Origin of the sequence: Haloactinopolyspora sp., assembly GCF_027324685.1 — a bacterium.
Lineage (GTDB): Bacteria > Actinomycetota > Actinomycetes > Jiangellales > Jiangellaceae > Haloactinopolyspora.
On sequence record NZ_DAHVSH010000078.1, the window covers coordinates 1 to 54,716 of the forward strand.

Here is a 54,716-nt window from a genome sequence, read left to right on the forward strand (position 1 = left end):
ACGCCAGCTCTGCAGTTCGGACCGCACCTGGTAGCCATGCGCGCCGCCGGAGAGGTGCACGATACCGAGTACCAGGAGCTTCGTCGCCGACATGCTCGCCTCCGCTCAATCCGCTTGGACTCACTCCGTAGGCTAGGGCCACGAGCACCCCAGTGTTGACGGCGGTGGCGTGGCCTTACGCCAACGGCCCCCGCCACATTGGCCACGTGTCAGGCTTCGGCGTCCCCTCGGACGTCTTCGCGGGGTATCAGCGGATGGCAGGCAGCCCGGTGCTCATGGTCAGCGGCACCGACGAGCACGGCACGCCGATCCAAGTGCAGGCCGACGCCGAAGAACTCACACCGCAGCAGGCCGCGGACCCCAGGACACCGGTGGCGAGGTTACGCCGGCCGACAGTTCAGAATCCGCGGGCTCGCGGAACTCATCGCCGAGACGACGACGCACCACGTTGATAGCGACCCGCAGCTCAACGCCTGGCGGTGGTCCACGACCGAGCATTATCGACTTGTTGCATCACGGCCAGCTTCGTGAAGATCAGCGCGATGACCACTGAGACCCATTTCTTGAACCAGCCATGCGTCTTCTCCCAGGCCAGGCCCATGATGGCTAGCGGGCCCGTGACGACGGCGATGTCGAGCAGCATGGTGAGCACCAGTAGAGCCGCGAACACGGCCAGACGCGACGCCAACCGTCCGTTTCATGCAAGGCAACCTTGCCGGTCAAGCGAGTGGGCCCCCGGGGGATCGAACCCCGAACCCGCGGATTAAAAGTCCGCTGCTCTGCCGATTGAGCTAGAGGCCCGGACTGGCCGGCCGTCCGATCACCAGCCGCGAGCAACGGCTGGCCCCGGAAAGCGACCAGTTCCCGACGTCGCGGCCGCTGCGCCTCGCGTCAATGCTGAAGCGCTCACGTCCGCCACGCCCTGGCTAGAGTATCCGGGCAGCGTGGACCTCTCCCAACCGAGTGCCGACAATGGGGGCAGCGCACTCGCGCGGCGGAGGTGACGACGATGGCTCAGCGCACGATCCGGGTCCGCCGTGTCTATGACGAACCCGACGGCCAAGACGGCACCCGCGTGCTGGTCGACCGCGTATGGCCGCGCGGTGTTCGCAAGGACGACCTGGACATGGACGAGTGGCTCAAGGACGTCGCCCCGTCGGCCGAGCTTCGCAAGTGGTTCGGGCACGACCCGGGAAAGTTCACCGAGTTCCGGCGTCGCTACCGCGCCGAACTCGACCACGCCGACGCCCGGGAGGCCCTGGACCGGCTGCGCAGCATCGCCGCAGCCGGACCGCTCACGCTGCTCACGGCGACCCGCGACGTCGACCACAGCCAGGCCGCGGTGCTGGCCGAACTGCTGCGGGAGGCATCATGAGCTCCGAATCCGATCGGTCCGCCGACTACGACGAGGGCGGCGACCCGGCGTGCTGGCTGGCCGGAGTGTGCCCAGAGTGCGGCCGGTTCGTACCCACCGAGCCTCCCACCACGTGTCCGCGCTGTGGGACCGAGATCACCGGCTACTGACGACTGCCACCGTTGCGAGACCCCGTGGCCGACGCCACGCGCACAGCCGACTTCCGGAGCCGGAGACCTGATCAACAAACAATAGCTTGCCCGCCTCGCATACACTTGCCTAGATGGCAAGTGCATGCCACTATGGAGTATGGATTCCAACGAAGAACACGCTTGGGCTGCTGAACAACTCGCCCGTGCCGACAGCGTCACGTCGAGGATGAGAACCGCCAGCACGCGACGAACCCAGATCTACCTGGTGGTGTGGGCGGTTTCGTCAGCCGCACTCGTGCTGGGCATCGGCCTGCTGGACACCATGTGGCTGATCGCCTCGATGGCGGTGTGGGCAGTCGTCGTCGTGGTCGGCGTGCTGTGGTCCCGTCGATGGGGATCCGTCGGCATGGGCTCCACAGCCCAGGTCCGCCGCGGCACTTTCGGCTGGGCCGTCGTGTACGCCATCGTCATCGCCTGCGGATCCGGAGACAAGATCGAAAGCCTGTGGTTCTGGGTCGTCGGAGCTGCCGCTACGGCCGTACCGCTACTCATGGCGGCACGCCAATGCGCCCGATGCAGCGACACTGGCGGCGACACGGGGGCCCCGGCATGAGCTCGCATCCGCGCCACGACCTCGATCCGGTGCTCGAGTCTCCGATCCGGTTGTCGATCGTTGCCGCGCTGGCCGAGGTGGAGCGGGCTGATTTCGCCACGGTCCGTGACACCATCGCGATCAGCGACTCAGCGCTGTCGAAGCAGCTCACGCACTTGGAAGATGTCGAGTACGTCGTCATCGACAAGGAACGAGCGGGGCGTCGTACGAAGACGTGGCTGTCCTTGACCGAGACCGGTGACCAGGCACTCCGCTCGCACCTAGATGCTCTGCAGCGAATCGTCGACTCAGCCGCTCGCAGAGGCGCGGCAACCACGGACCGGTGAGCGTCTCCCAGTATCAGGCACCGTCGCGGCGGCCCGATTGCACGACTCCGCACCCAACCGGCCCACCGCGCTCATCCGGCCCTACTGTGGGGCGAAGTGGTCAATTCGCGCTACCAGTGGTCACCACAGGAGAACATCGCATGACGTCGAGCGCCCTCCACAACATCGTCACTCCGCGCTTCCGCGACAGGTTCAACGGTCAGATCATCACGCCCGGCGATCCCCGGCTACGACGCTGCCCGCACCGTGTACGTCGGTGGTTTCGACCACCACCCGACGGTCGTCTTCCGGCCCACGAATGCGACCGACGTCGCACGAGTGGTCGAGGCTGCCGCGGACAGCGGCGCTGAGCTGGCCGTTCGCAGCGGCGGGCACAGCTCGTCCGGGCACGGCGTGAGCGATGGCGGCATCACGATCGATCTGTCCGCCATGCGCAGTCTCGAGATCGACCCCGAAGCCCGGACGGCGCGAGCCGAGACAGGCCTGACCGCCGGTGAATACACCACGGCTGCGGGCAAGTACGGCTTGGCCACCGGCTTCGGCGACGCCGGCACCGTCGGCATCGGCGGCATCACCACCGGCGGTGGGGTGGGGTTCTTGTCCCGCCGGTTCGGCCTGACCATCGACGACGTGCTGTCGGCCGAAGTCGTCACGGCTGACGGGCGCATCCTCGACGTCGACTCCGAAAACCACCCCGACCTGTTCTGGGCGATCCGCGGCGGCGGCGGAAACTTCGGCGTGGTCACCCGCTTCACCTATCGCCTGCACGACGTGCCGTCCGCGGTCGGCGGCATGCTCGTGCTGCCGGCCACGCCTGAGGTCATCGACGGTCTGCTCGCGGCCGCCACCACTGCGCCGGAAGAGCTGTCGGTGATCGCCAACGTGATGACGGCGCTCCCGATGCCCTTCATCCCGGAAGAGCACCACGGCAAGCTCGTCGTCCTCGCGTTGTTCTGTTACGCCGGCAACGCCTCGGACGGCGAACAGGCGCTAGCGCCGTTCCGGTCGTTGGCGACGCCGCTTGCCGACATGGTCCGGCCCATCACCTACCCCGAGATGTACCCGCCGGCCGAGGAGGGCTTCCACCCGACGGCCATCACTCGCACGGGTTACGCCGACACCATCGATGACACCGCCATCGGCACCATCCTCGACGGCCTCACGGCTTCCACGGCCGCGATGCGAGCGGTCCAGATCCGTCCCCTCGGCGGAGCCATCGACCGCGTCCCGGCCGACGCCACCGCCTACGCACACCGCGGCCGACCCTTCATGGTCAACGTCGCGACGTTCTACGACAGCCCGGCCGACCGGCCCGAGCGCGCGAAGTGGGCCACCGACCTCGCCACGGCCCTGCACAACGGTGCTGACGGCGCCTACGTCAACTTCCTCGACGATGACGGCGCGGCCCGCATCCGCGCGGCCTACCCCGGCGCCACCTGGGACCGGCTCGTCGACGTCAAACGCCGTTACGACCCGGCCAACCTGTTCCACCTCAACCACAACATCGTCGCTGCGGACAGCGGGTCCTGACCCCGCGGCGCGAACACTTGGGGCGCGGAAACCGCGCTTGACCCAACCATCGCGAAGCCACCTGCATCGGCGCATCGTCACCGGTCCGGCTATGGGTCGGCTGACCGACCGCTGATGTGATTCACGACACTCACCGTCAATCGAGCGATCTCCCTTGCGTCACGAGTTAGGTTAGGCAAACCTTGTTTAGCCGATCTTTCTCGTGAAGGGAACCCTGTGGCCCCATCCAGCCTGCTCGACCGCCAACGACACCGCGAGTCCTCAGCCCGCTCCTACGCCAGACGGCTGCCGGTCGAACTGGTCCACGGTGCGGGGACGACGGTGCGGGATCGCCACGGCAACACCTACCTTGACTGCCTCGCCGGTGCCGGCGCGCTCGCCCTCGGCCACCACCACCCCGTGGTCGACGAAGCGATTCGCCGCGTGCTTGACGACGGCACGCCGCTGTCCACGCTCGATCTACCGACCCCCGTCCGGGATCGCTTCATCGACGCGCTCTTCGACGTCCTGCCCGAACATCTGCGCCAGGGACGGATCCTGTTCTGCGGTCCCACCGGCGCCGACGCCGTCGAGGCCGCGGTCAAGTTCGCCCGCACGGCCACCGCACGCTCGGGCGTTCTCGCTTTCGGCGGCGCGTACCACGGCATGACCCAGGCAACGCTGGCCCTGACCGGTCGCCGGTCAGCCAAGGAACCGCTGGGCCCGCTCCTCGCCGACGTCCATCACCTGCCGTTCCCGACGACGTACCGCTCACCGTTCGGCTCCGACGGCGGATCCAGCGCCACCCGCCTGGTCGAATGGGCGCTGACCGACGACCACAGCGGCATCCCCGCTCCGGCAGCCGTCATCGTCGAGCCGGTTCAGGGCGAGGGCGGCGTCAACCCGATGCCGACCAGCTTCGGCGCGGCGCTGCGACGCACCACGCGGTCGACCGGCGCGATGCTGATCGCCGACGAGGTGCAGACCGGGCTCGGCCGTACGGGCGCGCTGTGGGCCAGCACGCACGCAGGGCTGGAGCCCGACGTCATGGTGCTGTCCAAGGCGATCGGCGGTGGGCTGCCGCTGGCCGTCATCGTGCACCGCGACCACCACGACAGCTGGAAGCCCGGGGCACACGCCGGCATCTTCCGCGGCTCGGCCCCGGCACTGGCCGCGGGTGCCGCGACGATCCGCGAAGTGGTGCGGGCCGGGCTGGCCGAACACGCCGCCGAAGTCGGCGACCGCATGCTCAAGGGGCTGGAATCGGTGAGCGGCGACGACCCACGCGTGGGCGACATCCGCGGCCGGGGCCTGATGCTCGGCGTCGAACTCGTCGCCCCCGGGCGGCACGACTCCACCGGCGTTCCCGTGCCCGACGGGCAACTCGCGGCCACCGTCCAGCGCGAGATGCTCTCCCGCGGCGTGATCGTCGAGGTTGGTGGCACCGACGACGCCGTCGTGCGGTTCCTGCCGCCGCTGATCATCACCGCCGACGAGGCCGATCAGGTGGTCGACGCATTCGGCGCAGCCCTGCGGGCGACCATCCGATGAGCGCCGCCCCGTCTCGGGCGCTGTTCCTCGACGGCAGCGCCGCCTCGCACGAGACCTTACGCGCGGCCACTGCGGCCATGATCGACGTCGTCACCGCCACCGACGATCGCGGGCCGTTTCCGCCCAGCTCGCCGGACGAGCTCCGCTCGGCCATCGCCGGATGGGATCCGCTGCCCGACGACGGCGCCCCGCTCGCCGCGGTGCTCGACGGTCTCGGCCGCGACGTCCTGGCCCGTGGCGCCCGCGTGAGCGACCCGTGGTGTGCTGCGCATCTGCACCCGCCGACGCTGATCAGTGCCGCGGCCGCGGAGCTGGCCATCGCCGCCACCAACCAGTCGATGGACTCGTTCGATCAGGCGCCGGCGGCGACGTACGCCGAAGACCACCTGGTCACCAGGCTGACCCGGCTCCTCGGCCTGCCGCAGACCGCCACCGGGGTCCTCACGTCCGGCGGCACCGCGTCCAACCTGCTCGGACTGCTGCTCGCCCGCGACCACGCGGCAGGCGGGCCGAACCTCGCGGGGCTGCCCGACAGGTCAGCGCGCTGGCGAATCCTCGCCTCGAGCGGCGCGCACGTCAGCATCCGGCAGGCAGCTGCCGTCCTCGGGTTGGGTCGCGACGCCGTCGTGGCCGTCGCCGTCGACGAGACCGGGCGGATGGACGTCGACGCGCTCGACCGGACGCTGGACACGCTGACCCGAGCGGGCACCACGCCGATCGCCATCGTCGCCACCGCGGGCACCACGGACACCGGCGCCGTCGACCCCCTCGACGCCATCGCCGATCGCGCCCGCACCTACGCGATGTGGTTCCACGTCGACGCCGCGGTCGGCTCCGCCTTCGCCCTCAGCGACCGGCTCACGCCTCTGCTCGACGGGATCGAGCAGGCCGATTCGGTCACCGCTGACCTGCACAAGCTGTGGTGGCAGCCGATCGGCGCCAGCGCGTTGCTGGTCCGCGACGCCGAGACGATGGCCGGGGTCCGCGAGCCCGCCGACTATCTCAACCGCGCCGAGCCGGGCACCGCGCTCGACCTGGTGGACCGATCGCTCGACACCTCCCGCCGCTTCGACGCGCTCAAAATCCTGGTGTCGCTGCGAACGACCGGGCGCCGCCGGCTGGGCGCGATGGTCGAGCACGTCGTCGCCTTGGCCCATCGGGCCGGCGACGTGATCCGTGCTCAGGACGGCCTCGAGTTGCTCAGCGAACCGCAGACGGTGACCGTGCTGTTCCGCTGCCACCCGCCCGGCGCATCCGACGACGAGCTGGACGCGCTGAACGTCGACGTCCAACGCCACCTGCTCGCCACCGGTCGCGCCGTCGTCGGGCGGACCCGCCACCGCGGTCGGGTCGCGCTGAAACTCACGTTCGTCAATCCGCTCACGACCCACGACGACGTCGCGGCCCTGGTGCTGCTCATCGCCGACACCGCGGCCGAGCGAATCGCCACCCCGTCGCGCCGCCCGCACCCGTGGGCCCTGCCCACACCGAGCCGAGGCGAAAGGACCACCGCATGAGCGTCCAGACGACGCCGCGCACCCGGTCACCGCACCAGGCCGCCGAGGACGCCACCAGCCGCGCACTGTTGACCTGCTGGCTTCGTGAGGTGCCCGGTTGGTCGGTCGATCAGTCCGCGAGCGGGCTCCACGCCGTGATCGCCCTGCCGCGATGGAACGCCCAGCTCATGGTCCGCATCCGCCGGTGGTCGGCGACGTTCCGGCACGACCTCGATCTGCCGGTGTACCTGCACGTCAGCGGTGCCGACGCCCGTCCGGTCGGGCTGCCCGCGCTGACCGTGTTGCTTACCGACGCCCTCAACGACCACCCGCGCGGCCCTGGCCGCCCCGACGCCCTGCTCACGCGCGCGCTCGACAGCGCGGCCGCCGTGAGCGAGTACCTCACCGAGCGCGACAGCGACGTCGATCACCTGTTCAGCGCGGCGCCACTGACGTTCGGTGAGTCCGAGCAGGCCCTGCTGCTGGGCCACTTGTCGCACCCGACGCCGAAGGGCCGTGGCGAGATGAGCGTGGCGCAACGACGGCAGTACGCCCCCGAACTCGGCGGCCTGTTCCCGCTGCGCTGGCTCGCCGTCGACACCGACATCGTCCGCCACGCCAGCGCCGTCGGCACCCCCGCACCGCAGTTGACCGAGCAGCTGCTGCGCGACGACCCCGCCACCGACGGCCACGCGCTCGACGCCACCCTGCGCGGCGTCGGGGCGCGTCGGGTCCTGCTGCCGGCGCACCCGTTCGAAGCCGACCGGCTGGCTGCCGATCCCGCCACCGCCGCGCTGTTCGACGACGGCGCCGTCGTCGACCTCGGCCCCTGGGGATCGCCGTACGCCCCGACGACCTCCGTCCGCACCGTGCACCGCCCCGAGGCGCCGTGGCAGCTGAAGTTCTCGCTGCACCTGCGGGTGACGAACTCGATGCGAGTGACGTTGCCGAAGGAGCTCGACCGCGCGGTGGAGTCCGCCCGTCTGGCCGGCACCGCGATCGGCCGGCGAGCTGCGGCCGTCGCCCCGCACTTTCACCTGGTGCAAGACCCCGCGTACCTGACGGTGGCCACCGCAGAACGCATCCACGACGGCTTCTCGGTGCTGTTGCGTGAAAACCGGTGGAGGCCCGGCGGGCCCCGCGACGTCAGCGCGCTCACCACCCTGTGCCAGGACCACCCCTACGACGGGCGCAGCCGCCTCGCCGCGATCGTGGCCGCCATCGCCGCCCGTGAGCACCGCCCGGAGCCGGACGTGGCGCGCGACTGGTTCGCCCGGTTCTGCGACGTGGTCGTGCGCTCGCTGGTGCGGCTGTATCTCGACGTCGGCCTGTGCTTCGAAGCGCATCAACAGAACACGCTCGTCGAGCTGTCGGACGGCTGGCCGGTGCGCGGCGTGTACCGCGACAGCCAGGGCTACTTTCACCGTGAAGCCGCCCACCCCGACCTGACCGCGGTGATCCCCGGCCTCGGTGAGGCGAGCGAGTCGATCTTCGGCGAGAAGCTGGCCGACGAGCGGTTGGTCTACTACCTGTTCGTCAACCTCACCCTCGGCGTCGTGAACGCGCTCGGCCCCTGCGTCGACGAATCGGTCCTCCTGGCCGACCTGCGCCGAGTCCTCACCGCGGAGCGCGCCCGCGGCGGGCGATACCCCGCCACGTTGCTCGATCGACTCCTCGATGACGACCAGTGGCCGTGCAAGGCGAACCTGCTCACCCGCGTGCACGACATGGACGAACTCGTCGGCGACATCGCCACCCAGTCCGTCTACGTCAGCGTGCCGAACCCGCTGCGGTGCCGGGCGTGAGCGCGCCGTGGTCGGCGCAGCTACCGGGGACGCGGGTGCGGATCGACGTCGTTCCCGCCACCAGCCGCGCGCACGCCGAGCTGGTGCATGACTGGATGAACCGCCCGCACGTCGTCCCGTGGTGGCGACTCGGCCACTCCCTCGACGACATCCGCCGCTACCTCGACGGGCTCACCCACCTCACGCCGTGGATCGTCAGCGCCGACGGCGTCGCGTTCGGCTACGTCGAGACGTACCGGGTGAGCGACGACCCGCTCGCCGCGGCCTACGACGCCGACGATGACGACGTCGGCTGGCACGTGGCCGTCGGGCCGGTCGAGCTGCTCGGTACCGGGGTGCCGCGACTGCTGGCCCGGGCGGTCCTGGCTTACCTGTTCACCGACGCCCCGCGCGCGGTGTGCGAGCCCGACGTCGCGAACGCGCGCATGCTCGCCTTCTGCCGGCGCCTGGGCCTGGACCATCTCGGCGACGTGGATCTACCGGACAAGCGGGCGGCGCTGATGGCGTGCACCCGGGCGGCGTTCGACGCCCGCTGGCCCGGCGATCGTGCCGCCATCCAGCACAACACCCGGTGATCGTTGGCGCGTTGTGGTGCCCCGGGCAGCCAGATAGCGCCAATGATCACCGCAGGGAGAGGAGGAGAAAACGATGCGGGAACTCGATGTCGTCGGCGTCGGGCTCGGGCCGTTCAACCTGGGCTTGGCCGCCCTGCTGGATCCGGTGACCGACGTTCGGGCGGCGTTCTTCGAGGCCGCGCCGGGCTTCGCCTGGCACCCGGGCCTGATGTTGCCCGGCGCCACGCTGCAGGTGCCCTTCCTCGCCGACCTGGTGAGCTTGGCCGACCCCACCAGCCGGTACTCGTTCCTGAACTACCTGCATGACCGCGGGCGCCTGTACCGGTTCTATTTCTACGAGCGCTTTCACGTCCCGCGCCGCGAGTACGACGCGTATGCCCGCTGGGTGGCCGAGCAACTGGCGTCATGCCGGTTCGGCCGCCGGGTGGAATCCGTCGTTCCCGCCGGGCCGCGCGGGTGGACGGTGACGGTACGCGACGCCGCCGGCGACGCCGCGAGCTACCGCGCGCGGCACGTGGTGTTCGGGGTGGGCAGCCGGCCGTACGTCCCGGAGGTGGCGGCTGGTCACTTGGGCGACAACGTCTTCCATTCCGCGCACTATCTGAGCCACCGGGAGAAGGCGGTCACCGCGGACGCCGTCACGGTCGTCGGCGCCGGGCAAAGCGCCGGGGAGATCGTCGCCGACCTGCTGGAGACCGGGCTGGACGACGGCATGGCGCTGGACTGGTTCACTCGCGCCCGGGGCTTCCTGCCGATGGAGTACTCGAAGCTCGGGCTGGAGCACTTCACGCCGGAGTACATCGCGCACTTCCACCACCTCGCCCCGCAGGTACGCGACGAGATCCGCGCCGGGCAGGACCTGCTCTACAAGGGCTTGTCCGCCGAGACGAGCGGGCGGATCTTCGACCTGCTCTACGAGGCGACCATCGACCGGCCCGACCCGCCGGTGGCCTACGCCGGCGGCTGCGAGCTGGTGGGCATGGAGCCGTCACCCCGGCCCGGCCGGCGCTGGCGGCTGACGTGGCGGCACCGCGACGAACGACGGACGTTTCACCGCGACACCGACGTCGTCGTGCTGGCCACCGGGCACGTCCCGGCGCCGCTCCCCCTGCCCGACGACGTCGTCGCGCTCGATCACGCCGGGAGGCCGGACGTCACGCTCGACTACCGGCTCCGCCGCGCCGACGGCACCCCGTCGACGTTGTTCGTGCAGAACGCAGAGCTGCACACCCACGGCGTCGGCGCGCCCGACCTCGGTCTCGGTGCACACCGCAACAGCGTCATCGTCAACGCGATCACCGGCCGCGACGCCTACGCCGTCCAGGACCGCACGGTCTACCAGCGGTTCGGCACCGCGTTCTCGACCGAATCCGCCCAGCCCGTGGAGGAACCGGCATGACCTCGCCCGACCCCGCCAGCACCGCCCTGACGCCACACCTGTGGTCCACCGCCAACCGCGAACTCGTCGCGAAGATGCTCACCGAGTTCAGCTACGAAGAGATCATCACCCCCGATGTGGCCGACGACGGCACGCTGCGGTGGGACCTGGGGACCGGTGTGCTCACCGCGACCGCCACCCCGCGCGCGATGGGCTGGTGGCGGGTGCATCCGGACTCGCTGCGCTGGAGCGCCGGTGCGTTGCCGGACGCCGCCGACCTGCTGTCGCTGGTACTCCAGCGCGCCGGTGCCGACGCGTCGATCATCGCCGCCGTCATTGGTGAGGTGTCGTCCACTCTGTTGTCCGACGTCGTGCAGCTCTCGCGGGCCCGAGCCGCGAGCGAGCTCGTGGACCTCGACCCGGTACTCGTCGAGAGCGAGCTGCGCGGGCATCCGTGGATCGTGGCGAACAAGGGCCGAGTCGGCTTCGGCGCGCAGGACCTGTTGGCGTATGCACCCGAGACCGGCCCGGACATCCGGCTGCACTGGCTCGCAGCCGACCCGGCGATCGCCGATGCCGTGTCGGTCGACGGCCTCGGCCACCACGACGTCGTCCGCGAGCAGGTGGGCGACGCCGATCTCGACCGGCTGCGCGCCCGCGCTCAGCTCGGCGGCCTCGACCCGGACACATGCGTCTACCTGCCGGTACATCCGTGGCAGTGGTCGAACCGCATCGTGCCGTTGCATGCAGTTGACCTGGCCCGCGGCGCGCTGGTGCCGCTCGGCGAGGGCAGCGCCCGTTACCGGGCCCAGCTGGCCATCCGCACCCTCACCGACATCGACCACCCGGAACGGCGCTACCTCAAGCTTCCGGTCTCGATCCTCAACACCTCGGTGTACCGGGGCCTGCCGCGCGAACGTACCCTCGCGGCCCCCGAACTGACGCAGTGGCTGGCCGGCACCGTCGCCGCCGACCCGTTCCTGCGCGAGACCGGGATGATCCTGCTGGGCGAGGTGGCAGGCGTCAGCGTGGCGCACCCGACGTACGCGGCCCTGCCGGGCGTGCCGTACCAGTACACCGAGATGTTGGGCGCGATCTGGCGCGAGCCGGTCCAGCCGTACCTGCGCCCGGGCGAGCAGGCGGTGTCACTGGCGGCGCTGCTGCACGTCGATTCGGCGGGGAACTCGTTCGCCGAGGCACTGGTGCAGCGCAGCGGGCTCGAAGCGTCGGAGTGGATCCGGGCGCTGCACGACGCCCTCCTGCCACCGTTGCTGCACGTGCTGTACCGCTACGGCGCGATGTTCTCGCCGCACGGGCAGAACTGCATGATCGTGCATCGCGACGGCGTGCCGACCCGGCTGGTGGTCAAGGATTTCGTCGACGACCTCGCGATCTGCTCCGAGCGGCTGCCCGAGCACGCTGGGCTGACGCCGGCGGTGCGCGCCGCATTGGCCGACGTGACGCTCGAGGCGAAGAGTTTGATCAAGTACCTGCAGAACGGGCTGCTGGTGTGCGTGTACCGGTACCTGGCGGAGATCGTGGCGACTCGGCTGGGGATGAGCGAGGCCGCGTTCTGGGCTTCGGCGCGGGCGACGCTGTCGGCGTACCAGGAACGCTTCGCCGCCGAGTTGGCCGACCGCTTCACCATGTTCGACCTCGAATCGCCGTCGTTTCCCAAGTTGTGCCTGAACCGGCTGCGCCTGTTCGAGCGGGGCTACGCCGACGACCCCGACCGCCCCGTCATCGCCGCCCGCGGTCACGTCCCCAACCCCCTCGCCGCCAGCATGAAATGATCATGTTCACTAGGCAATCCCCAACTCCACCACCCGTGCACGCCTGTTGGCGCGGCAGAACGCCTCGTGGTGTCTCCGTTGCCGGCAGCCGCGGGCGGCTTCCACTGCCAGGCAGCGGCGGGCGCCCCTTCCCGGCGCCCACGGGGCCTAATGTGGAGCACGTGGTCAACCTGACGAAGATCTACACCCGGACCGGCGACGACGGCACCACCGGCCTCGGCGACTTCTCGCGCACCAGCAAGAACGACCCCCGCCTGGCCGCCTACGCCGACGCGAACGAAGCCAACGCCGTCATCGGGGTCGCCATCGCCACCGAACGCAGCACGGGCAGCGGCGATCTCGGCGACGACGCCCTGGCCACCCTCACCCGTGTCCAGAACGACCTGTTCGACGTCGGGGCCGACCTGTGCATGCCGCTGCGCCCGGAGTACGAGCACCCGCCGCTGCGGGTCGACGCGGCGTGGATCGGCGAGCTCGAAGCGGACTGCGACCGCTACAACGCCGAGCTGGGGAAGCTGCGCTCGTTCATCCTGCCGGGCGGCACCCTGACCGCTGCCCACCTGCACGTCGCCACCACGACCACCCGCCGCGCGGAGCGCTCGGCCTGGCTGGCCATCGACACGTACGGCACCGAACCCGACGGCGGCGTCAATCCACTGACCGCGAAGTACCTCAACCGGCTCTCGGACCTGCTGTTCATCCTGTCGCGCTACGCCAACCGGCACGAGGGCGACGTGTTGTGGCAGCCCGGCGGTGGCCGGGTGGAGGCGCCGCCGAAGCGGGGCCGGACGAGCTAGCCTCGGGGCCTATGAAGCTGACCAAGTACGAACACGCCTGTGTACTCGTTGAGGACGGCTCGGCCCGCGTCTTGATCGACCCCGGCGCGTACTCCCACGGATTCGAGCAACTCACCGGGTTGACCGCGATTCTCATCACCCACCAGCACCGCGATCACCTCGACGTCGACCGGCTGCGGCCGCTGCTCGAGCGCAACGAGGGCGTGCAGCTGCGAACCGACGCGGGGTCCGCGGCGATTCTGGCCGAAGCCGGCATCGCCGCGAAGGAGGTCCGGCCCGGCGACGAGTTCGACGTCGGCACGAAGGTCAGCGTGCACGGCAGCCAGCACGCGGTGATCCATCCGGACGTGCCGATCGTGCCCAACGCCGGCTATCTGATCGGTGACCGCTTCTTCCACCCGGGCGACGCGTTCACCATCCCCGATGTCGACATCGACGTGCTCGGCCTGCCGACCGGCGCGCCGTGGCTCAAAGCGAGCGAAGCGGTGGAGTACCTGCGCGCCGTCACGCCGAACATCGCCATCCCCATCCACGAGGCGGTCCTGGCTTTCCCGAAGATGCACTTCGACCTGTTCGAACGACTCGCTCCGGAGGAAACCCGGCTCACCGTGGTCGAGCCGGGCACGACCATCGAGGTGTGAGATCGTCGACGGCGCCGACGATGATCCGGCCCGCGCCATCGGGCGGGGTCGACGGCGACGGTGAGCATGCCCGCGGTCAGCGAGGGACAATGAAACGGTGAACGACAGCGACTTCGAGCACCCGCGGCGACCGGTGCTGCGCGGCGACCTCCCCGACGTCGCTGATGACGCCGATCCCGCCGACCGTACGGCCGTGGCGCACGCAACGGCCGCGGCGGTCCTGCACGCCGCGCGTGACGACGACTCCGCACCGGGGACGACCCGCCGTCTCCTCGACCTGGCCGACCGGGTCGGCCTGGACGAGATCGCCGAACTGTGGCGGGAGTCCGGGCCACAGACCCTTCCGGGCACGCTGTGGTCGCTGTACCTCCTACGCAGCTGGGTTCATCGCAACGGCGCCGAGGCCGCGCGCGTGTTCGCCGCGGGCGAGAAGGTCGCCGAGGTCTCCACCGTGGTGGCCGGCGTGGCTCACCCGCCTGGACCCCACGAGGTCGCTGCGCTCGGCAACGCCATTCTCACCAGCGCGTTCACCGGCGATTTCGCCGTGGCCCTCGAGCGAGCCAGCGCATTCTGCCGGGTGGTCGCTGCCGGGCGTGCCCACCTCGCCGACCACGAATTCGACGACGAGGGGCAGCGCCAGACTCGGCTGGCGCGCGGAAACCTGCGGATGGCCGAAGAGCTCCAGCACGCCGCTGCGCTCTGGCGACGCCGCGAACTGCACTGACCTCAGGCGCCCCTGGCACGCTGAGTCGCGCTTTTCAACGTGAGTCTCGACACGTCGCACGGTTGGGCCAGGCGCTCTCGTTCGGGTATTTTCGAGTCTGGCGACAGCCCTTCGGGGCCCTCGCTGGGCGTCGGGCCGCGGTAACCCCGGGTCCCACTATTTAGCCGCTACGAGCGGCCGTTGCGCCGAGAGGCGTTCCCGGTCCGGCGTCCGTTCCACTCTTTCCGGCTGGTGCCGCCACACCAGAGCCGGTCGATGACCGGCGTCAGGACCACCCGAGCTCGTGTAGTCGGTCATCATCGATGCCGAAATGGTGAGCGACCTCGTGCACCACGGTCACCAGCACTTCCTCCACCGCATCGGTCCATGTTTCGCACAGCCGCAGGATCGGCAACCGGAAGAGCCTGATGACGTCGGGCAACACCCCGCTGTAGAACTCGCCGCGCTCGGTCAACGGCGTGCCTTCGTACAGCCCGAGCACGTCGGCGGCGTCGGGCGGCGGTTCGTCCTCGACCAGGACGACGACGTTGTCCATCATCTGCGCAAGCTCGCCCGGAATCTGGTCCAACGCCTCGGCGACCAGCTCTTCGAACTCCGACTCGGTGAGTTCCAGCACGGCTCCAGTGTCACGTGCCGACACCGATGATGCCGATGCCGGGGGGCCGATGTGTTAACAACGATGATGTGGAGACGACCAGCGTGGCCGGTGGGCCCCCTGCGCCCGAGCCTCCCCGGCCGCGCCGGGTGGGGCTGCGCCCGGAGACGTGGCCGTCCTGGATCCGGCGCGCTTTCTCGATCATCGCGCCGGTGGTCCTGGCCCTCGGCGGCGCGTGGGTCGCGCTCGTCGTCGCCGGCACCACACATTCGTACGTCGGCCCGTTGGCCGTGGACGTGGCGTTCGAGCCGTCACTGTCCGGCGAGTCGATCATTCATCTCGACCCCGTCGGGGCAGTCATCCTCGACACGCATTCCGGCCCGGTCACGCTCAACATCTCCGTCCGGCAACTGGATCTCGACGGTCTCAGCGGTATCGTCTCCGACCCCTATTCGCTGACCGAGCTGGACGACCAGGTGGTCAGCGGACTTCAGGACCTCATCATCGATGCGGCGATCCGCTCGGCCATCATCGCCGTGATCGGCGGGACGCTCGGGGCTGCGCTGGTCCTGCGATCCGTGCGGCGCACGCTGCTGGCCTTCGCCGTCACGGTCGCGGCGCTCGTGGGCACGGCCGGTCTAGCCGCCGTCACGTTCGACCGCGAGGCGGTGCGCGAACCCACCTATGCCGGCCCGCTCACCGCCGCTCCACAGTTGATCGGCAACGCCGAGGACATCGCGACGAACTTCGACGCCTACGCCGAACAGCTCGCCGGCTTCGTCACGAACGTGGCCCGCGTCTACAACACCACTTTGAGCCTGGACACCTTCCAGCCGGCCGACGACACGATCCGGGTACTGCACGTCTCGGACCTGCACCTGAATCCGGCGGCGTGGGGCATCATCGGCTCGGTGGCCGAGCAGTACGACGTCGACGTGATCGTCGACAGCGGCGACATCGTCGATCAGGGCTCGCCGGCCGAGAACGCCTATGTGCGCAGCATCAGGACCTTGTCCGGCTACCCCTACGTCTTCGTCAAGGGCAACCACGACTCTGCCGCCACAGCCGCCGCGGTCGCCGCGGAGCCCAACGCCGTCGTGCTCGACGGGGAGCCGGTCGAGGTCGCCGGCCTGCGCTTCGTCGGCGCTCCGGACCCGCGTTTCACGCCGGACAAGTCCGTGCGCGGGGTGCCTGACGACACCATCCGGCTGGGCACGGAGGAACTCGCCGACGCCGTGGACGAGCTCGATCCACCGCCCGACGTGGTCGTGTATCACGACCCCAGCCACGTCGAGCTGTTCGACGGAATCACGCCGCTGGTCCTGTCCGGGCACATGCACCAGCGCGACACCTACACCCTGGACGAAGGCACTCGCGTGATGGTTCAAGGCTCCACCGGCGGCGCCGGGCTACGCGGCCTGCGCAACGAGGAACCCACGCCGGTCGAGCTGTCGGTGCTGTATTTCGATCCCGACGACCGGCAACTCGTTGCCTGGGACGACTTGACTCTGGGCGGGCTGGGGCAGACGAGTGCGCAGATCGACAGGCATCAGGCCGAAGCCGACGTCGCCGCCAAGTCCCCCGAGACTCCGTCACCGTCGCAGGATTTGGAAAACTGAGCATCCGCCCCCTATGCTTTCGATGTCCCCGACGGCGACGAGCCATGGGCAATGTCGTCCAGTGGTCTAGTCCCCATCGTCTAGCGGCCTAGGACACCGCCCTTTCAAGGCGGCAACGCGGGTTCGAATCCCGTTGGGGATACGGGTGCTCCTGCTCCAGCAGGATCATCTACAGTAAGACACTGCAAGGTCCTGTGGAGCAGTTAGGAGTGCTCGCCACCCTGTCAAGGTGGAGGCCGCGGGTTCAAATCCCGTCAGGACCGCACGGACGACAACGCGGGCCCGGAGATCACCTCCGGGCCCGCGTTCATGTCTGCGGTGTCAAGCGATCGGCGGCAGGCTACGACCACCGCAAGAGCGCGGCGATCCCGTCCTGGGGCAACGATGCCGCGCCCAGGATCACGAGGTCGGCATCGGTCGCTGCGGCCGCGCAGACGGCGACGAGATCCGCCCGGAGCCTGGCGTGTTCCAAGGCTTGCTCCGGCAGGGGCAAGCCCGGGTACTCCGCCGGGGCCACCTCGCGCTGCGCCGCGATCCGCGGTGCGAGCGCCAGGGTGCGGACTCGGCCTTGGACGAGATTCTCGATGACCTCAGGCAGGCCATGGACGGCGTCGCCGCGCTGCCCGGTGCCCTCCTCGATCTCGCGCACGCTGTGCAGATGTTCCTCGATGACGGTGTCGCGGACGGCTTGGTCGACGGCGTCGTCGAGCATCTCGCGTGAACTCCCCTCGGCGCGGCTGCCGTCCTCGAGCACCACGACCTTCGACGCCGCGGGCTCGCTCAGCGCCTCCCGGATCTCCCCCACCGCTCGCACATCTCCGGTCAGCGCGATCAGCGGGACACCACCCCGCGCCCGGTGATCGATCTCGGTGGCGACCTCGTCGGCGTTGCGGCGCCACACCTCCTCGGTACGGCGCTGGTACTGCTTGTGCGCCCAGCCGCCGGCCGGGACCTTCTTGATGTGCAAGGTCTCTCCGTGGATGCTGTCCTCGTCCGTGGGATACCCGGGCCACCCGTCGTAGTACTCGATGTCCGCCCCTTCGCGGTCGGCGATCACCAACAGGACCGGGATCATCATGTCGCGATCGCTGAGCCAGCTGGTGACGTCCGGCAACGGACCCCAGGTCACGACGTCGGCAGGGTCGGTTTGACGAACCTCCTCGTCAAGCAGCACATCGCCATGGGCCGCGACCACCATCCGGTTCACCCGACCGGGGGCCGACGTGGGCCGGAGAACGTGCCCCTCCACCAGGTCCGTGAGTCCGTCAGGTGCACCGTCGCGACTGACGCGCTCCCGAGCGGAACGCCAGGCCAGCTCGATCCGATGCTCGGCGTCGGCGGTGTCCCGGGTGACGTCGACGTAGGCGGTCAGATACGGGCCGGGGTGCTGGAGCAGGGCGGACACGGTCTCGAGATCCATCGCGCCTCCTCGTCGGGTGCTTGGGCGGCACGTACCCAGCTCCCCGGGGGCCAACACGACGGGCCGGCGTCGACTCAGTCCGCCTGGCGGTCGGGGAGGCAGCCGTCGCAGGTGCCGGACAGCGCGACATGGGCAGCGTCGAGGTGAAAACCGCTGTCTCGCGCCAGCTGGCGGCCGATCGGATCGAGCAGATCAGCCGGCAGGTCGATGATCCGTCCGCACACCCGGCAGTTGGCGTGCAGGTGATCGCTTCCGCCGGAATCGGCCAGGTGGTAAGTCGTCGCGGCCCCGCCGATGTGAACGTGGGTGACCACGCCCAATTCGGTCAGCCGGTCCAGAGTTCGATACACGGTGGCCCGGTGTACCGCCGGGTACCGCTCGCTCACCCATCCGCACAGTTGGTCGGCGCTGGGGTGATCCGAGGTGCTCGCCAGAACCTCGATGACCGCCCGGCGAGCTGCGGTGATGCGGTGTCCTCCGCTGCGCAGCGTCGCGATGGCACGGGCAACCGCGCCGGAGCTGTCCGGCTGGGATTCGCGCACCCTGTGCTGCACCGTCACGCCCCAAGTGTCGCCGCGATCACGGTCGCGCGCCAGTTCGGCCGGCGTCGCGGCGAGACGTCGCCGCACCGGTTCTGGCGCCGCAAGCCCTTGGCGGGCGCGAGCAGGAGGTTTACCGTCGTTTCATGGATGATGAGGTGCACACGGCGCCGCGCGGCACGATCAGGGTGTTCCTGCTCGATGACCACGAGGTCGTCCGTCGCGGTGTCGCAGCTCTGCTCAACTCCGAACCCGACATGCAGGTGGTCGGTGAGGCCGCCACCGCAGCACAAGCCGAGGCCAGGGTTCCGGCGCTGCGACCCGACGTGGCGATTCTCGACGTTCGCCTCCCCGACGGTGACGGCGTCTCGGTGTGCCGGGCCCTGCGGTCCCGCATGCCCGAGCTGGCCTGTCTCATGCTGACGTCGTTCGCCGACGACGAAGCGCTGTTCGACGCCGTCATGGCCGGTGCGGCCGGCTACGTGCTCAAACAGATCCACGGCACCGACCTGGTCGGCGCGGTGCGCACGGTCGCCTCCGGACGCTCCCTGCTGGACCCGGAGAGCACCGCCCGGATGCTGCAGCGCCTGCGCGATCGCGGCAACCGCAAGGATCCGCTGGCGACGCTGTCCGAACAGGAACGGCGCATCCTCGATCTCATCGGGGCGGGCCTGACGAACCGGCAGATCGGCGATCGGATCTTCCTCGCCGAAAAGACGGTGAAGAACTACGTCTCCAACATCCTCACCAAGCTCGACATGCAGCGCCGCACCCAGGTCGCGGCGCTGGCCGCCCAGTTGAAGGCGGAAGCGAAGGACGAGGAGTCCGGCCACCGCTCGTCGTGAGCGGCTAGGTCGTGAGCAGTTAGACCGGTACGTGCCACCGGATGATCGTGCCGCCCTGCGGACCGGCCTGAACCTCGAATCCTCCGCCCCGTCGGCGGGCTCGCTCGCCCAGGTTCGCCAGGCCGCTGCGCGGACCACCATCGGCCATGCCGATGCCGTCGTCGGTGATGGTGACTCGGACCTCGCCCTGGTCGAGATTGACCCAGACGTCGACATGGGCCGCCCGGGCGTGCCGGACGACGTTGGCCAACGCCTCCTGCACCACCGCGCAGATGTCTTCAGCCAGGTCGTCCGGGACATCGGTGTCGAGCGCGCCTTCCAAGCGCAGACTCGGGGTGAACCCCAGCTGCTCGGCGGCGGTATGGCTGAGGTGCAGGATGCGACTGCGCAATCCCTCGTCCTCGCCGCCGTCGTCGTGTCTCGTCTGTAGCGCGAAGACCGTGGACCTGATCTGGCGGATCGTGACGTCCAGATCTTCGACCGTGCTCTCGATCCGGCGTGCGACGTCGGGCCGGTCGACCATCCGCACGACCCCGGACAGCGCCATCGCCGAGGCGAACAGCCGCTGAATGACGACGTCGTGCAGGTCGCGAGCGATCCGAGCCCGGTCGTCGATCAAATCGGACTGCTCGGCGCGCCTGCGGGTGTCGGCCAGCTCGAGGGCCAGACCCGCCTGGTCGGCGTACTGCATCAGCATCCGGGTGGTCCGGGGGGTGAACGGCACGCTGCCGGCGGCGCGGCCGAGCAGGACCGTGCCCCGGATTCGTTCCGGCGCCTTGAGCGGCATCACCACGGCGGGGCCGGCTGGGAGGCGCGTCACGAGCGGAGCGGCGTCCTCGGACTCAGGCAGTCGGTTGACCGTCACCGGTTCACCGCTGGTGAAGACCGACCCGGTCATCGAGCCCTCGATGTCCACCTGCACGCCGATGAGTTCGTCGTCACCGTCGGCCGCCACGACGGACATCGTGCGGCCGTCAGCATCGGGAACGGCGACGACGGACACAGCGGCTCTCGCCATCTCGCGGGTGCGGGTGGCGATCAGCCGAAGCGCGTCGAAGGTGTCCCGGCCGGACAGCAGTTCACGGGTGAGCTCCGCCGAAGCGTCGAGCCACCTCTCCCGCCGACGAGTGTCCTCGTACAGCCGCGCGTTCTCGATCGCGATACCGGCCGCCGTCGCCAGCGCGTTGACGATCAGCTCGTCTTGCTCGTCGAAGTCCTGGCCGTTGTTCTTCTCGGTCAGGTAGAGGTTGCCGAACACGGAGTCGCGGATGCGGATCGGCACCCCGAGGAAGCCGTGCATGGGCGGGTGACCAGGGGGAAAGCCGTACGACTCTGGAGATTCGGAGATCTCGCGCAGCCGCAGGACCTGGGGCTCTTTGATGAGCAGCCCGAGGATGCCGCGACCCCGCGGCCACTCGGCGATGGCGTCGATCTCCTCGTCGGACAGCCCCACCGGAACGAACTGGGCCAACTGGCCGTCCTCGCCGATCACACCCAGCGCGCCATAGCGGCAGTCGACCAACGACGTGGCCGCCTCGACGATTCGATGCAGCAGCGTGTCGAGGTCCAGGTCGCGCCCGATAGCCACAACGGCCTCGAGCAGCGCATGAACCCCGTCACGCGCGGTCAGCACCGCCTGCAACCTGGACTGCAACTCTTCGAGCAACGCGTCCAACTGCATGCGCGGCAGCAACCGCTGCATTACATCTTTCTCCATGCTCCCCCCCGTGATTGTCCTAGGTTGACAAACCGAGGCCGGACCTGTCCATTGTCCGGACGTATGTCGCTTTCGTGCCCTCTACCCACAGGGCTGGCTCTTACGCATGGCGTCGCCGCGCCACGACGTCCGGCAGACCCGGCCAAGAGGTGACCTACGGCCTGTCGGAGCCCTGACCTTCGCCTCCCGCGACGGCGTCGCGAATGCGGTGCACTGACCATGAGCACCGCACTTTGTTCGATCCACCGAGCTGAGAAGGACCCTGGTGATGATGGCGTTCGAGTCGTTGCCACGCCATGACCCCGAGACCAGTGAGTCGGCGCAGACGCACGCCGCTCCCCGACCGGCCACCACGTCCGACGTGATCGCCCCGGCCGCCGGCTACGTTCTGGGACTGCTCCGCATCGCGATCGGCTGGTACTTCCTCTGGGCCTTCCTGGACAAGACGTTCGGACTCGGCTACTCGACGCCGTCGGAGGGCGCCTGGATCGACGGAGGAAGCCCCACCACCGGATACCTCAGCGCCGTCGAAGGCCCCTTCGGTTCGCTGTTCAACGACCTCGCCGGCCAGACCTGGGTGGACTGGCTGTTCATGATCGGACTGCTGGGCATCGGTGTGGCCCTGATACTCGGCATCGGCATGTGGATCGCCGCCGGCTCGGCAGCCGTGCTGTTGCTGCTGATGTACGCCGCTTCGCTGCCGCTGGAGACCAACCCGATCATCGATGATCACGTGACACAGGCCATCACGGTGGTCGCCCTGGCGATGCTCGGCGCCGGGCGGTACCTCGGCCTCGGCCGAGCCTGGCAGCGTCTCACCGTGGTGCGTGAGCATCCGTGGCTCACGTGACCGCGAAGCCGGTCACCTGGACCGACCCCGGGCGCCGTGCCCCTCATGGCTCCCGGGGTCGCTGCTGAGTGGACCTACCGCGTCCGCGCCGAGTCGGCCGGACGAGTCGGCTAGACGGCCGTGACGGAACTTCGAATCCGGCGGCCGCGGACGATCTCGGGCACGATCCGGATGTAGTGCGGGCGCACGCCCAAGGCCCACGGTGTCAGAGCCAGCTGGCGCAGCCGCTCGAGCTCGGCGGCGTCCGCGACTGCCTCGGCTCGCCCGATCAACACGACAGACCAGCCGGTCAGACCCTCGCTGTCGTAAGAGTCCGCCTCGAACGCGACGACCGCCGAGCGCGCCGCGGCAGCGAGTTTGGAACCAATGCCGGTCCGCAGCACGATGGCGGGCCCGTCGACGACGAAATTCACCGGTTGGATAGCAGGCAGTGCAGCCTCGGTGAAGACGATGCGGCCGATGGGCACGGTTTCGAGGAGCGCGTAGCATTCCTGCGCACTCAAGGTCTCCAGCCCATCCGCTTCGAGGTCTACCGAATCCATGTGCACATGGTGACCGTTCGCGAATATCCACTGTCAGGGTCGAAGGTCCTAGGCGCCGGGTCGATCGACGGTGACGGCACCGTGTACTTCGGTCTATAACGGGTATGACCTGGCACATTGTCGACAAGAGGAGCGTGCGACTGTGTCGGACGTCATCGTCGGGGTGGATGGTTCAGCCGAGAGCGCAACGGCTTTGGAGTGGGCTGCCGATGCCGCGGCTCAACGCGGCAGTCCGCTGCGCATCATCTACGCCCTGCACATGCCGCTGGTCGTGATGCCGTTCGATCGCACGGTTCCGTTGCCGCCCAGCGACGACCTCCGTGACCGCGCCGAAGCCCTGTTGAAACACGCGCAAGAACAGGCCGAGCATCACGTTCCCGGCCTGCAGGTGCGCACCGAACTCTCGTTGCGCCCAGCCACGCCGACGCTGCTCTCCGCCTCCGAAGACGCTGACCTCGTGGTCGTAGGCAGTCGAGGGCTCGGCATGTTCGGCTCGGTGTTCCTGGGATCGGTGAGCACCCGGGTCGCGGCCCGGGCCTCGTGCCCCACGGTCGTCGTGCGGGAGGGGTCGTCCTCGCCGAACGCCGACGGCCCCGTGCTGGTCGGCGTCGACGGTTCGGTCCATGGTGCCGCTGCGATGCGCTTCGCCTTACGCGAAGCCAAGCTTCGCGACGCCCCGGTGATCGCGCTCACCGTGTACTCCGGACCGGAGTACGTCGTGACCTTGCACGACGCCAAGCTCGCCCAGCGCATCGACGACGACGCCCGCCGCGACGCCACCCGGTTGGTTGCCGATGTCCTGGAGCAGGCCCGGGAGGACGACACGGCGAACGTCGACGTCGAGCCTCGCGCGGTGCCGGGGCATCCGCCGACCGTTCTGGCCGACGCCGGCCGAGAAGCCGCGTTGACGGTGGTGGGCTCTCGTGGCCGCGGCGGGTTCCGGGGCATGCTTCTCGGCTCGGTGAGCCTGGCCGTCCTGCACCACGCCACCCACCCGGTGGCCGTCGTACGCGCTACTGACGGCGACTGACGGCGCCGCTTCCGCCTCCACCCAGGCGCCGGGTCAACTCCACAGCCGTCGCATCGACGGCGGCTGCCACCGACGACCAGTCGTCACCCTCTACCGCCTCGCGCGGGAACGTGACGGCGACCGCGGCCACCGGGTAGCCGGTGTGGTCGGTCGCAGCTGCGGCGACGGAAGCCAGGCCCGGCGTCACCTCACCGTCTTCCGTCGAATAGCCGCGCTGGCGCACGCCGCTGAGCACCCGCCGCAACTCGGACAGGCTGCGCGGCCCCGCGCCGTGCCGGTCGGCGAACGACGCCGCGTCCGGGAACAGGGCACGGACCTGTGCCGGTACCAGACCGGCCAGGATGGCGCGACCGCTGGCCGTCAGTTGGGCCGGCAGGCGCACGCCGACGTCGGTGACCAGCGAGGGTCCGCCCGGGACACGTTCCTCCAGCAGGTACAGCACCTCGCGGCCGTGCAGGACCGCCAGGTGCGCACTGTGGCGGACGTCGTCGACCAGGCGGCCCAACAGCGGCCGGGCGAGCCTGGCCAGCGGGGCTTGACGCGTATAGGCCGACCCGAGTTCGTAGGCCGCCAGCCCCAGCCCGTACCGGCGCTCCTCGTGCAGGTGCACCACGAGCCCTTCGCGTTCCAGTTCGGCGAGCAGGTGATAGACCGTGGAGCGCGGCAGGCCGAGTGCTTCTGCGATGGCCGAGGCCGGAGCCGGTCCGCCGAGCCGCGCCAGGTGCCGCACGATCCGGATCCCGTGCCGTAGCGCGGGCACCCTGCTGCTCTGCCCCATCGGCTCTCCTCGTCTGGCATCCCAGACATTACCGCCTGCCGTTAAATGATCATGTTCACTAGGCATTCGCCTGCTGCACCACCCGTGTACGCCTCTTGGTGCAGGCGAACGCCTCGTGGTGCTTCGGGGGCGTGCTGCCGTTCGTGGATGGGACGACCGTTCAGCGGCCCGCGTGGCACCGGCTGTCGGATGCCGATTCGCTGAGCTGGGCGCAGGCAGCTCGAGATGGTCGTGAAGATCGTCATGGTATGGCCGGCCGAACGAGCGGGTCACGTCCGCCGGCCGTGAAGATCGTCGTGGGAAACCTGACCGCATGAGGGGTTGTGAAGATCGTCGTGCCCCAAAGTGCGCCCTATAGCGGCATTCTCCGGCACGACGATCTTCACAACCTCCGAAACCAGCACTTCCACGCACGACGATCTTCACCATTGACCGGATCAGGTGATCCTGAGGCTCATCGCCGGATCAGCCTGGCCGAACCAGCCGGTTGTGAAGATCGTCGTGCGGCAACCCGCCGAACCAGGCAGTCGTGAAGATCGTCGTGCCCCAAAGTGCGCCCTATAGCGGCATTCTCCGGCACGACGATCTTCACGACCCCCCAAACCAGCACTTCCACGCACGACGATCTTCACGACCCCCCGAACACCAGTCGACACCTCCTGCCGCCCCAACTCCGGGCGCGGACCGCCACTCTCCAAGAGCGCATCGTGCCTGGTGAAAAACCTGTTGGCCGCAGTCGGGAGGACCGGTAGCTTCGTCAGCATGTGATTTCTCCTGGGCGCCTGTCACAGCGATTCCGCTGACGGATCTGCGCCACCGCCATCCGCACTGTCCCCAGAGCATCGGTTCATGCCGTGGCTCGTGACAGACGTAGCGGTCTGGCCATGCTCTCGAGCATCACAGGAGGTCCCATGTCTACCAACCACCACGCCCCGCACGCCGACTCCGCGGCGCCGTCGAACCGGGCTGCGCGTCGAGCGCAGCGCAAGGGCAAGGCGGCACCGATCACCCCGACGACGGCGTCGCTGAGCAAGCGCCGTGAAGTCCGGCAGAGCCAGGTGATGGCCCAGCAGCGGTTCAAGGGCCGTCGCGGCAACCGCTGAGGCACCCGACCGCTGACCCACGGCCGCGATTGTGTCTGAAATCCCAGACACAATCGCGGCCGAAGTGGTACCACCGCACGAACGACGGCGGTGCAATGTGGGTATGTCGACCACTTTCTCCGTCGCTCCCGTCGAGGTGGGCGCCGGCCCGGTGACGGCAGCCGACGTGGTCGCCGTGGCCCGCCACGACGCACCCGTGACCCTCACCGCCAGCGCACTCGACGCTATCGCCGCCGGTCGCGACGTGGTCGAGGAGCTCGCCCTCGACGACGCACCGCACTACGGCATCTCCACCGGGTTCGGCGCGCTGGCGACCCGCCACATTCCGGCCGAGCGCCGCGCCGCGCTGCAGGCGAGCCTGATCCGTTCGCATGCCGCAGGCTCGGGCGCGCAGGTGGAACGCGAAGTCGTGCGTGCGCTCATGCTGTTGCGGCTGTCCACGATCGCCACGGGCCGCACCGGCGTCCGCCCGGTCACAGCCACCCGCTATGCCGACCTGCTCAACCACCACATCACCCCGATCGTGTACGAATACGGCTCCCTGGGCTGTTCCGGCGATCTCGCGCCGCTGGCCCACTGTGCGCTGGCGCTGACCGGCGAGGGTGAGGTACACGACGCCGACGGCATCCGGCGTCCGGCCGCCGAAGCGCTGGCGGCCGCACACCTGACCCCGGTGACGCTGGCCGAGAAGGAAGGCTTGGCGCTGATCAACGGCACCGACGGGATGCTGGGCCAGCTGATCCTCGCGCTGCACGACCTCGATCTCCTCCTGACCACCGCCGACATCGCCGCCGCAATGAGCGTCGAGGCGGCACTGGGCACCGATGCCGTCTTCTCGGACGACCTGATCCGGCTCCGGCCACATCCCGGCCAGGCCGCCGCCGCGGCCAATCTGCGCGCGCTGCTCGCCGAGTCGGCCATCATGGCCAGCCACCGCACGCCGGACTGCACTCGGGTTCAGGATGCCTACGCGCTGCGCTGCTCACCCCAGGTGCACGGAGCAGCCCGCGACACCGTCGAACACGCACGCGGCGTGGCCGAACGCGAGCTCGCCGCCGTCATCGACAACCCGGTCATCACCGCCGACGGGCGAGTGGAATCCAACGGCAACTTCCACGGCGCGCCGGTCGGCTATGTGCTCGACTTCCTCGCCATCGCGGTCGCCGACGTCGCCGGTATCGCCGAGCGGCGCACCGACCGGCTGCTCGACGTCGCCCGCAACCAGGGCTTGCCGGCCTTCCTCGCCGACGATCCCGGCGTCGACTCCGGGCACATGATCGCCCAGTACACCTCGGCGGGCATCGTGTCCGAGCTCAAGCGCCTCGCCGTCCCGTCGTCGGTGGACTCCATTCCGTCGTCGGCGATGCAGGAGGACCACGTCTCGATGGGCTGGGCGGGTGCGCGCAAGCTGCGCCGGGCTGTCGACGGGCTCACCCGGGTACTCGCCATCGAGATCCTGACCGCTGCGCGTGCCCTGGACCTACGCATGCCACTGACCCCAGCGCCCGGGACCGCCGCCGTACGCGACGCGGTACGCGACGCCGTTGCCGGCCCCGGGCCCGACCGCTACGTGTCCCCCGAGATCGACGCCGTCGTCGAACGCATCCGCGCCGGTGTGATCACAACAGCAGCCGCTGACGTCGTCGGTGCGCTGCGCTGAACTCACCACCACCCAAGGAGCCGACCATGACCGAGGCCGCCGCCCGAGTCGTCCGGGCCCCACGCGGTACCGAGCTCACCGCGCGTAGCTGGCAGACCGAGGCCCCGCTGCGGATGCTGATGAACAACCTCGACCCGGAGGTCGCCGAACGCCCCGACGACCTCGTCGTCTACGGCGGCACCGGGCGCGCCGCCCGCGACTGGCGCAGTTTCGACGCCATCGTCCGTACGCTCACCACGCTCGGCGACGACGAGACGTTGCTGGTGCAGTCGGGCAAGCCGGTCGGCGTGCTGACCACTCACGAGTGGGCTCCGCGGGTGCTCATCGCCAATTCAAACCTCGTGGGCGACTGGGCGACGTGGCCGGAGTTCCGCCGCCTCGAGCAGCTCGGCCTGACGATGTACGGCCAGATGACCGCCGGGTCGTGGATCTACATCGGCACCCAGGGCATCCTGCAGGGCACCTACGAGACCCTCGCCGCGGTCGCGGCGAAACGCTTCGGCGGCACGCTGGCCGGCACGCTCACCGTCACCGGCGGCTGTGGCGGCATGGGCGGCGCGCAGCCGCTGGCGGTGACGCTCAACGGCGGGGTCTGCCTGGTCGTCGACGTCGATGCCACCCGGCTGAATCGGCGGGCCGAGCAGCGCTACCTCGACGTCGTCGCCGACGACCTGGACGACGCGGTCCGGCGGGTGGAGGCCGCCAAGGCCGACCGGCGCGCGTTGTCGGTCGGGTTGATCGGCAACTGCGCCACGGTGCTGCCCGAGCTGCTGCGCCGCGGCGTCGAGGCCGACGTCGTCACCGACCAGACCTCCGCCCACGACCCGCTGTCGTACCTGCCCGAGGGCGTGACCGTCGAGGACTGGCACGACTACGCCGCCCGCAACCCGGCCGAATTCACCGAGCGGGCCCGCGCGTCGATGGTCCGCCACGTCGAAGCGATGGTCGGCTACCTCGACGCGGGCGCGGAAGTGTTCGACTACGGCAACTCCCTGCGCGACGAGGCCCGGCAGGGCGGCTACGACCGTGCCTTCGCCTTCCCCGGCTTCGTTCCGGCCTACATCCGCCCGCTGTTCTGCCAGGGCAAGGGGCCGTTCCGGTGGGCAGCGCTGTCGGGGGACCCGCGCGACATCGCGGTGACCGACGAGGCGGTGCTCGACCTGTTCGACGACGACCACCTGGCGCGGTGGATCCGCGCGGCGCAGGAACGCGTGCCGTACCAGGGGCTGCCGGCGCGGATCTGCTGGCTCGGCTACGGCGAGCGGCACCAGGCCGGGTTGCGCTTCAACGAGCTGGTCGCCGAGGGACGGATCTCCGCACCGATCGTCATCGGCCGCGACCACCTCGATGCGGGCTCGGTCGCCTCCCCGTATCGCGAGACCGAGGCGATGGCCGACGGTTCGGATGCCATCGCCGACTGGCCGCTGCTGAACGCGCTGACCAGCGCGTCATCGGGGGCATCGTGGGTGTCGATTCATCACGGCGGTGGTGTCGGTATGGGGCGCTCGATCCACGCCGGGCAGGTCAGTGTCGCCGACGGCACCGACCTGGCCGCGGCCAAGCTCGAACGGGTCCTGACCAACGATCCCGCGACCGGGGTGCTGCGCCACGTCGATGCCGGTTACGAGGATGCGGCAGCGGTGGCCCGTGAGCGCGGCGTGCACGTCCCGATGCTCGACGAGGCGCAAGCGTGACGACACCGGCGCGTATGACCAGCACTTTCGACACGATGTGGGCCGAGTTAGAGCCGATCGGCCGGAGCGCGGACGGTGGTTACCACCGGTTCGCCTGGACCGCCGAGGACGCCGCGCTCCGCGAGTGGTTCGCCGCCGAGGCGGCGCGGCGGGGCATGAGCTGCGTCGTCGACCGGGCGGGCAACCAGTGGGCCTGGTGGGGCGATCCGGACGCCGACGGGCCCGGCGTCGTCACCGGCAGCCACCTCGACTCCGTCCCCGGTGGCGGTGCGTTCGACGGACCGCTGGGTGTCGTGTCGGCCTTCGCTGCCGTGGACCTCCTGCGCGAGCAGGGGTGGACGCCGTCGCGACCGATCGGCATCGCCGCGTTCGCCGACGAGGAAGGTGCGCGGTTCGGCGTCGCCTGCACCGGGTCGCGGCTGCTGACCGGCGCCCTGCCCGTCGAGCGGGCGCTGGCGCTCACCGACGCCGACGGCGTCACCCTGGCCGAGGCGGTGACCCGCGCAGGGTCGGACGCCGCGTCGCTGGGCCCGGACGCCGAAGCGCTACGCCGCGTCGCGACGTTCGTCGAACTGCACGTGGAGCAGGGCCGTGGCTTGATCCACCTCGACCGTCCCGTTGGCGTGGCCAGCGGCATCTGGCCGCACGGCCGATGGCGAGTCACGCTGACCGGGGCGGCCAACCACGCGGGGACCACCCCGCTGGACGAACGCCGCGACCCGATGCTCGACCTGGCCACCTTGATCCAGGTCGCCCGCCAGGCGGCGGCGCAGCATGGCGCGCTCGCGACGGTGGGCAAGGTCGAGGTGACGCCCAACGGCGTCAACGCCATCCCCTCCCAGGTGCGCGCCTGGCTGGACTGCCGGGCCCGCGAGGAAGCCGCCGTCCACGCCGTCGTGAGTGAGCTGGCTGGGTTCACGCCCACTGGAGAGTCGTGGACACCACCGACGGTGTTCGACGCCGCCTTGGCCGCACGAGTCGCAGCCGCTGCGGGCGAACCGGACGCTCCGGCACCGCTGCTGGACACCGGCGCTGGACATGACGCCGGGATCTTCCACGCAGCCGGAATCCCAACCGCAATGCTGTTCGTCCGCAATCCGACCGGCATCTCGCACGCGCCGGCGGAGTTCGCCGAGCGCGACGACTGCCTGGCCGGTGTCCGAGCTCTCGCCGCAACCCTCGCCAACCTGACGTCGAAATGATCATGTTCACTTGGCGAATCCCTGCCGCACCACCCGTGCACGCCTCGTGAGGCGCCACAACGCCTGGTGGTGCGACGAACGCCTGCCGACATCAGCCGTCCGGACGGTGGATACAGTGGCAGTGTGCGTGGATTGGGACGTGGCCGAGCGCGGGTGACGCGCGGGCTCACCATGTCCGCAGCCTGTCTGTTCCTACCGACTGCGGCACATGTCGCCGCCGGGGGCGCCATGCCCACCCACGCGGGGTTCATCCTCGTCGCGGCGTTGCTCAGCATCGCCTGTGTCGGCCTGGCCGACCGACGCCGCTCCCCGGCCGAGATCGGTGCGCTCCTGCTGGCGTCCCAACCGCTGCTGCACGTCCTGCTGGTACTCGCCGGCCACCATGACACCGCCATCGTGCCCGACCACGCGATGCTCATCGCCCACGTCGTCGCCGCCGGTGTGCTCACGGTAGTGCTGTCCGGCGCCGAAGCCGTCGCCTGGTCGATGGCGGCGCTGTCGGAAACGATCCTGCTGACCCGGGTTCGACGGCTCCTGGTCGAGCCGGGCCAGCCGTGGCGCGCCCACGCGCTGCACACGCCGCGTCGCGCTCCGGCGCCGCACGTCGTTCTGCTGATGACCGCCACGCCGTGGCGCGGCCCACCAGCCCCTGCGCACAGCTGACGACACCCACCGCTGTGGGCCGAAGGCGGCACGCCTGCTCGGCCTGGCGGATTCATCATCGTGCGTAAGGGACTTTTCATGACCATGTTTTCTCGTGCGCTCACGCGCGTCGGGCTCGCCGCGGGCGGCGTCGCCGTCGTCACCGTGGCCTCCGCGGCAGCCGCTGCCGCTCATGTCACCATCCACCCGGACACCGACGCCGCGGGCTCGTGGACCAAGATCACCGTCCGGGTACCGAACGAATCCGACACCGCCGGGACCACCGCCGTACGCCTGGACCTCCCCGCGGACACGCCGTTCCCGTCCGTTCGCGTCCAGCCGCATCCCGGCTGGACGGCCGAACTCACCACCGAACAGTTTCCCGAACCGGTCGAGGTTGGTGACTACACGCTCGAGGAGGCCGTCACGTCGGTGACGTGGACCGCCGACGACGGCGTCAGCATCGGGCCGGAGGAGTTCGACGAGTTCGCCATCTCCGTCGGGCCGCTGCCCGAGCCCGGCACGTACTTGTTCCCGGCCATCCAGACCTACGACGACGGCGAGGTCGTCCGGTGGGACATGGAGCCCGCCGACGACGAGCCCGCGCGGCCGGCACCGGCGTTGACCGTCGTCGAGGCAGACGAGACAGCCGGCTCCGGCGGTGGGCATGGCCACGATGACCAGGCCACGACCAGCGACGTCAGCACGTCGGACGATCTCGCTCGCGGCGTCGGCATCGGCGGCGTCGTGGTCGGCGCAGCCGGCCTCGGTCTCGGGGCAGCGGCGATCAGGCGGCGACGTGCGTAGGTTCGCTACAGCCGTTGCCGCAGCGATGCTTGCCGGGCTCGCCATCGGTGGGCCCGGCGCGTCGCCGGCCGCAGCCCATGACGTTCTGGTGGGGTCGTCGCCCGAGGACGGCGCCACCGTCACCGAGGCGCCCGACGCCGTGACGCTGACGTTCAACAACGCCATTCAGGACCGCTTCGCGCAGGTGGCGGTCCTCGACGCCGACGAGACGCCGGTCCAGGACGGCGAAGCGCAGGTCAGCGGCCCCACCGTCACCCAGCCCGTCGGTGAGCTACCCGACGGTGACTACACGATCTCGTATCGGATCGTCTCGTCCGATGGCCATCCGGTCAGCGGCGAGTTGACGTTCACGGTCAGTGCGGGCGGTTCGGCCGACGAAGCCGCACCACCCACAGACACCCCGGCCAGTGAGCCGCCGACCGACGACGAGCCTGCCGACGCCGAGAGCGACGCCGCCGAACCCGCAAGCGCGGACGACAGCGGGGGCGGACCCAGCACGCTGGTCGTCGTCCTCGTGGTGGCGCTCGCCGCCCTGGTGGTCGCGGGGGTCACCTTCGTCGCAGTCGGTGGTCGCCGCGGCGGGGACACGGAGGACACTGGTTCTTGATGACGACGACAGCACGATCGACGACCGCCGACGCACCGCCGACGCGACGATGGGGCGCCGCGGCGGCCGGTGTGGCTGTCGTCGTGCTGGTCGTTGCGTTGTACCTCGGTGGTGGCGGCACGACGCCGTCGGTTCCCGGGCTGGGTGATCCCGGCGAGCTGACCCGGTGGGGACTGCCGATTGCGAAGGCGGTACTCGACGGGTCGGCGGCTGTGGTGATCGGCATGCTCGGGCTGGCGACCGTGCTGCCGGTCCGCAACGGTGAGCTCGGTGGCGACGCGTTACGCGCACTGCGGGCTGCCTCGTGGGCGGCGCTCGTGCTGGCGGGCGCCGCCGCCACCGTGCACCTGCTGACTCTGTCCGATCTCGTCGGGCGCCCGCTCGGTGAGGCGCTGGCCGGTCAAGCGTTCACGTCATACACCGGCAGCGTCATCCAGGGCCAGGCCTACGCCGCCGTGTTCGTCCTGGCCTTGACGATCGTCCCGGCGGCCCGGCTCACCGTCGGGCACGGCGGTGCGATCGCTCTGCTGTGTCTGGGCATCGGGACACTCGTGCCGTTGGGCCTGATCGGGCATTCCTCGTCAGGCGACTACCACCATTCGGCCACCATCTCGCTGCTGGTGCACCTGATCGCGATGGCGCTGTGGGTCGGGGGTCTCATCGCCGTCGCCTGGTACGCCGGACGGCGTGGGCGGGAGTTGCCGCGCGCCGCGCGGGCGTTCTCCGCGGTGGCGTTGGGCTGCTTCGTGCTCGTCGGCGCCAGCGGCGTGGTGAACGCGTGGGTCCGGTTCAACTCGATCACCGAGGTGTTCACGACCAGCTACGGCCTGATCATGTTCGGGAAGATCGTGGCACTGGTCGCCCTCGGCGTCGTCGGATACATGCACCGCAACCGGACATTGCCGGTGCTGGAAGCCGGGCGGCGGGGTGCCTTCCGGCGGCTGGCTGCCGGTGAGATCGTCATCATGGGCGCAGCCGTCGGCCTGGCGGTGGCCTTGAGCCGGTCACAACCGCCGGTCCCGGACACGCCGGCCGTGCTCACCCCGGCCCGCGACCTGCTCGGCTATCCGCTGCCGCCGGAATTCAGCGTCAGCCGCATCTTCACCGAGATCTACCCGGACGCGCTGTTCTCGATCGGCTGCCTGTGCGCATTCCTGCTGTACGCGGGCGGGGTGTGGCGCTTGCATCGCCGCGGCGACCGCTGGCCGGTCGGCCGCACGATCGCCTGGATGTCCGGCATCGCGATCGTCGCTTTCGCCGGTCTGTCCGGACTGCAGACCTACGGCATGACGATGATGTCGGTGCACATGGTCCAGCACATGACGCTGATGATGGTGTGCCCCATCCTTCTGGTGCTCGGCGGCCCGATCACCCTCGCCCTACGCGCCATCGGGCCAGCCCGTCGAGGCGACATCGGCCCACGCGAGATCATCCTCGCCGTCCTGAACAGCCGGGTGGTGCGTGTGCTCACCAACCCGCTGGTGGCGTTGACGCTGTTCGCGACCGGCTCGTTCATGGTCTACTTCAGCGGCCTGTTCGAGGCTGCGATGCGCGAGCACACCGGCCACCTGCTCATGAGCATGCACTTCCTGCTGGTGGGCTACCTCTTCTTCGAGATCCTGATCGGCATCGACCCGCTGCCCAAACGTCCCCCGTACCCGGCGAGAGTCGTCGTACATCTGCTCGCTGTCGCGATGCATGGGTTCTTCGGGTTGGCGTTGATGGAGTCGTCGCAGCTGATCGCCGGCGACTACTACCGCGACCTTCGCGACGGCATCGGGTGGCTGCCGGACACCCTCGCCGACCAGACGTTGGCCGGCCAGATCACGTGGGCCACCGGCGAGGTCCCCGGTGTCATCGTGATCATCATCCTGTTCGTCCAGTGGTATCGCTCCGACGAACGCGAAGCCCGCCGTTTCGACCGGCGCGAGGGTGACGACGAAGCCGAGCGGGCGGCCTACAACGCCTACCTCGCCCGGTTGGAGAAGGAGGCACAGCGGCGCGGCGAGTGATCTCCCCCGCGATTTCACCCGTACGCCGCCTGTCAGCTAAACTCGTCACGCCACACCGAGGACAGGTAGCTCAGTTGGAAGAGCGTCCGCCTGAAAAGCGGAAGGTCGGCGGATCGAACCCGCCCCTGTCCACCGTTTCACCAGCGTCGATACCGGGCGCTGGCTAGCGTGCACCGGTGTCGTTTCATCTTTTCTTGGTCGCACGCGCATGGCACATCGCGCGTTGGGCCCGGTGCCAAGCGATATATGCGGGCGAGGCAGCATGCGATGCGGGTGCCTGAGGCAGCGCGCTGCATGGCACGGCCTAGGCCTCAGACGGCTCTGTACGAATCCTGGTCGATCACTTCCTCGCCTTCGCCGTCCGGTTCTTCGAAGCCCGCCAGATACTGCTCGAGTACCTGGTCCGTGATCGGGAACGCAGCGTTGGCGTCGAACCGGCCAGCTCGCTCCTTGAGTCGCCGGCGCACTTCGTCGGCATTGACCTTGAGGTAGATCAGTCGCCACGTGCCACCGGCCCGCTCGACGAGTGACTTGTACTGGTCTCGACGTGCGCGCTGCCAGAAGCTGAAATCGACGACAACGTCTCGACCATCGGTGACCAGCCGAACCAGTCGCTCACGCAGTGCGGTCTCAGCCTCGCCCTGGAGCCTCTCGTACTCCTGTGGCTCGTAATCGATCCCGTACCGCCCAGCGTGCTGCCAGATGTGTTCGTCGATCGACAGCCGGGTGTAGCCGGAGGCCTCTAAGCGCTTGGCGTACGTCGTCTTGCCGGAACCAGCCACTCCACACAGAAGGACGACCTTCGACCGCGACCCGGTCGGGCAAGGACACATGGGACAACCCTAGGGCCGCCTCGTCTTGCGACGCGCACACGCGAGACGGAATTAGATGGTGGCGGGGTCACTATCGCCGTCAGGGACTGTGAACTGATACGCCAGGACGTACCGGTCTCCCGGGATGATGATGTTGGCGACCTCGACCGGCCGCCCGTCCGTCATGAGAGTTCGCCAGATGTCGAAGACCTGCACCCCGGCTGGAATTTCGAGAGTGTCGGCTTCTTCCTGGAACGGTGGTCGGATTGCGACTTCCTCGCTCACATGTGTGATGCGGACGCCGATCGAGTCCATGCGGGCGATGACGCCGGCCCCAGCCATCGGTCCATCCTCGGGCACTTCGACGGCCGTTCCCTCGGTGATGTTCAGAGGCTCGTAGGAGATCGAGGTCTGTATTGGACGCTCGTTGGCGAGGAATCTGTAGTGAGTGCGCATCACGGCACTGCCGATCGTGATCTTCAAACGCTCGGCGATGTCGGGCGGCGCCGTGGTCTTCTCACTGTCGGCTTCGACTCTAGGGTTCATTCCAGCCGCGCGCGCCTCGGTGGCGAACTCGCCAGCCGCCTTGGTCCGTCGGTAGCGGCGGGGCCGACGTTCGAGGCGTCGCCGGTCGGCGACGAAGGTGCCCACCTTCGGGATCTTCGTAATGAGTCCCAGGTTCGCTACAGCCGCGAGAGCTTCGCGCGCTGTCCACCGCGCGACTCCGTACCGGTCCATGAGGACGTTCTCACCGGGCACCCGGTCCCCCGGCCGCAGGTCGCCAGACTCTATGGCCTGTCGGAGCACAGCCGCGATCTGCTGATTCTTGGGCCGCTGGTCTTTGGGATCGAGTTCGGGCAGGTGGTTCATACCGACCATCCTTCCCGTGTTTCTCCGGAGAACACAATACGTTCTGGACTAGAACCTTGCCTTCTCCGGAGATGAGCGATATATCTATACGTCAACTTCTCCGGAGAAGTTGTTCTGACGAGCCCAGGCACGTAAACCGCACCTGTGGGTGGTGTGGTCGATGGAGGCGCATACCGGACTGATTGTTCGGGAGGCAAACCGCGGTGAGCCGGCCGGCGCTGGCAGAAGGCAAGCAGTCAGATGAAGCCCGTAGCGACTGTCACTGCTCCGGTTGGTCTTGGCAGATGAGATGGCCGGATTTGCATGCACGTACACCACCGGTGCAATCGCCGATCTGTTGGTGAAACAGATGGTGACCACGAGAGGGGCAGAGATGATCACAGAGACGGTAGGTTCGAGGACCGAATCGGAAGGCGGTGCATTGACCGATGCCCACCACGCAGAACCGGCTACTCGAAGCTGCGTTGTCGTACACACGACGCGGGATGCCCGTGACTCCTGCCAGCGGAATGGTCCGCCGAAGTGGACTTCGAACCTGGCTTTCGCCTGGCCAACGATGGCAGTGCGCGTGCGGGACAGAGCCGTGCATCAGTCCCGGCGATCACCCGCTCCCCGAGACGCAGCGATCATCACCCCTAAGGACCCTCGCCGACATCGAGGCAGCGTGGACGGGTCCAACGCCACCGAACGTGATGATCGGCCCATCGCCAACGGTCGATCTCTGGTGTACCGCGCGAGATCGGAGCCCTGGGAATGCGATATCTGGAGCAGAGCGGCCCACAAATCTGGCCGCCAGTCATGCGCCAGCCGAACGGGCGGTGGCTCATGGCAACCGCTTCATTGTCCGGCCCGGTCCCTCAGATCAAGGCGCACAACAGCGCAGTGAGCCGACTGGCCTCCGATGCCACCGTGCTGGCACCACCGTCGCGTCTACCGTCGGGAAAGGTCCGCTGGCTGTGGTCGCAGCGATTTCCTCATACGCCGTTGCCCGAAGCTTGGCCGGTGCTGTCAGCGCTGGCCACTGCCGCGGATCGGCTACACCCGTGGGAAGTGCGCGATGAAACCAGTCTGGCGACGCAGTCTGGATCGTGAGGCCGATCGCTCGAGACGATTTCCGCCGCCCGACCAAGGGCGCCTGCGAGTCGAAGCCCGGGACGACCCAATCACGGGATTGGTGGCGTGGACCAACTTCTACCCTGCCTTGCCGGAGATGCTGGCAACCGAGTGCCGGGCTCGAAGGACCGTCGGACTCGCGATCGGGGACGTGGACAATCTCAAGGCCTACGTCGAAGACGCCAACTCGGTCGACGTCGAGTCCTTCGGGCATCTTGCCGGGAACGCGCTGATGAGACGACTTGGGACGGTGGCACGATGCTGGCTGCATGAAGCTGGTCCCAACCATGCCTGCATGGCGACCTTCGGCGGCGACGAACTGGTCCTTGTCGCAGAGACCGGGAGTGGCCGCGAGTTCGACGACGACGTAAACAGCCTGCGCGATGCACTGTGCACCGCGCTCCCGTGCACGGTTTCGTTCAGCACGGCCGTCGTCACCGCGGACCACGCGCCGCCAGGAGCTGGTGCCGAACGGTGGAGAGAGTTCACCACACATGCGATTGCACGCGTCGATCGTGCGCTGTTCAATCACAAGAAAGCTCGTCGCGACGATCCCGATCTCATACCAGCAGGCTTCGTCGCGCCAGCCACGCTCAGCACCCGTGTCTGATTTCGCCCCGGCTGAGCATCGTCGGTACCGGCAGGCCGTTTCAGAGCAGCCGGAAAGCGGTAGAGTACCGCGTGCTAGGAGGGTGGCCGGATCGAGGGAGCAGCAACCGTGAGCATCGAGTTCCTCGTCACGTCACTGATCGTCGTCGCCATTCCGGGCACCGGCGTGCTGTACACGATGGCCGCCGGACTCTCGCGCGGCGCAAGGGCAAGTGTCGTGGCGGCGGTTGGATGCACGCTGGGCATCGTTCCCCACATGGTCGCGGCCATCACCGGCCTGGCCGCCCTGCTGCACACGAGCGCGACCGCATTCCAGGTCCTCAAGTACCTGGGTGTGGCCTACCTACTGTTCATGGCGTGGAGCACTCTGCGCGACACGGGTGCGTTCACTGCCGAGGCAGAGGCCGCGCCTCGATCCATCGCGAAGGTGATCGGCTCGGGCATTCTCATCAACATCCTCAACCCGAAGCTCACGATCTTCTTCTTCGCTTTCCTGCCGCAATTCGTCAGCATCGGAGCGCCCGGCGCGTTGCCGCGAATGGTCGAACTGAGTGCGGTCTTCATGGCGCTGACGTTCGTGGTGTTCGTCGGGTACGGCAAGCTCGCCGCAGTGGTCCGCTCTCACGTCCTCTCGCGCCCGCGCGTCATGGCGTGGATGCGCCGCACCTTCGCGGGCGCGTTCGTCGCGCTCAGCGCCCGGCTCGCCATCGCGCAGCAATGACCATCGAGCAGACTGCGACGATGTCCGAGCAGTTGCCAACCGTGTGGGTGTTGGCTCCGCACGCAACAACGCCCACCAGTTCAGTGCCGCGTATCGACGTTGACGAACGTCCGCGCTAGACCGGCCGGGAGCATCACAACGAGCTCGACCAGCCGAACATGTACGAGGTGAATCTGATTGCTGACTCGGACACGGGCGGCGATTCAGATCCCCGCCGCCCGTGTCGACGTCTGGCGGCTTCTCGGTGTGCTCGATCACGTCGAATCCTCGAAAGGACGACGGTTGATCGCACCTGCGACGCCGACCACTGCCCGTGTGATCCGCGCCTGACGAATCACACATGTTTCACGCGATGACGCGCACTGCCCCCTACCGGCCCGCCGCCTACGGGCCCGACCTTTGACTTCACCAAACACCGCTCGACACTCGCCAGGCGCGAGTACCTTGCCGAGCGGGCCTCACCCCTTCAGAGCTCGCCGACCTCAACGCGCTCCACAGCCGGGCCCTGCCCGTTGAGAAGCGCCCTGACCTCGGACTCACGGTACCGCCGGTGGCCACCGAGAGTCCGGATCGACGTGAGCTTGCCGGCCTTGGCCCACCGCGTCACAGTCTTTGGATCCACCCGGAACATTGCCGCCACCTCGGCAGGAGTGAGGAGGGGCTCGGCGTCTTGTGTCCTGGTCGCCATCGTCACCTCCTTAGAACCACAGCGGGTCGTTCCCGCCGCACGGGATATTTCACCGCATAACCAACCGCGAGGGGCACCGCCGTACGGTTGGACTCAATCGTCCATTCGGACGATGTCGCCCATGGCGTACGCAAGCCTACGTAAGGTTGACGTAAGCCGCGAACCAACCCAAGTCGTGTCAGGTCGGACTCAGTCAGCATGGGAGGTCGTCCCGGCGCCGACACCCTCGCCCGACGCGCCACGCCCCGTTCGCCTCCGCTTGACTGCCAGACACAGCACGGCACCACAAGCCACCGAAGCGATCGGAACGATCAACGTCGCCTTCATCGCATCAACATAGCCCTGAACGAACACATCGTGGGCCATTTCGCCGATCTTTCGCACGACTTCTTCCGGAACTCCCGGTGGAAGAGCTATGTCAATACCGTCCTGACCCGCGCTGACCTGCAGACCTCCCTCTGCGGCGCGGGAAAAACTCTGGACGAAAGGTTCACGTTCGGGCGACGGCAATTCAGTTGCAGCGTCAATCGCTTCGGCGTGAAGGCTGGCGGAAAGGCGGCTTTGCAACACCGCACCGACGACGGCACTACCCATCACCTGCCCCATCTGCCGGGTGGTGTTGAGCACGCCCGAAGCCGCGCCGGCGACCGTGTCACGCACGTTCCGCATCGCCACGGTGTTCATGGGCGCGAACAGGCAGCCGAGCCCGAAACCGGCGACGAGCAGCCACGGCAGGAAGACCGACCAAGTAGCGTCCGCACTGGCCACCAGCAGGAAGCCGGTGATGCCGCCACCGAACAGCGACAGGCCGCTCATCAGGATGAACTTGCCGCCGATCCGGTCGGTCAGCCGGCCGGCGAACGGCGACACCAGCAACGACATCCCCGACAGCGGCGCCATGGTCAGCCCGGCTTCCAAGGCGCTGAACTCGAGCACATCCTGCAGATAGATCGTCACCGGCAGGAAGGTTCCGATCATCGCGATGGAGACCAGGGCCGCGACGCCGTTCATGATCGAATAATTGCGGTCACCGAACAGCGTGAACGGGATGAGCGGCTCGTGCTGCTGCCGACGGGCCTGCACCAGCAGGAAGACGGCGCTGAGCACCACGCCCACCACCAGCAACGCCGGAATGGAGACGAACTTCCACACCTGGCCCCAGCCGAACCGCTCCCCTTCGACCAGCGCGAAGGTCACGCAGACCAGCGCGACGCTCGCGAGGAGCACGCCAGGCAGGTCGAGCGAACGCTGCGCCCGTCGACCCCGCTCCGGGATGATCTGCCACGCCATGACGAACACGAGGACACCGATGGGGATGTTGACGAAGAAGATCCACGGCCAGTCCCCGACGGTGACCAGTAGCCCGCCGAGCGTCGGCCCGGCCACGGTGGCCGCTCCTCCGACAGCTCCCCAGATCCCGAAGGCGGCGCCGCGCTTGTGCGGTGGGAACGTCGTGATGAGCAACGCCGACGTCTGCGGCAGGAGGATGGCCGCGCCCACGCCCTGGGCCACCCGGGCCGCGATGAGCGCGGCCGGCCCGGGAGCCAGACCGCACGCCAGCGACGACGCGGTGAACACCGCGATACCGAGCATGAACATCTTGCGCTGTCCGCGCATGTCGCCCAGCCGCCCGGTCGTGATGACGAGGACGGCGAGCATGATCACGTACGCGTTGATGACCCAGAGGATCTCGTCCAACGACGCGACCAGGCCGGACATCATGCTCGGGATCGCGATGTTGACGATCGTGACGTCGAGCAGCGTCATGAAGAAGCCGAGACACAGCGTCAGCAGAATCGCCCAGGGATTGCCACGCCAGCGTTTCATCGTGGCCTCCTTGATCCACCCCTCCGGGCGTTCCTGCCCCTGCGCGCAACACTAGAGTGAATGCGACATCGTCGTCGCCCGCACCACCCCGCGGGCCCGGACGTGAAAGGGTCGCCACCATGACCGACGCGTCGCCACTGGTTTTCGCTCGCACCACCGGGCACGAACAGGTGGTCTTCTGCCAGGACGCAGCCAGCGGGCTGCGGGCCATCATCGCCATCCACTCCACAGCTCTCGGGCCGTCGCTCGGCGGCACCCGGTTCTATCCGTACGGCTCCGAGCAGGCCGCGCTCGACGACGTCCTGCACTTGTCGCAGGGCATGACGTACAAGAACGCCTTGGCCGGGCTTGATCACGGCGGCGGCAAGGCCGTCATCATCGGCGACCCTCGCCTGCACAAGACCGAGACCTTGCTGCGCGCGTACGGGCGGTTCGTCGAGTCGCTGGGTGGGCGCTACATCACCGCGTGCGATGTCGGCACCTACGTGGCCGACATGGACGTCATCGCCCGCGAGTGCCAGTACGTCACCGGCCGCTCGCCGGCCGAGGGCGGTGCCGGCGACTCCAGCGTGCTGACGTCGTTCGGCGTGTACCAGGGCATGCGCGCGTGCGCCCAGCACCTGTGGAACACCACCAGCCTGGCTGGACGCAAGATCGGCATCACCGGCGTCGGCAAGGTCGGGTCCAAACTCGCCGGACTGCTGGTCGAGGACGGCGCCTCCGTGGTGGTCACTGACGTCTCACCGTCGGCGCTGGCCAGCGTGCGTGAAGCGCACCCCGAGGTCGAGGTGGTCGACGACACCGAGGCCCTGCTGCGTGCAGGCATCGACGTGTACGCGCCCTGCGCCCTCGGCGGTGCGCTCGACGACGACGTGGTCAAGGCCTTGGTCACCGGCGGTGTCTCGGCGGTGTGCGGTGCGGCGAACAACCAACTGGAGCACCCAGGCATCGAGAAGAGCCTCGACGGCTCCGGTGTCCTGTATGCGCCGGACTACGTGGTCAACGCCGGTGGCGTCATCCAGGTCGCCGACGAACTACACGGCTTCTCATTCGAACGCGCCAAGAACAAGGCGGCACGCATCTTCGACACGACCCGCGAGATCTTCACTTTGGCCGCCGGCGACGGCGTCCCACCGGCCGTCGCCGCCGACCGGCTCGCCGAGCGGCGGATCGCCGACGTAGCCCGCCTGAGGGACATTCACCTGCATAGATGACGACTCGCGGACTCGCTGTCCACCCGGATGAGGCGGAACAGCGCCGGCTCCTGTACCGTTATAGGTACGAGCAGATGTCATTCGAAGGGAAACGAGGGCGTCCGGATTGCTGGCCGCCCCAGTTTTGTGCGAGGGGGTCGACCCTATGGGGCGCGGCCGGGCCAAGGCCAAGCAGACGAAGGTCGCCCGTCGGTTGAAGTACCAAACGCTTGACACCGACTTCGACGCGTTGCAGCGAGAGTTGGGAACCGACGGCGACCGTGGCAACGACGACACCGAGGCCGACGACTACTCGCAGTACGTCGCAGACGAGGACGACGAGCCTCGTCGGCACGCGGGTTGACGAAGCCACGTACGACGATCGGGCACTGCCGGGCGGGGCGTACCCAAGCCCGGCAGACCCGGTCACCGTGCGGCGTCACACGACGCCGAATGCCGCCATGGCTTCTGCCACCCGGGTGAATCCGGCGATGTTCGCACCCAGAACGTAGTCGCCAGGCCGCCCGTACTCTTCCGCGGTCTCGTGACACGTCTCATGGATGTCGCGCATGATCTGGCGCAATCGCTCCTCGGTGTGCTCGAACGTCCACGAGTCACGTGAGGCGTTCTGCTGCATCTCCAGGGCGCTGGTGGCCACGCCGCCGGCGTTGGCGGCCTTCCCGGGCCCGAACGCGACCCCGTTCTCACGGAAGGTCCGGACGGCCTCGCGCGTACACGGCATGTTGGCGCCTTCGGCGACAGCCTTGACGCCGTTGGCGACCAGCTTCTTGGCCGCCGACTCATCGAGTTCGTTCTGCGTGGCACACGGCAGAGCGACCTCGCACGGCACGTCCCAGACCGAGCCGTCCGACACGAAGGTCGCCTCGGGGCGCTCCCGGAGGTAGTCGCTGATTCGACCGCGCTCGACCTCTTTGATCTGCTTGAGCAGGTCGACATCGATCCCCTTGTGATCGACGACGTAGCCGCTGGAGTCCGAGCACGCGACGACATTGCCGCCCAGTTGCCGGATCTTCTCCATCGCATAGATCGCCACGTTGCCGGAGCCGGACACCACGACGTCGAGGCCTTCCAAGGCGGTGCCGGTCGCGGCGAGCATCTCGTTGACGAAGTAGGCCGTGCCGTACCCGGTGGCCTCGGTCCGCACTTGCGCTCCGCCCCACACGAGCCCCTTGCCGGTGATGACCCCGGACTCGTACCGGTTGGTGATCCGCTTGTACTGGCCGAACATGAAGCCCAACTCGCGGCTGCCGACGCCGACGTCGCCCGCCGGCACGTCGGTGTACTCACCGAGATGCCGGTAGAGCTCGGTCATGAACGACTGGCAGAACCGCATGACCTCGCCGTTGGAGCGTCCCTTCGGGTCGAAGTCGGCGCCTCCTTTGCCGCCACCGATCGGCAGCCCGGTCAGTGAGTTCTTGAAGATCTGCTCGAACCCGAGAAACTTCACGATGCCGAGGTTGACCGACGGGTGGAAGCGGATGCCTCCCTTGTAGGGGCCGAGCGCGGAGTTGAACTCGACCCGGAAACCTCGGTTGACCTGCACCTCACCGGAGTCGTCGACCCACGGCACCCGGAAGATGATCTGTCGCTCCGGCTCACATATCGTCTCGATGAGCTTCGCGTCAGCGTATTCGGGATGCTTGTGGACGACGGGGGCGAGCGATTCCAGCACCTCTCGCACCGCCTGATGGAATTCCGTTTCGGCCGGATTGCGCCGGACGACCTCGGCTTCCAGCGATGACAGATCAGCAGCAGGGGGCATGTACGACTCCTCATGAGACGTGCTCGACACGATCGTGGCGGGCCCCTCCGTCGCGGCCGGCTGTCACGTGTCGCTTGGCTCCTGCGATGGCTCAGGTGGCGTACCGTCCACGCAGGTGAACCGAACCGTTGCCGTCGACGATCTCGCCGACGACCCAGGACTCCACTCCTCTCGCGGAGAGGACGCGTAACGCGTGATCGGCGGCTCCAGCGGCGACGATCACGACCATGCCGACGCCCATGTTGAGCGTCCGTTCGAGTTCAGCTTCGGCCACGCCACCGATTCGTGCCGTGACCGAGAAGATGGGTTGCGGCGTCCACGTGGATCGCTCGAGGACAGCCGACGTGTTTGACGGCAGCACCCGTTCGAGGTTCGCCGCCAACCCGCCACCGGTCACATGCGACATCGCATGCACATCGGTTTCACGGGCCAGTGCCAGGCAGTCCTGCGCGTAGATCCGCGTCGGCTGCAGCAACTCCTCACCGAGTGTACGTCCGAACTCTGCGACGTCGCGATGGACGTCCCAGCCTGCGACATCGAAGTACACATGCCGGACGAGGGAGTATCCGTTGGCGTGCAACCCGGACGAGGCCAGGGCGATGACGACGTCGCCGCTGCCGACCCGGGAGGCGCCGAGCAGGTCGTCGGCCTCGACGACGCCGGTGGTGGCTCCGGCTATGTCGTACTCGTCCGGCCCGAGCAGGCCAGGATGCTCGGCAGTCTCGCCTCCGGTGAGGGCGCACCCGGCTTGCGCGCAGGCCGCCGCGATGCCTTGGACGATCGCGGCGATGCGTTCGGGGACGACGCGGCCACAGGCGATGTAGTCGGTCATGAACAGCGGCTCTGCGCCGCACACGACGATGTCGTCGACCACCATGCCGACCAGGGCGAAGCCGATGGTGTCGTGGACGTCCATCCGCTGCGCGACGGCGACCTTGGTGCCGACGCCGTCGGTGCTGGTGGCCAACAGCGGGCGTCGATAGGTTTTCAGGGCGCTGGCGTCGAACAGCCCGGCGAAGCCGCCTAGACCGCCGACCACCTCGGGTCGCTGCGCCTGGGCGACCGCTTCCTTCATCAGCTCGACGGCGCGGTCACCAGCCTCGATGTCCACACCCGCACCTGCATACGTGGCACCGGGCGCGACGTAATGACTGCTCGACACAGCTAGAAGGGTATACGCCCGCCGCCAATACCACGCTTTCCGGGCAGGCGGGCCGCCGGGCGCCATCCCGCTGGGAGTGAAGCCGTCCCGATCATGAGACGGCTGCGGCGTCCCCAGCGCCGTCAACGCTGCATGATCGCCTGATGCTCACCGCGTCACGGCGACCGCCTATGCTCGATCGCGATGACCAGCACGTCGTTCGCCGTCAACTGCTCGATCCTCCTGACCGACCGCGACGTGCCGGCTCGCCTCGAAGCTGTGCGGCTTGCCGGTTTCACTGCTGTCGAGTTCTGGTGGCCGTTCGCCACCGCGACGCCGTCCGACCCGGAGGTCGAGGCGTTCGTCACAGCCGTGCGCGACTCCGGCTTGCAGTTGGCCGCGCTCAACCTCTTCGCCGGCGACATGCCTGCCGGTGACCGTGGCGTGGTCTCGTGGCCGGGCCGGGCGGAGGAACTTAGCGCCAGCGCGGAGCTGGCCGCACAGATCGGCGCTGAGCTGGGCTGCCGCCTGTTCAACGCGCTCTACGGCAACCGGCACCCCGAAAGCACGGCCGCGGCACAGGACCAGTTGGCCGTGCGCAACCTCGCGGCGGTCGCCACCGAGCTAGCCCGGATCGACGGCACCGTGCTCGTCGAGCCGGTCAGCGGCGCGGCCGCCTACCCGCTGCGCACCGCCGACGACGTCATCGCCGTCCTGGACCGCGTGGAGCAGGAGACCGGCGCGGACAACCTCGCGCTCCTGCTCGACGTCTATCACCTGGCGACCAACGGCGACGACGTCCGCGCCGCGATCGACCGGCATCGCGCCCGCATCGCGCATGTCCAGGTGGCCGACGCACCGGGCCGAGGCGCTCCCGGCACCGGCGAGCTGCCGCTGCAGTCCTGGATCGACGAGCTGCGTTCGGGCGGCTACCGGGGCTGGGTCGCCCTGGAGTATCGCAGCGACGACACCGACCCGTTCACCTGGTACGACCAAGGGGTTCTTTCATGACGACGATCGGATTCATCGGCCTGGGCGTCATGGGCGCCCCCATGGCCGCCAACCTCGTGGCTGCAGGCTTCGACGTGACCGGGTACAACCGCAGCCCCCACAAGGTCGAGGGTCTCGTCACCGCCGGAGGCCGGCGGGCGGAGTCCATCGCCGACGCGTGTTCCGGTGCGGACGTCGTGATCACGATGCTGCCCGACTCCCCCGACGTCGAGTCGGTGGTCCTCGGTGGTGACGGCGTCCTGGCCACGACCCGCCCCGGCGCCGTGCTCATCGACATGAGCACGATCCGCCCGGACGTCGCCCGCACGCTCGCCGAGACCGCCGGCCGCCACGACGTCGGCTTCCTGGACGCACCCGTCAGCGGCGGCGAGCAAGGCGCCATCGACGCCACGCTGTCGATCATGGTGGGTGGGGACACCGACACGTTCGCCTCGATGCGCCCCGTCCTGGACGCGTTGGGCTCCACCATCGTCCACGTCGGCCCGGCCGGCTCCGGGCAGACCGTCAAGGCGGCGAATCAGCTGATGGTCGCGGGCATCATGGAACTGGTCGCAGAAGCTCTGGTGTTCCTGGACGCTCATGGCGTCGATCGGGACCGCGCGGTGGATGTGCTCTCCGGAGGTCTGGCCGGGAGCGCCGTGCTCGATCGCAAGGCACCGGCCATGCTGCGGCGCGATTTCACCCCCGGCTTCCGCGTCGACCTGCACCACAAGGACCTCGGCATCGTCGCGGCCGCCGCGCGGGAGGCCGGTGTGGCCACCCCGCTCGGGTCGCTGGCCGCCACCCTCATGGCCTCCGCCCGCGCTCAGGGTCACGGCTCGCTGGACCATTCGGCTCTGCTGCTGTTGGTCGAGCAGCTGTCGGGGCGATCGGGCGAGTAGCCACGGGCGGACGTTCGCCGCCGACGCCGACGCTTACCGGCAGGGTCCGATGATGGAGATGACGGAATAGCCCCGGCCAGTCCTGGCCGGGGCTATGTGTGAAGAGGGAGAGGTCCATGCCCGGCAGGTGCGCCGGGCGGCCCAGGGTCAGGTCAGTTCAGCGACGAGGGCGCGGACGCGGTTCTCGATGTCGTCGCGGATCGTGCGCACGGCGTCGAGTCCTTGCCCGGCAGGATCGTCGAGCTGCCAGTCCTCGTAGCGCTTGCCGGGGAAGATCGGGCAGGTATCCCCGCACCCCATCGTGATCACCACATCCGAGGTCTTCACCGCGTCGGGGGTGAGCAGCTTCGGGCGTTCGGCGGTGATGTCGATCCCGACCTCGCGCATAGCTTCGACTACGGCGGGGTTGAGCTGGTCGGCGGGTTCGGAGCCGGCGGAACGGACCTCGATGCGACCCGCCGCCATGCGATTGAGGTAGGCGGCGGCCATCTGCGATCGTCCGGCGTTGTGGACGCAGACGAACAAGACCATCGGGAGCTGCGGGGTGGTCATGATGCCTCGGTTTCTGTCTGGTAGGGGTTGGTGTGGAACCAGCTTCTGGCGGTCCAGAGGGAGACGTAGACGAGGCCGACGAGGACGGGCACCTCGATCAGCGGGCCGACGACCCCGGCGAGGGCTTGGCCGCTGGTGGCGCCGAAGGTGCCGATGGCGACGGCGATGGCGAGCTCGAAGTTGTTGCCTGCCGCGGTGAACGCCAGCGTGGTCGAGCGGGCGTAGCCGAGGCCCAGTGCCTTGCCGAGCAGGAGGCCCGCGAACCACATGAGCGCGAAGTAGACCAGCAGTGGCAGAGCGATCCGGGCGACGTCGAGCGGGTTGGAGGTGATGGCGTCGCCTTGGAGGGCGAACAGCAGCACGATCGTGAACAGCAGCCCATACAGCGCCCACGGCCCGATCTTCGGGATGAAGCGCTCTTCGTACCAGGCCCGGCCGCGGCGTTTCTCGCCGATCCAGCGGGTCGCGAACCCCGCGACCAGGGGCACGCCGAGGAAGACGAGGACGTTGAGGGCGATCTGCCCGACCGAGACGTCCAGGCCTTGGGTGTCGAGGCCGAGCCAGCCGGGGAGGATGGTGAGGTAGAACCAGCCGAGCACCGAGAACATCACGACTTGGAATACGGAGTTGATCGCGACCAGCACGGCGGTGGCTTCCCGGTCGCCGCATGCGAGGTCGTTCCAGATCACGACCATCGCGATGCAGCGGGCCAGGCCGACGATGATGAGGCCCGTGCGGTATTCGGGCAGGTCCGGTAGGAAGAGCCAGGCGAGGGCGAACATGACCGCCGGGCCGAGCAGCCAATTCAGCAGCAGGGACGAGACGAGGAGGCGCTTGTCTCCGGTGACGGCGGCGATCTTGTCGTAGCGGACTTTCGCCAGCACCGGGTACATCATCACCAGCAGTCCCAGGCCGATCGGCACCGAGATCCCGCCGACCTCCATCCGAGCAAGCAGGTCCGAGAGGGCGGGCACGAACCGGCCCAGGAGGAGACCCGCGATCATGGCCAGGCCGATCCAGGCCGGCAGCCACTTGTCCAACGTGGACAGGCGCTTCGCGGCCGGGGCCTGCGTCGGGGTCGCGATGCTGGTGATGTTCTGGGGTGCGGGCATCGTGCTGCTCAGTCTCCTCGTCAGCTCGGGATCAGTTGGCAGGCTTGGTGGCGCGGACGATCGCGGCGTGCATCCCGTCGGCGGCCTCGTGGGTGAACTCCACGCTCGCATCCGCGAAACCACCCTTGGCGAGCCCGTCGAGGTACTCGGTCTTGGAGAGGGCTCCGGCGATGCAGCCGACGTAGGAGCCGCGCTCGGCCCGCTGCTCGGGGGTGAGGCGGTCTTCGGCGACGACATCGGAGACCCCGATCCGCCCACCGGGGGTGAGGACGCGGAACATCTCGGCGAGCACCGCCGGCTTGTCGGTGGACAGGTTGATGACGCAGTTGGAGATCACCACATCCACCGACCCATCGGGCAGCGGCACGTCCTCGATGGTGCCCTTGAGGAACTCGACGTTCTCCGCCCCGGCTTCGGTCTTGTTCTTCTCGGCCAACGCGAGCATCTCGTCGGTCATGTCCACGCCGTAGGCGAACCCGGTCGGGCCGACCCTGCGGGCCGACAAGAGGACGTCGATGCCGCCGCCGGAGCCGAGGTCGAGCACCCGCTCACCCTCATGCAGCTCAGCGACCGCGGTCGGGTTGCCGCAGCCGAGGCTCGCCTCGATCGCTTCGAGGGGCAGGCCGGCGGCGGTCGCCTCGTCATAGAGGCCCGCGCCGAAGCTGCGCTCGGTCGGAGCACAACACGAACCCGAATCGGCCTCCTCCACGGCGGGCGTGCTGGTGCAGCACGAGCCCGCGGGGGTCTCCTCAGCCAGCAGGTCGGCGTTGCGGGTGCCGCGGGTCACGGCGGTCGCGGCCTGCGCGTAGCGGGCGCGGACCTGCTCGCGCAGCTCGGTGTTCTCACTCATGGCGTGCTCCATTCGGTCGGGTGGACTCGTCATCTACGTATTGATGTTCGTCGATGCATCGACAGTTGTCAATGCGTGGCGTAGGATCAGGGCCATGACGACTTCGCTGCCACTGATCGCCGCCGATGCGGGTGGGTGCTGTGCTCCGGTCACGGGCGGGGTGCTCGCGGTCGAGGATGCCCAGCGGTTGGCGCGGATGTTCAAGGCGCTCGGTGACCCGACCCGGGTCCGGTTGTTGTCGATGATCGCGGCGCAGTCCGGCGGGGAGGCGTGCGTGTGCGACCTGACCGAACCGGTCGGGCTCTCCCAGCCCACGGTCTCGCATCACATGAAGCAGCTCGTCGACGCCGGCCTGGTCACCCGCGAGCAGCGCGGCAAGTGGGCCTATTACGCAATCGTGCCCGAGATCCTGTCCATGCTCAGCAGCGCCCTCGACCCGCAGGCCCTGACCGACGGTGGCCCTGCCTCGTCGTGCTGAGACGGGTTCAGCGCGGCAGGGTCGCGTAACGGTTCCAGGAGGTTCCGGCGAGACCGGCCCAGCGGGTCGCGGTGCCGATGCTGACGCCGATCAGTGAGGCGAACACCGCCGGTGGTGTGGTCGAGGCCAGATGCAGCAGGGCGGTGTTCCGGCTTGCTCTGGAAGTCACCCCGAGCTGGTGCATCCGGCGTAGGAGCGAGGCGGGATGCAAGTGGGTGCCGGCGTTCTTGCCGGTGAACAGCCACCGGGAATCAGCCAGCCTGCTCGCCGCCCCGAATGGCTTGGCGACCGGCAAGGCGGTCACCAGCGCATCCAGCGGCGGGATGAGCAACACCGGCTCGGAGCCCAGACGCAGGTAGGTTTCACCATCGCGGACCTCGATGTCACTGGTGATCAGGGCGGTGATCTTCGCGACCGGCTGGGCGTAGAGCAGGATCAGACAGGCTGCGGCACGGTCTTCGATGCTGGCGCTACCGGGCTCGTGTAGCAGCCGGCGAACCAGGGCGAGCTGTTCTTCGGGGTCGACGTCGTGGGCCGGGTCTTTCGCCGGAACCGGCTCAGGGAGCCAGACGTGCCGGAGGTAGCCGCCTCGTTTGAGCCAGCGGACGAACCCGAGGCGGCGGCTCCGGTCGGTGGTAATCCAGGCGTCAAGGTGGTCTTGCGGACAGTCATCGAGGTCGTAGCCGCCGGAGCTGAGATGGTCGAGGAACGCGCGGGCAGTGTCGATGTCGCCCCGGCAGCGGGCGGCCGCGTTCGGCGCGATCCGGTCGTGCCGGTCGGTCTTGGCGCGGCCGACGACGTGCCAGCGGGCGTAGCGGGTGAGCACGCCGCGCATCTCGGGATCGCTCACCTCGGCGACGACGTCTGCGGCGTATCGGTGCAGTCGGGCGGCGTTCTCATCACGAGGCGGCAGGGTGCCCGCGGCGACGAGCATCGCGCGCAGATAGGTCACCGAGAACATCTGTGGCCGCGCATCGAGCGCGTCGTGACTGAGGTCGACCTGGCCGCGGGCGATCGAGGTCAGCAGACGCAAGGATGCCAGATCGTGCCAGTTGGTCAGCAGCGATCGGGGTCGTTCGAGCTCGGTGAGGGCGTCGCGGACGGGTTTCAGTTCTGGCCGGATCACCCCGTCCGGGCCGGTGAGAGCGGCGTCGATCTGCTGGGCTGCTTGGCAAGCGAAACAGCGTGGTCGGCCGTGATTCGTCGTGCGTCGCCCGAGAGCCTGCTGCCCGCAGATAGAGCAGTCGATCACGGGCGCTTGGTAGCAGGTCGGGCAGACGTCCGGGCTGGTCGCGGTGGCTTTCAAGGCGACTCGTTTGAGCCTGCCGCAGACGCCGCAGACCCGGCACGGGTTCCGATAGCAGCGACCGCAGAGGTTCGCCGCGCCGGGTCGCTTCCCGCCAGCTCTGGTCGCCAGCGGGCCGATCATGCCGCACTCGTCGCAGGCATCCTCAGGGTGATGGTCGCGGGCATAGCAGGTCACGCAGACCGCGCCGCCGTCGTCGGTGCGGGCGTTGACCCTGCGCTGGCGTCCGCATCCGGTGCAGGTCTCGATCGGTGACCGGTGAGCGCGGCAGGCGCGGCACTCACCCCGATCCAGCGTGTGGTTCCAGCGCAGAGACTTCAGCCGGCCGCAGCGAAAGCAGATGCCCTGGACGATCGTGTTCGCCACCGGCGCCGGTCATTCGTCCGCAGGGGTGATGACCGCTCGGGTCGGGCGGTTCTTGCTCCCGCTCGTCGGCGGTTTGACCGCACCCGCGGTGCCGGTCTTGCGGCCCCGCCGCGACGCCGACTCGACGTAGGGCTCGATCAGGTCGGCCGGTGTGCAGCCGAATATGTCGCAGAGCGCGGCGAGGAACTGCATGTTCAGCCGCTCGGGTTGGCCGACCACGATCCGGTAGACCTGGGTGGAGGTCATCACCACGCCCCGGTCGGCCAGCAGCGGCACCAGATCGGTCGTGACCTGCATGCCGTGTTCGTTCATCACCTTGCGTAGGTGCCAGTGATAGGCGACGGTCTTCGTCATCGTGATCCTCCCTCGATCGCTGTCGGTGGGGTGAACGCGCCGTCGAGAGCGCGGCGCAGGGTGCGGTTGCGGTAGTCACCGGAGACCCCGGTGTAGAGGGCGGTGGTCGAGCCCCAGCGGTGCCCGACCTGCTGCTGGACGAACAACGGGTCGTAGCCGTCCTCGATCAGATGCGTCACATACGAGTGCCGCAAGCAGTGCGGGTGCAGCAACGGGTCCAGGCCGAGATCATCGCGCCACTCGGCGAACCGGTCGTCGATGTGCTTGAGCCGGATGCGCCCTTGTCGCTCGGTCGGCCACAGGATCGTCTTGTCGGCAAGGTCGAACCGAGGCCGAACCTCGCTCACGTACTCCTCGATCACCGGCCGGGTCCACCCGAACACGGCCAGCACCGCCCGGCGGCGCGGCTGCGAGCCGCGCATCGCTTTGCCCCAGCGGACGTTGCAGACCCCGAACCGGCCGAACTCCCAGCCCTGCGGGTTGCGGGTGAAGTCCGGCAGATCGAGCATCGCTGCCTCGCGCCGACGCAACCCGAACGCATAGATCATCTTGAACAGCGTGGCGTCGCGGAACAGCGTCAGCCATCCCTTGCGCTTGGAGGAGCGGGCCTGATCCACCAGGTCATCGGCGTAGTCGAAGAACATCTGCAGCTCATCCCGCGAGAGCGGTCGCACGTCCGGCCGTGCCTCGTGGTCGCTGGTATGGATGACCGTGTTCCACTCGTGGCAGACCTGCACCGGATGCGTGTCGAACAGATCGACGCAGCGATCGACCCAGCCGTAGCGGTGATCGACCAGGTAGTCGCAGAACAGCGCCACGGAGTTCTGATAGGCCCGCACCGTCGACACAGACAGCGGCCGCGGTCCGGAGACGAGCGAGGTTGTCCATTCCTCCACGTCAGCCGGTGACCACTCCCACGGCGGGGCGTTGCAGAAGTCCGCGAACCGGCGTACCTGCGAGGCCCTGGTCTTGATGGTTTGCACCGCGAGCATCCGCGAGGTCTGCTGTGCCGACCAGCCCGCCACCATCTCATCGAAGAACTGCTCCGCCGGCCGCAAAAGCGACACGTTGCCAGACGACAAGACCCCCGTGCCGGGTACCTGATCGTCTGAGAACACCATGCCACGACCTTACATTAAATGTAAGAATCATGCATCAGATGTAAGATGAGTAGCGAAACCCCTGGTCAGGCGGCGGTGACGCTGCTAGGTTGGAGACGGCTTTGGTTCCGCGGAACAGCGTGATTCCGACTTACATCTAAGGTACGAATCTTACATTAGATGTAACTCCGGACCTTATTCTTTGACGGTGATGTGGACGTGGTCGTAGTGGCCGCCGGTGACGTCGGTGGGGTCGTGCATGCCACCGCCGTTGTAGGGGCGCCAGCCCTCGGCATCGCGAGCGAGGGACCAGATCTGGCCTTGCCAGATCAGGTACTCGACGCCGAGGGTTTCGGCGTTGTCTTGGAGCCAGTTCGTCAGCGCCCATCCGGCTTCGAGCTGCTGGGGTGTGGGTCGGGAGCCGATGGCGTTGCCGAAGGTGACGTCACAGGCTCGTCCGAGGGGGTGTTCGGATTTGGTGCCGGGGCGGGGTGAGTAGCAGGCCCAGGAGCTGTCGGGGTAGGCGGTGAGGGCTTGGGTGTAGACGTGGAGCATGCGGGCGGTGATCTGTCCGTCGGTGGTGGGGTCATCGACCTTGCGGTCCGGGTCTCCGGCATCGGGCCTTTGGGGCGGCGCGGGCTGGGTCGCGGCCGGGTTGCAGCCTTCCTGCTCGACCGGTGTGGTGGGGGCTGGAAGGTTGCCGCTGGTGTGTTGGTCGAGCCAGGGCTGGGGGTCGGTGAACTCGCCGTCGCTGCCGCCTTGGCGGAGTTCGAAGTGCAGGTGTGCGCCGGTGGAGTAGCCGGCCGAGCCGACATCGCCGATGTGTTGTCCGGCGGTGACTTGGTCGCCGACATTGACGTGGATGCCGGTCTCCCACAGGTGGGCGTAGGCGGTGGCGATCTTCTGCCCGCCGGTGGTGTGTTCGATGATGATCAGCCCGCCGTACCCGCCGGACATCGAGGCGTGGGTGACGATGCCGTCGGCGGCGGCGAGGATGGGGGTGCCGTCGGGTGCGGAGTAGTCCGCGCCGGTGTGGAGCTTGTTCTCCCCGGTGATGGGATGGACCCGCATCCCAAACCGCGAGGTGGTGACCCAGGTGCCCTCAGGAAGCGGGAAGACCACACGCCCGGTCTCCGGCAATGGTGGACTGGTGGTGCTGGGGGTGGTGAGGGTGGTCAGGATCTGTTCGGCGACGGGCTCGTAGTTCGCATACCGGTCGGGGTAGGCCGACACCTCGACGGCTTGGGCGGCTTCACCTTTCGACAGGGTCTGCCAGCCGGGGATGTCGAGCAGGCCGCGGGGTGAGGGGTGGTTGGGGCCAGTAGGGCCGCCGAAGAACGCGCGCGCCTGGTAGACGGGGTCCATGAGGTCGGCGACGGTGCCCCACCCGGCTTGGGGTCGCATCTGGAACAGGCCGAGGCTGTCGTGGTCGGAGGCGTCCCCGTCATTGGGGTGATTCCCGGAGTCGGGGTAGACGCTGGTGTTGGCCAGCATCCGCAGGTTCGACTCGGTGAGGGCAGCCATGAGCGCGATCTGAAGCCCGTCACGGGTGACCCCTTCGATCTGGGATCCG

General features: G+C 68.7%; 54 protein-coding genes, 4 tRNA genes and 2 pseudogenes. 38 read left to right on the forward strand and 22 right to left on the reverse strand.

Features of this window, described 5'->3' with window-relative positions:
* Nucleotides 1-93: pseudogene (locus M6444_RS22940) on the reverse strand (PadR family transcriptional regulator); the annotation flags it as partial.
* Nucleotides 94-152: 59 nt separating this feature from the next.
* Here M6444_RS22940 and M6444_RS08420 point away from each other — a divergent pair.
* Nucleotides 153-359 (forward strand): annotated as a pseudogene (locus M6444_RS08420) (class I tRNA ligase family protein); the annotation flags it as partial.
* A 107-nt stretch (nucleotides 360-466) separates the two neighbouring features.
* Here the strand turns inward: M6444_RS08420 and M6444_RS08425 are convergent.
* Together M6444_RS08425 and M6444_RS08430 are read right to left on the reverse strand one after the other, a co-directional pair.
* Complete coding sequence (locus M6444_RS08425; RefSeq protein ID WP_298325660.1) at nucleotides 467-670, reverse strand: hypothetical protein; 204 nt, start codon at nucleotides 668-670, stop codon at nucleotides 467-469.
* A 58-nt stretch (nucleotides 671-728) separates the two neighbouring features.
* Nucleotides 729-801: transfer RNA gene (locus M6444_RS08430), tRNA-Lys, on the reverse strand.
* Nucleotides 802-1,009: 208 nt separating this feature from the next.
* Here M6444_RS08430 and M6444_RS08435 point away from each other — a divergent pair.
* The 14 genes from M6444_RS08435 to M6444_RS08500 all read left to right on the forward strand — a co-directional run bounded on the left by M6444_RS08435 (nucleotide 1,010) and on the right by M6444_RS08500 (nucleotide 14,714).
* Nucleotides 1,010-1,375, forward strand: a complete 366-nt coding sequence (locus M6444_RS08435; RefSeq protein ID WP_298325503.1) for a DUF488 domain-containing protein — start codon at nucleotides 1,010-1,012, stop codon at nucleotides 1,373-1,375.
* Nucleotides 1,372-1,524, forward strand: coding sequence for a hypothetical protein (locus M6444_RS08440; RefSeq protein ID WP_298325505.1), 153 nt, complete (start codon nucleotides 1,372-1,374; stop codon nucleotides 1,522-1,524). Before M6444_RS08435 ends, M6444_RS08440 begins: the two co-directional genes overlap by 4 nt.
* A 208-nt stretch (nucleotides 1,525-1,732) precedes the next feature.
* Complete coding sequence (locus tag M6444_RS08445) at nucleotides 1,733-2,119, forward strand: hypothetical protein (RefSeq protein WP_298325508.1); 387 nt, start codon at nucleotides 1,733-1,735, stop codon at nucleotides 2,117-2,119.
* A complete protein-coding gene (locus M6444_RS08450; RefSeq protein ID WP_298325511.1) occupies nucleotides 2,116-2,445 on the forward strand; it encodes a transcriptional regulator in 330 nt (109 codons plus the stop codon). Before M6444_RS08445 ends, M6444_RS08450 begins: the two co-directional genes overlap by 4 nt.
* A 246-nt stretch (nucleotides 2,446-2,691) precedes the next feature.
* Complete coding sequence (locus M6444_RS08455) at nucleotides 2,692-3,975, forward strand: FAD-binding oxidoreductase (RefSeq protein ID WP_298325514.1); 1,284 nt, start codon at nucleotides 2,692-2,694, stop codon at nucleotides 3,973-3,975.
* Between the two features lie 216 nt (nucleotides 3,976-4,191).
* Nucleotides 4,192-5,505 (forward strand): diaminobutyrate--2-oxoglutarate transaminase family protein, encoded by a 1,314-nt coding sequence (locus M6444_RS08460; RefSeq protein WP_298325517.1) that lies wholly within the window; start codon nucleotides 4,192-4,194, stop codon nucleotides 5,503-5,505.
* Nucleotides 5,502-7,022: a pyridoxal-dependent decarboxylase gene (locus M6444_RS08465; protein WP_298325519.1), complete on the forward strand. Its 1,521-nt coding sequence runs from the start codon at nucleotides 5,502-5,504 to the stop codon at nucleotides 7,020-7,022. Before M6444_RS08460 ends, M6444_RS08465 begins: the two co-directional genes overlap by 4 nt.
* Nucleotides 7,019-8,806 (forward strand): IucA/IucC family protein, encoded by a 1,788-nt coding sequence (locus M6444_RS08470; protein ID WP_298325524.1) that lies wholly within the window; start codon nucleotides 7,019-7,021, stop codon nucleotides 8,804-8,806. The genes M6444_RS08465 and M6444_RS08470 overlap by 4 nt, the downstream gene beginning before the upstream one ends.
* Complete coding sequence (locus M6444_RS08475; protein ID WP_298325527.1) at nucleotides 8,803-9,381, forward strand: GNAT family N-acetyltransferase; 579 nt, start codon at nucleotides 8,803-8,805, stop codon at nucleotides 9,379-9,381. The genes M6444_RS08470 and M6444_RS08475 overlap by 4 nt, the downstream gene beginning before the upstream one ends.
* 73 nt (nucleotides 9,382-9,454) lie before the next feature.
* On the forward strand, nucleotides 9,455-10,780 hold the full coding sequence (locus M6444_RS08480; protein WP_298325529.1) for a SidA/IucD/PvdA family monooxygenase: 1,326 nt from the start codon (nucleotides 9,455-9,457) through the stop codon (nucleotides 10,778-10,780).
* Nucleotides 10,777-12,552, forward strand: a complete 1,776-nt coding sequence (locus M6444_RS08485) for an IucA/IucC family siderophore biosynthesis protein (RefSeq protein WP_298325532.1) — start codon at nucleotides 10,777-10,779, stop codon at nucleotides 12,550-12,552. Before M6444_RS08480 ends, M6444_RS08485 begins: the two co-directional genes overlap by 4 nt.
* 161 nt (nucleotides 12,553-12,713) lie before the next feature.
* Nucleotides 12,714-13,349 carry a cob(I)yrinic acid a,c-diamide adenosyltransferase gene (locus tag M6444_RS08490; RefSeq protein WP_298325535.1) on the forward strand — a complete coding sequence of 212 codons (636 nt, stop codon included), beginning with the start codon at nucleotides 12,714-12,716 and terminating at the stop codon, nucleotides 13,347-13,349.
* A gap of 11 nt (nucleotides 13,350-13,360) precedes the next feature.
* Nucleotides 13,361-13,990, forward strand: a complete 630-nt coding sequence (locus M6444_RS08495) for an MBL fold metallo-hydrolase (RefSeq protein WP_298325538.1) — start codon at nucleotides 13,361-13,363, stop codon at nucleotides 13,988-13,990.
* 97 nt (nucleotides 13,991-14,087) lie between these two features.
* Nucleotides 14,088-14,714, forward strand: coding sequence for a hypothetical protein (locus tag M6444_RS08500; protein ID WP_298325542.1), 627 nt, complete (start codon nucleotides 14,088-14,090; stop codon nucleotides 14,712-14,714).
* A gap of 265 nt (nucleotides 14,715-14,979) precedes the next feature.
* Here M6444_RS08500 and M6444_RS08505 read toward each other — a convergent pair whose 3' ends face one another.
* Nucleotides 14,980-15,330, reverse strand: a complete 351-nt coding sequence (locus M6444_RS08505) for a metallopeptidase family protein (protein ID WP_298325548.1) — start codon at nucleotides 15,328-15,330, stop codon at nucleotides 14,980-14,982.
* 68 nt (nucleotides 15,331-15,398) lie between these two features.
* Between M6444_RS08505 and M6444_RS08510 the strand changes: the two genes are divergently transcribed.
* The 3 genes from M6444_RS08510 to M6444_RS08520 all read left to right on the forward strand — a co-directional run bounded on the left by M6444_RS08510 (nucleotide 15,399) and on the right by M6444_RS08520 (nucleotide 17,191).
* Nucleotides 15,399-16,928 (forward strand): metallophosphoesterase, encoded by a 1,530-nt coding sequence (locus M6444_RS08510; RefSeq protein WP_298325551.1) that lies wholly within the window; start codon nucleotides 15,399-15,401, stop codon nucleotides 16,926-16,928.
* Nucleotides 16,929-16,997: 69 nt separating this feature from the next.
* Nucleotides 16,998-17,070, forward strand: a tRNA-Glu gene (locus tag M6444_RS08515).
* 46 nt (nucleotides 17,071-17,116) lie between these two features.
* Nucleotides 17,117-17,191 (forward strand) — tRNA-Asp (locus M6444_RS08520).
* A 77-nt stretch (nucleotides 17,192-17,268) separates the two neighbouring features.
* On the opposite strand, the gene M6444_RS08525 is transcribed toward M6444_RS08520, so the two are convergent.
* Entirely contained in the window at nucleotides 17,269-18,348 is a 1,080-nt protein-coding gene (locus M6444_RS08525) for a Vms1/Ankzf1 family peptidyl-tRNA hydrolase (protein ID WP_298325554.1), read from the reverse strand.
* Between the two features lie 74 nt (nucleotides 18,349-18,422).
* The gene (locus tag M6444_RS08530; RefSeq protein ID WP_298325558.1) at nucleotides 18,423-18,908 is read right to left on the reverse strand and encodes a Fur family transcriptional regulator; all 486 of its coding nucleotides are present in this window, start codon (nucleotides 18,906-18,908) and stop codon (nucleotides 18,423-18,425) included.
* A 125-nt stretch (nucleotides 18,909-19,033) separates the two neighbouring features.
* Here M6444_RS08530 and M6444_RS08535 point away from each other — a divergent pair, with 125 nt between their 5' ends.
* Complete coding sequence (locus M6444_RS08535) at nucleotides 19,034-19,732, forward strand: response regulator transcription factor (protein WP_298325561.1); 699 nt, start codon at nucleotides 19,034-19,036, stop codon at nucleotides 19,730-19,732.
* A 19-nt stretch (nucleotides 19,733-19,751) separates the two neighbouring features.
* Here M6444_RS08535 and M6444_RS08540 read toward each other — a convergent pair whose 3' ends face one another.
* Nucleotides 19,752-21,449, reverse strand: coding sequence for a GAF domain-containing protein (locus M6444_RS08540; RefSeq protein WP_298325564.1), 1,698 nt, complete (start codon nucleotides 21,447-21,449; stop codon nucleotides 19,752-19,754).
* Nucleotides 21,450-21,717: 268 nt separating this feature from the next.
* On the opposite strand from M6444_RS08540, the gene M6444_RS08545 reads away from it, so the two are divergent.
* Entirely contained in the window at nucleotides 21,718-22,299 is a 582-nt protein-coding gene (locus tag M6444_RS08545) for a hypothetical protein (protein WP_298325567.1), read from the forward strand.
* A 110-nt stretch (nucleotides 22,300-22,409) separates the two neighbouring features.
* Here M6444_RS08545 and M6444_RS08550 read toward each other — a convergent pair whose 3' ends face one another.
* Nucleotides 22,410-22,841, reverse strand: coding sequence for a pyridoxamine 5'-phosphate oxidase family protein (locus M6444_RS08550; protein ID WP_298325569.1), 432 nt, complete (start codon nucleotides 22,839-22,841; stop codon nucleotides 22,410-22,412).
* Nucleotides 22,842-22,983: 142 nt separating this feature from the next.
* Between M6444_RS08550 and M6444_RS08555 the strand changes: the two genes are divergently transcribed.
* A complete protein-coding gene (locus M6444_RS08555; RefSeq protein WP_298325572.1) occupies nucleotides 22,984-23,871 on the forward strand; it encodes a universal stress protein in 888 nt (295 codons plus the stop codon).
* Here M6444_RS08555 and M6444_RS08560 read toward each other — a convergent pair.
* Complete coding sequence (locus M6444_RS08560; protein WP_298325575.1) at nucleotides 23,855-24,649, reverse strand: IclR family transcriptional regulator; 795 nt, start codon at nucleotides 24,647-24,649, stop codon at nucleotides 23,855-23,857. The genes M6444_RS08555 and M6444_RS08560 overlap by 17 nt on opposite strands.
* Nucleotides 24,650-25,560: 911 nt before the next feature.
* Here M6444_RS08560 and M6444_RS08565 point away from each other — a divergent pair.
* The 9 genes from M6444_RS08565 to M6444_RS08605 all read left to right on the forward strand — a co-directional run bounded on the left by M6444_RS08565 (nucleotide 25,561) and on the right by M6444_RS08605 (nucleotide 34,508).
* On the forward strand, nucleotides 25,561-25,752 hold the full coding sequence (locus M6444_RS08565) for a hypothetical protein (protein WP_298325578.1): 192 nt from the start codon (nucleotides 25,561-25,563) through the stop codon (nucleotides 25,750-25,752).
* 103 nt (nucleotides 25,753-25,855) lie between these two features.
* Nucleotides 25,856-27,412 carry a histidine ammonia-lyase gene (gene hutH / locus M6444_RS08570; RefSeq protein WP_298325580.1) on the forward strand — a complete coding sequence of 519 codons (1,557 nt, stop codon included), beginning with the start codon at nucleotides 25,856-25,858 and terminating at the stop codon, nucleotides 27,410-27,412.
* Between the two features lie 26 nt (nucleotides 27,413-27,438).
* Nucleotides 27,439-29,106 (forward strand): urocanate hydratase, encoded by a 1,668-nt coding sequence (locus tag M6444_RS08575; protein ID WP_298325582.1) that lies wholly within the window; start codon nucleotides 27,439-27,441, stop codon nucleotides 29,104-29,106.
* A 14-nt stretch (nucleotides 29,107-29,120) separates the two neighbouring features.
* Nucleotides 29,121-30,308, forward strand: coding sequence for an allantoate amidohydrolase (locus M6444_RS08580; protein ID WP_298325587.1), 1,188 nt, complete (start codon nucleotides 29,121-29,123; stop codon nucleotides 30,306-30,308).
* A gap of 123 nt (nucleotides 30,309-30,431) precedes the next feature.
* Nucleotides 30,432-30,971 (forward strand): hypothetical protein, encoded by a 540-nt coding sequence (locus M6444_RS08585; protein WP_298325589.1) that lies wholly within the window; start codon nucleotides 30,432-30,434, stop codon nucleotides 30,969-30,971.
* A 78-nt stretch (nucleotides 30,972-31,049) separates the two neighbouring features.
* Entirely contained in the window at nucleotides 31,050-31,757 is a 708-nt protein-coding gene (locus M6444_RS08590; protein ID WP_298325591.1) for a YcnI family protein, read from the forward strand.
* Nucleotides 31,750-32,364, forward strand: coding sequence for a copper resistance CopC family protein (locus M6444_RS08595; RefSeq protein WP_298325594.1), 615 nt, complete (start codon nucleotides 31,750-31,752; stop codon nucleotides 32,362-32,364). The genes M6444_RS08590 and M6444_RS08595 overlap by 8 nt, the downstream gene beginning before the upstream one ends.
* Nucleotides 32,364-34,376 (forward strand): cytochrome c oxidase assembly protein, encoded by a 2,013-nt coding sequence (locus M6444_RS08600; RefSeq protein WP_298325596.1) that lies wholly within the window; start codon nucleotides 32,364-32,366, stop codon nucleotides 34,374-34,376. Before M6444_RS08595 ends, M6444_RS08600 begins: the two co-directional genes overlap by 1 nt.
* A gap of 59 nt (nucleotides 34,377-34,435) precedes the next feature.
* Nucleotides 34,436-34,508 (forward strand) — tRNA-Phe (locus tag M6444_RS08605).
* 179 nt (nucleotides 34,509-34,687) lie between these two features.
* Here M6444_RS08605 and M6444_RS08610 read toward each other — a convergent pair.
* Nucleotides 34,688-35,209: an ATP-binding protein gene (locus M6444_RS08610; RefSeq protein ID WP_298325600.1), complete on the reverse strand. Its 522-nt coding sequence runs from the start codon at nucleotides 35,207-35,209 to the stop codon at nucleotides 34,688-34,690.
* Between the two features lie 51 nt (nucleotides 35,210-35,260).
* Nucleotides 35,261-36,058, reverse strand: a complete 798-nt coding sequence (locus tag M6444_RS08615) for a GntR family transcriptional regulator (RefSeq protein ID WP_298325602.1) — start codon at nucleotides 36,056-36,058, stop codon at nucleotides 35,261-35,263.
* Between the two features lie 1,057 nt (nucleotides 36,059-37,115).
* Between M6444_RS08615 and M6444_RS08620 the strand changes: the two genes are divergently transcribed.
* Together M6444_RS08620 and M6444_RS08625 are read left to right on the forward strand one after the other, a co-directional pair.
* On the forward strand, nucleotides 37,116-37,781 hold the full coding sequence (locus M6444_RS08620) for a GGDEF domain-containing protein (RefSeq protein ID WP_298325603.1): 666 nt from the start codon (nucleotides 37,116-37,118) through the stop codon (nucleotides 37,779-37,781).
* Between the two features lie 108 nt (nucleotides 37,782-37,889).
* Nucleotides 37,890-38,501: a LysE family translocator gene (locus M6444_RS08625; RefSeq protein ID WP_298325606.1), complete on the forward strand. Its 612-nt coding sequence runs from the start codon at nucleotides 37,890-37,892 to the stop codon at nucleotides 38,499-38,501.
* A gap of 466 nt (nucleotides 38,502-38,967) precedes the next feature.
* Here M6444_RS08625 and M6444_RS08630 read toward each other — a convergent pair whose 3' ends face one another.
* Together M6444_RS08630 and M6444_RS08635 are read right to left on the reverse strand one after the other, a co-directional pair.
* Entirely contained in the window at nucleotides 38,968-39,189 is a 222-nt protein-coding gene (locus tag M6444_RS08630) for a BldC family transcriptional regulator (protein ID WP_298325610.1), read from the reverse strand.
* 189 nt (nucleotides 39,190-39,378) lie between these two features.
* Complete coding sequence (locus tag M6444_RS08635) at nucleotides 39,379-40,956, reverse strand: DHA2 family efflux MFS transporter permease subunit (protein ID WP_298325662.1); 1,578 nt, start codon at nucleotides 40,954-40,956, stop codon at nucleotides 39,379-39,381.
* Between M6444_RS08635 and M6444_RS08640 the strand changes: the two genes are divergently transcribed.
* From M6444_RS08640 to M6444_RS08650, 3 genes are all read left to right on the forward strand, one after another.
* Nucleotides 40,847-41,071 (forward strand): hypothetical protein, encoded by a 225-nt coding sequence (locus M6444_RS08640; RefSeq protein WP_298325665.1) that lies wholly within the window; start codon nucleotides 40,847-40,849, stop codon nucleotides 41,069-41,071. The two genes, M6444_RS08635 and M6444_RS08640, sit on opposite strands and share 110 nt — an antisense overlap.
* Nucleotides 41,072-41,135: 64 nt before the next feature.
* A complete protein-coding gene (locus M6444_RS08645) occupies nucleotides 41,136-42,230 on the forward strand; it encodes a Glu/Leu/Phe/Val dehydrogenase dimerization domain-containing protein (protein ID WP_298325614.1) in 1,095 nt (364 codons plus the stop codon).
* Between the two features lie 145 nt (nucleotides 42,231-42,375).
* Nucleotides 42,376-42,573: a DUF3073 domain-containing protein gene (locus tag M6444_RS08650; RefSeq protein WP_298325617.1), complete on the forward strand. Its 198-nt coding sequence runs from the start codon at nucleotides 42,376-42,378 to the stop codon at nucleotides 42,571-42,573.
* A gap of 75 nt (nucleotides 42,574-42,648) precedes the next feature.
* Here the strand turns inward: M6444_RS08650 and gdhA are convergent, their stop codons facing one another.
* Both gdhA and purM read right to left on the reverse strand, forming a co-directional pair.
* Entirely contained in the window at nucleotides 42,649-43,992 is a 1,344-nt protein-coding gene (gdhA, locus tag M6444_RS08655; RefSeq protein ID WP_298325620.1) for an NADP-specific glutamate dehydrogenase, read from the reverse strand.
* A 91-nt stretch (nucleotides 43,993-44,083) separates the two neighbouring features.
* The gene (gene purM / locus M6444_RS08660) at nucleotides 44,084-45,154 is read right to left on the reverse strand and encodes a phosphoribosylformylglycinamidine cyclo-ligase (RefSeq protein WP_298325622.1); all 1,071 of its coding nucleotides are present in this window, start codon (nucleotides 45,152-45,154) and stop codon (nucleotides 44,084-44,086) included.
* A gap of 183 nt (nucleotides 45,155-45,337) precedes the next feature.
* On the opposite strand from purM, the gene M6444_RS08665 reads away from it, so the two are divergent.
* Nucleotides 45,338-46,144, forward strand: a complete 807-nt coding sequence (locus tag M6444_RS08665) for a TIM barrel protein (protein WP_298325625.1) — start codon at nucleotides 45,338-45,340, stop codon at nucleotides 46,142-46,144.
* Entirely contained in the window at nucleotides 46,141-47,025 is an 885-nt protein-coding gene (locus tag M6444_RS08670; RefSeq protein WP_298325627.1) for a 2-hydroxy-3-oxopropionate reductase, read from the forward strand. Before M6444_RS08665 ends, M6444_RS08670 begins: the two co-directional genes overlap by 4 nt.
* A 147-nt stretch (nucleotides 47,026-47,172) precedes the next feature.
* Here the strand turns inward: M6444_RS08670 and M6444_RS08675 are convergent, their stop codons facing one another.
* From M6444_RS08675 to arsM, 3 genes are read right to left on the reverse strand one after another with little or no spacing between them, the layout of a single operon-like run.
* On the reverse strand, nucleotides 47,173-47,577 hold the full coding sequence (locus tag M6444_RS08675) for an arsenate reductase ArsC (protein WP_094364331.1): 405 nt from the start codon (nucleotides 47,575-47,577) through the stop codon (nucleotides 47,173-47,175).
* Nucleotides 47,574-48,689, reverse strand: a complete 1,116-nt coding sequence (gene arsB, locus M6444_RS08680) for an ACR3 family arsenite efflux transporter (protein WP_094364330.1) — start codon at nucleotides 48,687-48,689, stop codon at nucleotides 47,574-47,576. The genes M6444_RS08675 and arsB overlap by 4 nt, the downstream gene beginning before the upstream one ends.
* Before the next feature lie 31 nt (nucleotides 48,690-48,720).
* A complete protein-coding gene (arsM, locus tag M6444_RS08685; RefSeq protein WP_094364498.1) occupies nucleotides 48,721-49,539 on the reverse strand; it encodes an arsenite methyltransferase in 819 nt (272 codons plus the stop codon).
* Nucleotides 49,540-49,633: 94 nt separating this feature from the next.
* On the opposite strand from arsM, the gene M6444_RS08690 reads away from it, so the two are divergent.
* Nucleotides 49,634-50,017, forward strand: coding sequence for a metalloregulator ArsR/SmtB family transcription factor (locus M6444_RS08690; RefSeq protein WP_094429398.1), 384 nt, complete (start codon nucleotides 49,634-49,636; stop codon nucleotides 50,015-50,017).
* A 7-nt stretch (nucleotides 50,018-50,024) separates the two neighbouring features.
* On the opposite strand, the gene M6444_RS08695 is transcribed toward M6444_RS08690, so the two are convergent.
* The 4 genes from M6444_RS08695 to M6444_RS08710 all read right to left on the reverse strand — a co-directional run.
* Nucleotides 50,025-51,269, reverse strand: a complete 1,245-nt coding sequence (locus M6444_RS08695) for a hypothetical protein (protein ID WP_298325646.1) — start codon at nucleotides 51,267-51,269, stop codon at nucleotides 50,025-50,027.
* Nucleotides 51,270-51,698: 429 nt separating this feature from the next.
* Nucleotides 51,699-52,043, reverse strand: a complete 345-nt coding sequence (locus M6444_RS08700; RefSeq protein ID WP_298325649.1) for a helix-turn-helix transcriptional regulator — start codon at nucleotides 52,041-52,043, stop codon at nucleotides 51,699-51,701.
* Nucleotides 52,040-53,164 (reverse strand): tyrosine-type recombinase/integrase, encoded by a 1,125-nt coding sequence (locus tag M6444_RS08705; protein ID WP_094429396.1) that lies wholly within the window; start codon nucleotides 53,162-53,164, stop codon nucleotides 52,040-52,042. The genes M6444_RS08700 and M6444_RS08705 overlap by 4 nt, the downstream gene beginning before the upstream one ends.
* Before the next feature lie 174 nt (nucleotides 53,165-53,338).
* Nucleotides 53,339-54,716, reverse strand: a 1,378-nt coding sequence (locus M6444_RS08710; protein WP_298325657.1) for a M23 family metallopeptidase, incomplete at its 5' end; no start/stop codon positions are given.

Bases quoted from the DNA above. Each gene is read 5' to 3' on its own strand.
- M6444_RS08435 (WP_298325503.1), top strand. From the start codon at position 1,010: ATGGCTCAGCGCACGATCCGGGTCCGCCGTGTCTATGACGAACCCGAC.
- M6444_RS08440 (WP_298325505.1), top strand. From the start codon at position 1,372: ATGAGCTCCGAATCCGATCGGTCCGCCGACTACGACGAGGGCGGCGAC.
- M6444_RS08445 (WP_298325508.1), top strand. From the start codon at position 1,733: ATGAGAACCGCCAGCACGCGACGAACCCAGATCTACCTGGTGGTGTGG.
- M6444_RS08450 (WP_298325511.1), top strand. From the start codon at position 2,116: ATGAGCTCGCATCCGCGCCACGACCTCGATCCGGTGCTCGAGTCTCCG.
- M6444_RS08465 (WP_298325519.1), top strand. From the start codon at position 5,502: ATGAGCGCCGCCCCGTCTCGGGCGCTGTTCCTCGACGGCAGCGCCGCC.
- M6444_RS08470 (WP_298325524.1), top strand. From the start codon at position 7,019: ATGAGCGTCCAGACGACGCCGCGCACCCGGTCACCGCACCAGGCCGCC.
- M6444_RS08480 (WP_298325529.1), top strand. From the start codon at position 9,455: ATGCGGGAACTCGATGTCGTCGGCGTCGGGCTCGGGCCGTTCAACCTG.
- M6444_RS08485 (WP_298325532.1), top strand. From the start codon at position 10,777: ATGACCTCGCCCGACCCCGCCAGCACCGCCCTGACGCCACACCTGTGG.
- M6444_RS08495 (WP_298325538.1), top strand. From the start codon at position 13,361: ATGAAGCTGACCAAGTACGAACACGCCTGTGTACTCGTTGAGGACGGC.
- M6444_RS08525 (WP_298325554.1), bottom strand. From the start codon at position 18,348: ATGGATCTCGAGACCGTGTCCGCCCTGCTCCAGCACCCCGGCCCGTAT.
- M6444_RS08535 (WP_298325561.1), top strand. From the start codon at position 19,034: ATGGATGATGAGGTGCACACGGCGCCGCGCGGCACGATCAGGGTGTTC.
- M6444_RS08540 (WP_298325564.1), bottom strand. From the start codon at position 21,449: ATGGAGAAAGATGTAATGCAGCGGTTGCTGCCGCGCATGCAGTTGGAC.
- M6444_RS08545 (WP_298325567.1), top strand. From the start codon at position 21,718: ATGATGGCGTTCGAGTCGTTGCCACGCCATGACCCCGAGACCAGTGAG.
- M6444_RS08550 (WP_298325569.1), bottom strand. From the start codon at position 22,841: ATGGATTCGGTAGACCTCGAAGCGGATGGGCTGGAGACCTTGAGTGCG.
- M6444_RS08560 (WP_298325575.1), bottom strand. From the start codon at position 24,649: ATGGGGCAGAGCAGCAGGGTGCCCGCGCTACGGCACGGGATCCGGATC.
- M6444_RS08565 (WP_298325578.1), top strand. From the start codon at position 25,561: ATGTCTACCAACCACCACGCCCCGCACGCCGACTCCGCGGCGCCGTCG.
- hutH (WP_298325580.1), top strand. From the start codon at position 25,856: ATGTCGACCACTTTCTCCGTCGCTCCCGTCGAGGTGGGCGCCGGCCCG.
- M6444_RS08575 (WP_298325582.1), top strand. From the start codon at position 27,439: ATGACCGAGGCCGCCGCCCGAGTCGTCCGGGCCCCACGCGGTACCGAG.
- M6444_RS08580 (WP_298325587.1), top strand. From the start codon at position 29,121: ATGACCAGCACTTTCGACACGATGTGGGCCGAGTTAGAGCCGATCGGC.
- M6444_RS08590 (WP_298325591.1), top strand. From the start codon at position 31,050: ATGACCATGTTTTCTCGTGCGCTCACGCGCGTCGGGCTCGCCGCGGGC.
- M6444_RS08600 (WP_298325596.1), top strand. From the start codon at position 32,364: ATGACGACGACAGCACGATCGACGACCGCCGACGCACCGCCGACGCGA.
- M6444_RS08610 (WP_298325600.1), bottom strand. From the start codon at position 35,209: ATGTGTCCTTGCCCGACCGGGTCGCGGTCGAAGGTCGTCCTTCTGTGT.
- M6444_RS08615 (WP_298325602.1), bottom strand. From the start codon at position 36,058: ATGAACCACCTGCCCGAACTCGATCCCAAAGACCAGCGGCCCAAGAAT.
- M6444_RS08620 (WP_298325603.1), top strand. From the start codon at position 37,116: ATGAAACCAGTCTGGCGACGCAGTCTGGATCGTGAGGCCGATCGCTCG.
- M6444_RS08630 (WP_298325610.1), bottom strand. From the start codon at position 39,189: ATGGCGACCAGGACACAAGACGCCGAGCCCCTCCTCACTCCTGCCGAG.
- M6444_RS08640 (WP_298325665.1), top strand. From the start codon at position 40,847: ATGATCACGTACGCGTTGATGACCCAGAGGATCTCGTCCAACGACGCG.
- M6444_RS08635 (WP_298325662.1), bottom strand. From the start codon at position 40,956: ATGACGCTGCTCGACGTCACGATCGTCAACATCGCGATCCCGAGCATG.
- M6444_RS08645 (WP_298325614.1), top strand. From the start codon at position 41,136: ATGACCGACGCGTCGCCACTGGTTTTCGCTCGCACCACCGGGCACGAA.
- M6444_RS08650 (WP_298325617.1), top strand. From the start codon at position 42,376: ATGGGGCGCGGCCGGGCCAAGGCCAAGCAGACGAAGGTCGCCCGTCGG.
- gdhA (WP_298325620.1), bottom strand. From the start codon at position 43,992: ATGCCCCCTGCTGCTGATCTGTCATCGCTGGAAGCCGAGGTCGTCCGG.
- M6444_RS08665 (WP_298325625.1), top strand. From the start codon at position 45,338: ATGACCAGCACGTCGTTCGCCGTCAACTGCTCGATCCTCCTGACCGAC.
- M6444_RS08670 (WP_298325627.1), top strand. From the start codon at position 46,141: ATGACGACGATCGGATTCATCGGCCTGGGCGTCATGGGCGCCCCCATG.
- M6444_RS08675 (WP_094364331.1), bottom strand. From the start codon at position 47,577: ATGACCACCCCGCAGCTCCCGATGGTCTTGTTCGTCTGCGTCCACAAC.
- arsB (WP_094364330.1), bottom strand. From the start codon at position 48,689: ATGCCCGCACCCCAGAACATCACCAGCATCGCGACCCCGACGCAGGCC.
- arsM (WP_094364498.1), bottom strand. From the start codon at position 49,539: ATGAGTGAGAACACCGAGCTGCGCGAGCAGGTCCGCGCCCGCTACGCG.
- M6444_RS08690 (WP_094429398.1), top strand. From the start codon at position 49,634: ATGACGACTTCGCTGCCACTGATCGCCGCCGATGCGGGTGGGTGCTGT.
- M6444_RS08700 (WP_298325649.1), bottom strand. From the start codon at position 52,043: ATGACGAAGACCGTCGCCTATCACTGGCACCTACGCAAGGTGATGAAC.
- M6444_RS08705 (WP_094429396.1), bottom strand. From the start codon at position 53,164: ATGGTGTTCTCAGACGATCAGGTACCCGGCACGGGGGTCTTGTCGTCT.